The organism is Pseudomonas sp. URMO17WK12:I11 (genome assembly GCF_007677725.1).
Lineage (GTDB): Bacteria > Pseudomonadota > Gammaproteobacteria > Pseudomonadales > Pseudomonadaceae > Aquipseudomonas.
In genome coordinates, this window is sequence record NZ_VEDF01000016.1 from 56,280 (window position 1) to 106,234 (window position 49,955).

A 49,955-nucleotide genomic window follows, 5' to 3' on the forward strand; every position below is an offset into this window, starting at 1 on the left:
GTAGTCTTCGCCCTCGTACATGCCTGGCATTTCAGCGGTTTCACCGCCGACCAGGGAGCAACCGGCCAGTTCACAACCAGCCCCGATACCGGTGACCACGGTCGCGGCCACGTCGACGTTGAGCTTGCCGGTGGCATAGTAGTCGAGGAAGAACAGCGGCTCGGCGCCGCACACTACCAGGTCGTTCACGCACATGGCGACCAGGTCTTGACCGATGCTGTCGTGCTTGTTCAGGTTCAGCGCCAGGCGCAGCTTGGTGCCGACGCCGTCGGTGCCGGAGACCAGCACCGGCTGCTTGTAGCCGGCCGGGATCTCGCAGAGGGCGCCGAAGCCGCCCAGGCCACCCATGACTTCAGGGCGTGCGGTGCGTTTAGCCACGCCCTTGATGCGTTCGACCAGTGCTTCGCCGGCGTCGATGTCTACACCGGCGTCCTTGTAGCTCAGGGAGGGTTGCTTGCTCATTGATCCAGGCCTTTAAGAGGGAGGGATTCGTAAAAACGACCTTGATGCCGAAGGCAACCGCGAGGCGCAGCTGGCTGAAGCGTCAGTGTCTGTGAAGGCGCGCGATTTTATCAGGGTTGCCGTGCAGCGGCCATCCTCAGGCCGACGGGCAGAGCCGTAAATTGCTAAATAGATAGTGAATCTTTCACCGCGCAACTGGTTACCCGGGGGCCCCATGTATAAGGTATAGGCATTGCGCCAAGCGGACAGGAATCCCCCATGCGTCTATCGAAGTTTCTGGCAATTGGTTGCCTTTCCCTGATGTCGGCCAGCGCCCTGGCTGAAAATGTCGCCGGGCTCTATCAAGTGCGCGAGCCGCTCGAAGGGCAGGGCGCCGAAGCCCGCAGCGCCGCCACGGTAAAAGCGTTCGACACCCTGGTGCTGCGCCTGACCGGCGATCCCAAAGCTGTGCAGAACCCAGGCCTGGCCGGCCTGCGCAAAGACCCGCAACAGCTCATCAACCAAGTTGGCAGCGAAGCTGGGCCCCCGGAGTCGGTGTCGGTCGAGTTCGACCCCGGCAGCACCGAGCGGGCGCTGCGCAAGGCGGGGCTGGCGCTGTGGGGCAGCAATCGGCCGTCGATCCTGGGCTGGTGGCTCAATGAAAACGCCGAAGGCAGCAACCTGGTCGGCGACGGCCAGGCCAGCGCCCAACCGCTGCGCCGCGCCGCCCAGCACCGGGGGTTGCCGCTGCGCCTGCCGTTGGCAGACCTGCAAGAGCAACTGGTGGCCAATGCCAAGCAGCTCGACGGCAGTGATCCGGCCCCACTGCGCGAAGCCTCCGAGCGCTACGGTGCCGATGCCCTGCTGGCCGTGCACGCGCAAGAGAGCGACGGCAAATGGCAAGGCAAATGGCAGCTGTGGGTAGGCGAGCAGCGAGAGCAAGGCAGCGCTGAAGCGCCCGACCAGGCCGCCTTGGCCGATGCCGTGATGCTCGCCGTGAGCAGCCGCCTGGCACCGCGCTACGTGATCAAGGCCGGGGCCAGCAGCCAGTTGCAGGTGCAGGTGCAGGGCATGAACCTGCAACGTTATGCCGAGCTCGGTCGCGTCCTCGAACCCTATGGCCCGCGCCTGCAACTGGCCGACGGCGGCACCCTGACCTATGCCGTGAGCGGTAACCCTGAGCAACTGCGCGCGCAACTGGGGCTGGCCAAGCTGCAGGAGCTGCCGGCCGAACAGGCCGTTACGGCGCCCCCCGCGCCAGCCCCGGCAGATGCAAGCGGGCAGCCGCAAGCGCCCGTCAGTCCAGCCAAGCCGTTCGACGGCTTGCGTTTTCGTTGGTAAGGAGATCGACCTGTGACTGACTCGCGTCGTTGGATCTGGCTGGGCGCCGCTCTGCTGCTGGCGGTGCTTCTTTATAGCCTGCACAACATCCTCACGCCGTTTCTGGTCGGCATTCTGCTGGCCTACCTGGCCGACCCGCTGGTCGATCGGCTCGAGCGCCTTGGGTTCTCGCGAACCTGGGGAGTGGTCGCGGTATTCGCCCTGTTCACCTTGATCATGCTGGCGCTGCTGCTGGTATTGGTGCCGATGCTGGCAAAACAGCTGGTTCGCCTCTATGAGTTGGCGCCGCAGATGCTGGATTGGGTACAGCACGTGGCGCTGCCGTGGGTACAAACCAAGCTGGGCCTTGCTGACGGTTTCTGGAAATTCGACAAGATCAAGGCCGCCATCAGCGAGCACATGGGCCAGACCACCGACATCGTCGGCATGGTGCTGTCCCAGGCCACGGCGTCGAGCCTGGCGCTGATCGCCTGGCTGGCCAACATGGTGCTGATTCCGGTGGTGGGCTTCTACCTGCTGCGGGACTGGGACCTGATGATGGCCAAGCTGCGCAGCTTGCTGCCGCGTCAACGGGAGTCGCAGATCGTCGGCCTGGCCGGTGAATGTCACGAAGTGCTGGGGGCGTTCGTGCGCGGACAGTTGCTGGTAATGGTCGCCTTGGGCTTCATCTACTCGGCCGGCTTGATGCTGGTGGGGCTGGAGCTCGGCCTGTTGATCGGCATGCTGGCGGGCCTGGCGGCGATCGTGCCCTACATGGGCTTCATCATCGGCATCGGTGCCGCGCTGGTGGCAGGGCTGTTCCAGTTCGGCGGCGATCTGTATCCGATGCTGGGCATCGTTGCCGTGTTCATGGTCGGCCAGGCGCTGGAAGGCATGGTGTTGACGCCGCTGCTGGTGGGCGATCGCATCGGCCTGCATCCGGTGGCGGTGATCTTCGCCATTCTGGCTGGCGGTGAGCTGTTCGGCTTCACCGGCGTGTTGCTGGCCCTGCCAGTGGCGGCGGTGATCATGGTGCTGGTGCGCCATGTGCACGATCTGTACAAGGAATCGGACATGTACGCTGGCGATGCCGACCCAGAGCTGTAGGCAGTGGCGCTCGCGTGCCGCGCAAGCCTTTGATTTTGCTTGGGCTATTTGCAAGCGTGATTGTGCGGCCTGCGATGCGGGTATAGACTTTGCAGATTGTTCCTCAAAGGCCCCCTGCGGTCTTCCCGACTGCCCGCGAGCATGAAACCACCGATCCAGTTGCCCCTGGGTGTGCGTCTGCGCGATGACGCCACCTTCATCAACTACTATCCGGGCGCCAATGCTGCGGCGTTGGGCTATGTCGAGCGGCTTTGCGAGGCCGACGCCGGCTGGACCGAGAGCCTTATCTACCTGTGGGGCAAGCAGGGCGTGGGCCGCAGTCACCTGCTGCAAGCCGCCACTCACCGCTTTCAGCAACGCGGCGAACCTGCGGTTTATCTGCCGCTGGCGCAGTTGCTCGAGCGTGGCGTCGAGCTGCTCGATTACCTGGCGCAATATGAACTGGTCTGCATCGACGATCTGCACGTGATCGCCGGCAAGGCAGACTGGGAAGAGGCGATGTTCCACTTGTTCAATCGTCTGCGCGACAGCGGTCGGCGCCTGCTGCTGGCCGCTTCGGCTTCACCGCGTGAACTCCCCATCAAGCTGCCCGACCTCAAGTCGCGGCTAACCCTCGCCCTGGTCTTCCAGATGCGCGGGCTGTCCGACGAAGACAAACTGCGCGCCCTGCAATTGCGGGCCTCGCGCCGTGGTCTGCACCTGACCGATGAAGTCGGCCATTTCATCCTCACCCGCGGTACCCGCAGCATGAGCGCGCTGTTCGATCTGCTCGAACGGCTCGATCAGGCCTCGCTGCAGGCTCAACGCAAGTTGACGATCCCTTTCCTGAAGGAAACCCTCGGCTGGTAAGGCCCGGAAACACTGGGCTTTACAGGGCAAAACGAAAAAGTCACATCTTTTTCGATAAAATTTGCAAATGGCCATGATAGAGGGCATAGTCTCCCCCTTCCAAAGGACTACAGACACGGTCGTGCTCATGCTCAAGCGCTTCGCACCCCTCGTGCCACTCGCACTCGTAACCCTGCTTTTTGGCTGCGCGGCTCAAGGCCCGGTTTCCCAGCCCCAGGATTACACCCCGGTTGTCTCGCAATCAGTCAGCAAGGCCAAGGCTTCGCCATCGGCGGTGTTCGGCGAAGAAGAGCAGGCCAGCGAAGATGACCTGCAGGCATTCTCCAGCAGCAAGCCTTATCAGCTGCCGGTGCTGGCAGACAGCATCCTCGAGCGCGGCATGTCGCTGATCGGCACCCGCTACCGCTTCGGCGGCACCTCCGAGGCGTCCGGCTTCGACTGCAGCGGTTTCATCGGCTACCTGTTCCGCGAAGAAGCCGGCATGAATTTGCCGCGCTCGACTCGCGAAATGATCAACGTCGATGCCCCGAAAGTTGCGCGCAACAAGCTCAAGCCAGGCGATCTGCTGTTCTTCAGCACCAATGGTCGCGGCCGCGTGAGTCACGCCGGCATCTACCTGGGTGACAACCAGTTCATCCACTCCAGCAGCCGCCGCAGCGGTGGCGTGCGCATCGATAACCTCGGTGATCGTTACTGGAGCAAGACCTTCATCGAAGCCAAGCGCGCCTTGGCCATGGCGCCAAGCACCAATATCGCGCGCAATTGATCGATCGATGCTGAACTCTTCCACGGCGGCGTAGCTCAAAAAAGCTCGCCGCCGTGCGCATTTACAGAAAGCGGCTAATCTAATTTCTCAACACTTTTTCCGCTGCTGCCGTGCGGTCTCAGACAGGACGTTCTGGCCATGAAGAAAATGGCGCGCTTCGCATTCATTTCCCTGGCGGCATTGCTGGCTGCCTGCTCCAGCCATGCCCCGGCGCCCGCCCCGGTGGTGCAGCCAACCATCACCTACACCCAGCCCGAAGGCTCGCCGTTGGCCGATGACGTGCTCATCCGTGCCATTGGCCTGGTCGGCACGCCCTATCGCTGGGGCGGCAATACCCCGGATTCCGGGTTCGATTGCAGCGGCCTGATTGGCTATGTCTACCGCGACGCTGCCGGCATCAGCCTGCCGCGCTCGACCCGCGAGATGATCGTGATGCGCGCGCCAACGGTGAACATCAATGCCCTGCAGTCCGGCGACCTGGTGTTCTTCGCCACCGGTGGCGGTTCACAGGTCAGTCACGCGGGGATCTACGTGGGTGAGGGCCGCTTCGTGCACGCGCCCTCAAGCGGCGGTACGGTGCGCCTGGACTACCTGTCCAACAGCTACTGGGCCAAAGCCTACCTGCAGGCCAAGCGCGTCATTAGCCAAGGCCATCTGGCACAAAACCCCTGAGCGAGCGGGGCCTTGGCCCAGCGCTCAAGGCGCCTTGCTGACCCGCCAGATCGTGTTGCCGACATCATCGGCGACCAACACGCCGCCTCTCTGGTCGCTGACCACCCCGACCGGTCGGCCTTGCGCCTTGCCTTGCGAATCGAGAAAGCCGGTCAGCAGGTCGATGGGTTCGCCCGCTGGTTTGCCGCTGCCGTCAAATGGCACGAAAATCACTTTATAGCCGCTGTGTGGCTTGCGGTTCCAAGACCCATGCTGGCCAACCAGGGCCCCGCGCTCGAAGGGCGCTGGCAGAACACCCGGCTCGATGAACGTCAGCCCCAACGACGCGGTGTGCGGACCGACGGCATAGTCGGGCGCCACGGCCCTGGCCACCTGCTGGGGATTGGGCGGTGACACCCGCGCATCCACATGCTGGCCGTAATAACTGTAAGGCCAGCCATAGAACGCGCCGTCCTTGAGCGAAGTGATGTAATCCGGCACCAGGTCGCTACCGATCTCGTCACGCTCGTTGACGGCCGTCCACAGCGCCCCACTGTCGGGTTGCCAGGCCAGCCCGTTGGGGTTGCGCAGGCCCGTGGCGAACAACCGGTGCCGGCCGCTGGCGGGGTCGATCTGCCAGATGGCGGCGCGGCCTTGCTCGTGCTCCAGGCCATTCTCGCCAACATTGCTGTTGGAACCCACGGTCACGTAGAGCTTGCTGCCGTCTGGGCTGGCAATGACGTTCTTGGTCCAGTGGTGGTTGAGCGGGCCCCCAGGAAGGTCGGTGACCTTGCGCCCCGGCTCGGTGAGCTGATCCACGCCAGGACGATAGTCGAAGCGGGTGAGCTGGTCGGTTTCGGCCACATACAGCGCATTGCCGACCAGCACCATGCCGAAGGGTGAATTGAGCCCCTCGATGAAGGTATGGCGTATTTCTGCCACACCATCATGGTCGGCGTCGCGCAGCAGGGTAATACGGTTGGCACTCGGCACGGCGGCGCCGGCACGCGCCATCGCCCGCTTCATGAGCCAGCCACGGATGCCCTTGCCGTCTTCGGGCTTGGGCGGGGCGTTGGTCTCGGCGACCAGTACATCGCCATTGGGCAATACATAAAGCCAACGCGGGTGATCGAGTTTGGCGGCAAACGCCAGCACCTGGGTGCCGGCTGCGGCCTTGGGCGTGACGCCGTCCGGCCAGGCGCTGGCGGGGGCGATATTGACGGTGGGAATCAGGCTGCGCTGTGGCGGCGGCAGTTGCGGGGAAGGGCCGCTGCCGGCATTGACGCTCAAGCGCGCGGTATCGGCGCAACCACCCAGGCTTGCGAGCAAGGCCCAGGGCAACAGCATCACGGTGCGCTTCATCATCGCAGCCCTCGTCGATGGGGTATGACCATCTGAGCCTGTCTGTCTCGTCAAGGTTCAGCGCGCTTGGCCTGCTCGGCCCAGGCAAGCTTGCGCTGCGATTGACGCTCCCGGTGCAACCCTCTAACCTTCGCGGCGTGTTTCAGGTGCCCTGCCAGCGTCGACTGGGCAGGGTGAAACTGGGAAGCCGGTGTGCGCCAGCAGGCGCGAGTCCGGCGCTGCCCCCGCAACGGTAGGTGAGTAGCGGTCGCGCAAGGCCACTGGGTGCAAGCCCGGGAAGGCGCGCAGGCCAGGGTTGAAGGCCCGCTCACGAGCCCGGAGACCGGCCTGATACTGCCAACGGCATCACGGAGGGTGATGCGCGGTGCACCGTGGCCAAGCGCTGCGGCATCTGCGCGTTCTCCGTATGCCTGCCTACTATCTGTCGCCCCACCTTCGATGCGTGGCGCCAGCCTGCGGAGAACCCCATGAGCGAAACCCCCGAACGCGACGAACGCCACTTGGCGCGCATGCAGCGCAAGAAGGCCGTCATCGACGAGCGCATCGCCAACTCCCCGAATGAATGCGGGCTGCTGCTGGTGCTGACCGGCAACGGCAAGGGCAAGAGCAGCTCGGCGTTCGGCATGCTCGCCCGCGCCCTGGGCCATGGCATGCAATGCGGCGTGGTGCAGTTCATCAAGGGCCGTAACAGCACCGGCGAGGAGCTGTTCTTCCGGCGTTTCCCCGAGCAGGTGCGCTACCACGTGATGGGCGAAGGCTTCACCTGGGAAACCCAGGATCGCCAGCGTGACATCGCCGCCGCCGAGGCGGCCTGGGCGGTGTCCCGGCAACTGCTGCAAGACCCGAGCGTGCAGTTCGTGGTGCTCGACGAGCTCAATATCGCCCTCAAGCATGGCTACCTCGATCTCGATCAGGTGCTCAGTGACATCCAGGCGCGGCCGCCGATGCAGCACGTGATCGTCACGGGCCGTGCGGCCAAGGCAGAAATGATCGAACTGGCCGACACCGTCACTGAAATGGGCATGCTCAAGCACGCCTTCCAGGCCGGGATCCGTGCACAGAAGGGCGTCGAGCTGTGAGAGACGCGCGCAGCTGCCCGGCCGTGCTGATCGCGGCACCGGCTTCCGGCCAGGGCAAGACCACGGTCACCGCCGCCCTGGCGCGGTTGCACCGCAACCTCGGTCGCAAGGTGCGGGTGTTCAAGTGTGGCCCTGACTTCCTCGACCCGATGATCCTCGAACGCGCCAGCGGCGCGCCGGTGTACCAGCTCGACCTGTGGATGATCGGTGCCGAGGAAAGTCGCCGCCTTTTATGGGAAGCGGCGCAAGACGCCGATCTGATCCTGATCGAAGGGGTAATGGGCCTGTTCGACGGTACGCCGTCCAGTGCCGATCTGGCGCGCCATTTCGGCGTGCCGGTGCTGGCAGTGATCGACGGCACCGCCATGGCCCAGACGTTTGGCGCGTTGGCCTTGGGCCTGGCACGTTACCAAGCGGACCTGCCGTTTGCCGGGGTGCTGGCCAACCGCGTCGGTAGCCTGCGCCATGCGCAATTGCTCGAGGGCAGCCTGACCGAGGGCCTGCGCTGGTACGGTGGCCTGTCGCGCGAGCGCGGCATCGAGCTGCCCAGCCGCCATCTGGGCCTGGTGCAGGCCAGCGAACTCAACGACCTGGATGCCCGCCTAGACGCTGCGGCGCAAGCGCTGGGCGACAGCTGCGACGCCGCTTTGCCACCCGCCGTCAGCTTTGCCGCGCCGGCGCTGCACACGCCCGCCCCATCGCTTGCCGGTGTGCGCATCGGCGTGGCGCGCGATGAGGCTTTCGCCTTCCTCTATGGCGCCAACCTCGACCTGTTGCGTGAGCTGGGCGCCCAGCTGGCGTTCTTCTCACCGCTGCACGACCAGGCGCTGCCGACTGTCGACGCGCTGTACCTGCCAGGTGGCTACCCGGAGCTGCATCACCACGCCCTGGCCGGCAACGCGCCGATGCTCGCGGCGATCCGCGCCCACCACGCCGAGGGCAAGCCGTTGCTGGCCGAGTGCGGTGGCATGCTGTATCTGCTCGACGCCCTGACCGACGTGGGCGGCGAGCGCGCCGAGCTGCTCGGTCTGCTGGGCGGAGAAGCGACCATGCAGAAGCGCCTGGCAGCCTTGGCCCTGCAAGCGGTGGAGCTGCCCGAGGGTACGCTGCGCGGCCACACCTATCACCATTCGCTGACCAGCACGGTCCTGCAACCGATTGCCCGCGGCCTGAGCCCCAATGGCGGGCGCGGCAACGAAGCGGTCTATCGCCTGGGCCGCTTGACCGCCTCTTACGTGCACTTCTATTTCCCCTCCAACCCTGATGCGACGGCGGCGCTGCTGCGGCCATGACTGACCACGCCTACAGCGCCGCCGAGCGCGCTGCGATCTACCGGGCCATTGGCGAGCGCCGAGACATGCGCCACTTCGCTGGCGGCACGGTGCCGCCCGAGCTGCTGGGGCGGCTGCTGGCCGCCGCACATCAGGCGCCAAGCGTCGGCTTGATGCAGCCCTGGCGCTTCATTCGGATCAGCCAGCCGGCACTGCGCGGGCGCATCCAGGTACTGGTGGAGCAGGAACGCGTGCGCACCGCCCAGGCGCTGGGCGAGCGCTCCGATGAATTCATGAAACTCAAGGTCGAGGGCATCGAGCAGTGCGCCGAGGTGTTGGTCGCCGCCTTGATGGACAACCGCGAGGCGCACATCTTCGGCCGTCGCACCTTGCCCGAAATGGACCTGGCTTCACTTGCCTGCGCGATCCAGAACCTGTGGTTGGCGGCGCGTGCCGAGGGGCTGGGGCTGGGCTGGGTGTCGCTGTTCGACCCCCAGGCCCTGGCCTCGCTGCTGGGCATGCCGGCGGGGGCCAAGCCGGTGGCCGTGCTGTGTCTGGGGCCGGTCGAGGCATTTTATGCGCAGCCTATGCTGGTCGAGGAAAACTGGGCCGAGCAGCGGCCGTTGAGTGACATGCTGTATGAAAACCATTGGGGAGAATGCCCATGAGCGTGGCTTTGCTGACCGTGGCCGGGGTCGCCCTGGATGCACTGCTGGGCGAGCCGAAGCGGCGCCACCCGTTGGTCGGCTTCGGTAACCTGGCATCGGCGTTGGAGCGCCGTTTGAACGCCGCCGGGCGCGGTTGGCGCAGCCATGGGGTGAGCGCCTGGTTCCTGGCCGTGGTGCCGCTGACCTTGCTGGCACTGATCCTGTCCTGGCTGCCGCTGATCGGTTGGCTGGTCGATGTGCTGGCGCTGTATTGCGCCCTCGGCCTGCGCAGCCTTGGTGAGCACGTGATGCCGGTCGGCGATGCCCTGCGCCAGGGTGATCTGGCCCAGGCCCGGCAACGGGTGAGCTATCTGGTCAGCCGCGAAACCGACGAGCTGGATGCGCCGGCCGTGGCCCGCGCGGCCACCGAGTCGGTGCTCGAGAACGGCAGCGATGCGGTATTCGCCGCGTTGTTCTGGTTCGTGGTGGCCGGGGCGCCAGGCGTGGTCTTGTACCGCCTGAGCAACACCCTGGATGCCATGTGGGGCTACCGCAACGAGCGTTTCGAGCGCTTCGGCTGGTGCGCGGCGCGGATCGACGACCTGCTCAATTACATCCCTGCGCGTTTGGTGGCACTGACCTACGCCGTGCTCGGCAAGACGCGCCTGGCTTTGGCCTGCTGGCGCCGGCAGGCGCCGCTGTGGGACAGCCCCAACGCCGGCCCGGTGATGGCCGCAGGTGCCGGTGCGCTGGGGGTCGAGCTGGGTGGCCCGGCGGTCTACCACGGCGAGCTGCACGAGCGTCCGCGCCTGGGTGAGGGGCCGGTGGCCGATGCCCAGTCCATCGCCAGCGGCTGGCACCTGGTGCAGCGCGGGGTATGGCTGTGGCTGTTGCTGATCTGCCTGGGGGCATACCTCGATGCTTGAGCACGGTGGTCGCCTGCTGCGGGCAATCCAGCACTATGGCATTGCCCGCGAGGAGTGGCTCGACCTGTCCAGCGGCATTGCCCCCTGGCCCTATCCGATTCCGCCGATACCGCTGCAGGCCTGGGCGCGCCTGCCGGAAACCGATGACGGCCTGGAGCAGGCCGCTCGGCAGTATTACGGGGTCAACCAACTGTTGCCGGTGGCCGGCTCGCAGGCGGCGATCCAGGCTTTGCCGACCCTGCGCGCGCCTGGGCGGGTAGGGGTGCTGTGGCCTTGTTACGCCGAGCATCCCCACGCTTGGCGGCGGGCCGGCCATGACCTGATCGAACTCAGCGAAGACCAGGTCGAGGCGCACCTGGACCAGCTCGATGTGCTGGTGCTGGTCAACCCCAACAACCCCACCGGCCAACGTATCGCTCGCGAACGCTTGCTCGCCTGGCACGCGCGCCTGGCCGCACGCGGCGGCTGGCTGCTGGTGGACGAAGCGTTCATGGACAACTCGCCGACGTGCAGCGTCGCTGACTGTGCCGAGCGTCCGGGGCTGATCGTGCTGCGCTCGTTCGGCAAGTTCTTTGGCCTGGCCGGCCTGCGCTTGGGCTGCGTGGTAGCCGAGCCCGGTTTGCTGCAGCGCCTGGCCGAGTTGCTGGGTCCGTGGACGGTCAGCGGCCCGGCGCGCTGGGTGGCGCAAACCTGCTTCGCCGACCACGCGGCGCATGCTGCCCAGCGCGAGCGCTGCGCCGTGGCCGCTGCGCACCTGGCCGCCACGTTGCAGCGCAGCGGCCTGGCGCCTGACGGTGGCTGCGACCTGTTCCAGTATGTGCGCAGCGAACGCGCCGCGTACCTGCATGACTTTCTGGCGCGCCGCGGCATCCTCGTGCGCCTGTTCGAACAGCCCGCCGCGCTGCGCTTTGGCCTGCCCGCCACTGCCGCCGAGCAGCAGCGCCTGGCCCAAGCGCTGAGCGACTATCAAGAGGAAATGGCATGACCACGCTCATGGTGCAAGGCACCACCTCCGATGCCGGCAAGAGCACGCTGGTCACCGCCCTGTGTCGCTGGCTGTTGCGCCAGGGCGTCGGCGTGGTGCCGTTCAAGCCGCAGAACATGGCGCTCAACAGCGCGGTGACGGCCGACGGTGGCGAGATCGGCCGGGCCCAGGCGGTGCAGGCCGAGGCCTGCCGCTTGGCCGCGCATACCGATATGAACCCGGTGCTGCTCAAACCCAACAGCGATACCGGCGCCCAGGTGATCATCCATGGTCGTGCGGTCACCAGCATGAACGCGGTGGCCTATCACGACTACAAAGCCATCGCCATGCAAGCGGTGCTGGCTTCGCACCAGCGGCTGAGCGCCGCCTACCCGGTGGTGATGGTCGAAGGCGCAGGCTCGCCGGCCGAGATCAACCTGCGCGCTGGTGACATTGCCAACATGGGCTTCGCCGAAGCCGTGGACTGCCCGGTGATTCTCATCGCCGACATCAACCGTGGCGGTGTCTTCGCTCACCTGGTCGGCACCCTGGAACTGCTCTCGGCGAGCGAGCAGGCGCGGGTCGCAGGTTTCGTCATCAACCGTTTTCGCGGTGACATCGCCCTGCTGCAGCCGGGTCTGGACTGGCTCGAACAGCGCACCGGCAAACCGGTGCTGGGCGTGCTGCCCTATGTCAGCGACCTGCACCTGGAGGCCGAGGATGGCATCGACACGCGCCAGGCGGCCAAGCAGGAGCAGGTGCTCAAGGTCATCGTGCCGGTGCTGCCGCGCATCAGCAACCATACCGACTTCGACCCGCTGCGCCTGCATCCGCAGGTCGATCTGCAATTCATCGGGCCCGGCCAGCCCATTCCCGCCGCCGACCTGATCATCCTGCCAGGCTCGAAAAGCGTACGCGGCGATCTGGCACAGCTGCGCGCGCGCGGCTGGGACACGGCCATCGCCCGCCACCTGCGCTACGGCGGCAAGTTGATCGGCATCTGTGGCGGCCTGCAGATGCTCGGCCGTGAAGTGCACGACCCGCTGGGCCTCGAGGGCAGCGCCGGTTCCAGCCCTGGCTTGGGCTTGTTCGACTACGTCACGCTGCTCGAGGCCGACAAGCAGCTGCGCAACGTTACTGGAACCCTGAGCCTGGAAGCGGCGCCGGTAGCCGGCTACGAGATTCACGCGGGCGTCACCCGTGGCCCGGCGCTGGAGCATCCGGCCGTGCAGCTTGCCGATGGCCGCTGCGATGGCGCGCGCAGCGCCGACGGGCAGATCCTCGCCACCTACCTGCATGGCCTGTTCGAGGGCACCGAGTCGTGCGCTGCGTTGCTGCGCTGGGCAGGGCTCGAGCAGGTGCAGAAGGTCGACTATGAGGCTTTGCGCGAACGCGACATCGAGCGCCTGGCGGACCTGGTCGAGCAGCACCTGGACACCGCGCGCCTGCGCAGCCTGTGTGGAGTCGCCTGACATGCGCAGCCTGATCCTCGGCGGCGCCCGCTCGGGCAAGAGCCGCCTGGCCGAACAACTGGCCAGTGACAGTGGCCTGGCCGTCACCTACATCGCCACCAGCGAGCCGCTCGATGGTGAAATGAACGAACGGGTGCGCCTGCACCGTCAGCGCCGCCCTGAACACTGGGCGCTCATCGAAGAGCCTTTGGCCTTGGCGGATGTCCTGCGTGCCCAGGCCGCTGAGGACCGTTGCCTGCTGGTGGACTGCCTGACCTTGTGGCTGACCAACCTGCTGATGCTCGACGACCCGCAGCGCCTGGCCGCCGAGCGCGAGGCGCTGCTCGACTGCCTGGAGCAACTGCCGGGCACGCTCATTCTGGTCAGCAACGAAACCGGCCTGGGCGTCGTGCCCATGGGCGAGCTGACGCGCCGTTACGTTGACTTGGCCGGCTGGCTGCACCAGGCCATCGCTGAACGCTGCCAGAGGGTCGTGCTGACCGTCGCTGGCCTTCCTCTCATGCTCAAGGGACCCGCTCTATGAACCCAGCCTGGTGGCGTGACGCCTGCCAACCCATCGACCACGCCGCCATGGACCAGGCTCGCGCCCGTCAACAGCAACTGACCAAGCCGGCCGGCTCGCTCGGCCAGCTCGAAGGCGTGGCCGTGCAACTGGCTGGCCTGCAGGGTCGGGAACGGCCCACCCTGGAGCAGGTTGCGATCACCCTGTTCGCTGGCGATCACGGCGTGGTCGAGGAGGGTGTCTCAGCCTACCCGCAAGCAGTGACCGGGCAGATGCTGCGCAATTTCGTCAACGGTGGTGCCGCGATCAGCGTACTGGCGCGGCAGCTGCAAGCCCGCCTTGAGGTGCTCGACCTGGGCACCGTTGACCCCGCGCTGGCGCTGGCGGGTGTGCGCCATCTGCACCTGGGCGCCGGTACCGCCAACTTCGCCCGCCAACCGGCGATGACCGATGCGCAGCTGCAAGGCGCCTTGCAGGCCGGTCGTGACAGCGTCACGCGCGCAGCGGCCACGGGCGCGCAGTTGTTCATCGGTGGCGAAATGGGCATTGGCAATACGACGGCCGCTGCTGCCGTGGCCTGTGTACTGCTGGCCTGCCCGGCAGGAGAGCTGAGCGGGCCAGGCACGGGCCTGGACAGCGCCGGCGTACAGCACAAGGCCGCGGTGATCGAACGCGCCCTGGCGCTGCATACGCTGCGCGCCGATGAGCCGTTACGCGCGCTGGCCTGCGTCGGTGGCTTCGAAATCGCCGCGCTCACCGGGGCCTACCTGGCCTGCGCCCAGCAAGGGGTTGCAGTGTTGGTGGATGGCTTCATCTGCAGTGTTGCCGCGCTGTTGGCGGTGCGCTTGAGCCCGCAGAGCCGCGCGTGGATGCTATTTGCCCACCAGGGCGCGGAGCCGGGTCACCAGGCCGTCTTGGCGGCGCTGCATGCCGAGCCGTTGCTGGCCTTGGGGTTGCGGTTGGGCGAGGGCAGCGGGGCTGCGCTGGCGGTGCCGTTGCTGCGCCTGGCGTGCGACCTGCATGGGCAGATGGCGACGTTCGCCGAAGCGGCGGTGGCGGATCGTCCGGCATGATGCTCGATCTGTTGCGCCATGGTGAAACGGAACAGGGCGGCGGCCTGCGTGGCAGCCTGGATGATGCGCTGACGGCCAAAGGCTGGGCGCAGATGCACGCTGCGCTGGCCTCGGCTGGCCCCTGGCAGGTGGTGGTCAGCTCGCCCTTGCAACGCTGCGCGCGATTTGCCGAGCAACTGGGCGTGCCGGTGCAGCTCGAGGCCGACCTGCAGGAGTTGCACTTCGGCGCCTGGGAAGGCCGCACGGCGCTGCAGATCATGCAGGACCAGGCAGACGAACTAGGCCGCTTCTGGGCCGACCCTTACGCGTTCACGCCGCCTGACGGCGAGCCTGTGGCCCGCTTCGCCGAACGGGTGCTGGGCGCGGTCACCCGACTGCAGCAGCAGCACGCCGGCAAGCGCGTGCTGCTGGTCACTCACGGCGGGGTCATGCGCCTGTTGCTGGCACGTGCCCGTGGTTTGCCCAAGGCGCAGCTGCTGCAGGTCGAGGTCGGCCATGGCGCCTTGGTGCGGCTGACCGTGGACGACCAGGGCGCGTTGCGCGAGGTGCTTTGACATGCTGCCATTCTGGATTGCCTTGCAGTTTCTCAGCAGCTTGCCTGTGCGCTTGCCGGGCATGCCTGAACCTCAGGCCATGGGCCGCTCGTTGTTGTTCTACCCACTGGTCGGGGCGTTGTTCGGCGCCCTGTTGTGGCTGGCCAGCCTGCTGCTGCACGGGGTGGCCGCGCCGCTTCAGGCTGCTCTGCTGCTGAGCCTGTGGGTGCTGCTCAGCGGTGCGCTGCATCTGGACGGCCTGGCCGACAGCGCCGACGCCTGGCTGGGCGGCTTTGGCGATCGCGAGCGCACGCTGCAGATCATGAAGGATCCGCGCAGCGGCCCGATCGCCGTGGTGACGCTGGTCTTGCTATTGCTGTTGAAATTCTGTGCCCTGTGGGTGCTCGTCGAACGGGGCGCGGGCGTGGCGTTGCTGTTGGCGCCGATCGTCGGGCGCGCGGCCATGCTTGGCTTGTTTCTCAGCACCCCCTACGTGCGCCGGGGTGGCTTGGGCCAGGCCCTGGCCGAGCACCTGCCGCGCACCGCGGCAAAGTGGGTGCTGCTGCTCAGCCTGCTGGCCTGTGTGGTGCTGGGCGGCGCGCAGGCCCTGCTGCCGATGCTGGCTGCGGCGCTGGTATTCGTGTGGTTGCGCAGATCGATGTGCACCCGCCTGGGCGGCGCTACCGGCGACACTGCCGGCGCGATGCTGGAGCTGCTCGAACTGACCGTGCTGGTGGGCTTGGCCGTCTGAGTGCAGCGTCGGCGCAGCGAGGATGAACGGCAACAGCGAAATTTCTTGCAACACTGGCCGTTGGAATCGGTTATACCTGCATGACCTTGCAATGGCTGGAGATAACAAGAATGAGTTCGGTATGGCGATCCAGTGGGTGGGTGTTGACTGGGGCAGCGTTGATCCTGGCACTCTCGCTTGGTGTGCGGCATGGTTTTGGCCTGTTCCTGGCGCCGATGAGCGCCGACTTCGGCTGGGGCCGTGAGGTATACGCGTTCGCGATCGCCCTGCAGAACCTGATCTGGGGCTTGGCCCAACCGTTTGCCGGCGCGCTGGCCGATCGGCTCGGAGCGGCTCGAGTCGTGATCATCGGCGGCATTCTCTATGCCGCGGGCCTGCTGTTGATGAGTACCGCCGATTCGGCGTGGTCGTTGTCGCTGAGCGCAGGCCTGCTGATTGGTATCGGCCTGTCGGGCACTTCGTTTTCGGTCATTCTCGGCGTGGTGGGTCGCGCAGTGCCAGCGGAAAAACGCAGCATGGCCATGGGCATTGCCAGCGCCGCCGGCTCGTTCGGCCAATTCGCGATGCTGCCCGGCACCCTTGGCCTGATCGAATGGCTGGGCTGGTCGGCGGCGCTGCTGGTACTGGGCCTGTTGGTGGCGCTGACCGTGCCCTTTGTCGGGCTGCTGCGTGACCAACCGCTGCCCAGCCACGGTGGCGAGCAGACCTTGGCCCAGGCGCTGCGCGAGGCCTGCTCGCACTCGGGATTCTGGTTGCTGGCGTTGGGCTTTTTCGTCTGTGGCTTTCAGGTGGTGTTCATCGGCGTGCACCTGCCGGCCTATCTGGTCGACCAGCATCTGCCGGCCACCACGGGCACCACGGTGCTGGCACTGGTCGGGTTGTTCAATATCGTCGGCACCTATACCGCAGGCTGGCTGGGCGGGCGGATGTCCAAGCCGCGCTTGCTGACCGCGTTGTATCTGTTGCGCGGGGTGGTGATTGGCCTGTTCCTGTGGTTGCCGGTCACGCAGCTGAGCGCTTACCTGTTCGGCATCGCCATGGGGCTGCTGTGGCTGTCCACCGTACCGTTGACCAATGGCACGGTGGCCACGGTATTCGGCGTGCGCAATCTGTCGATGCTGGGTGGCATCGTGTTCCTGTTCCACCAGTTGGGGGCATTTCTGGGCGGTTGGCTGGGCGGGGTGGTGTACGACCAGACGGGTAATTACGACCTGGTCTGGCAGATCTCGATCCTGCTCAGCCTGCTGGCTGCGGCGCTCAACTGGCCGGTGCGGGAGCGGCCGGTGGCGCGTTTGCAGGCGCAATCGGCATGAACCCCTCCCTGGCGCGTGGGTTGCTGTTGGCCGCGGGTGGGCTGTTGCTGGCCTTGGTCTGGTGGGGCTGGCAGCGCGGTGGGCTGGCGTTGATGCAGTTGGGCATGAGCGTCTGTTAGGCGCTACGCTGCAAGTTCATGGGCTGTATGGCTGGAGAGGCGAACGATGCGTGCACACTGGTGGTTGATGCCGTTGCTGGGGATGCTGGCGAGCGCGAGCGGTTGGGCGGCGGATTGCCCGGCGGCATTGCAGGGTAACTTGCCGGAGCTGCGCGGCAAGGGGCAGGTCGATCTGTGCCAGCGCTTTGCCGGCAAGCCGTTGGTGGTGATCAACACGGCGAGCTACTGCGGGTTCGCGCCGCAATTCGAGGGGTTGGAGGCGGCTTATCAGGCTTACCATGGCCAAGGGCTGGAAATGCTGGGTGTGCCGTCCAATGATTTCAAGCAGGAAGATGCCGACAGTGATAAGACGGCGAAGGTATGTTATGCCAACTATGGCGTTACCTTCACCATGACCAAGGCGCAGCCGGTGCGGGGCAGGGATGCGATACCGTTGTTCACCGAGTTGGCTCGCCAGAGCAGTGCGCCGAAGTGGAACTTCTACAAATATGTGGTTGATCGGCAGGGTAAGGTGATTGCCAACTTCTCCAGCCTTACCAAGCCTGATGATCCCGAGTTCCGCGCAGCAATCGAAAAGGCGATTGCCTCCAAACAATAATTACCGTAATCAGCAAAGCTTCTAGCTTCTAGCTTCTAGCTTCTAGCTTCTAGCTTCTAGCTTCTAGCTTTTGTTTTTGCTCTTGCTTCTAAGCGCGCGATAGTTCAGGCAACGCAAATTGCGACCTCAGGAGGCCGAGTGTAGGCGTCTGGAGGGCCCAGGGTGCGTAGCACCCCCGACGGCGTAGCCGGAGGACGCGAGCTGTACGACTTGCGAAGCAAGTTGTGGCCGCGCAGGGCCCGCAAGACGCCGGAGCGAGGGGACCCCGGAGCGCAGCGCAGGGGCCGGATGTGGGAGCGAGGGGTTTTTGGTTCCTTTTTGCCCCGTCAAAAAGGGACTCGCCGTAAAGGCGAAAAGGTGAGTGAGCGTCGCCTCTGCCAATGAATACCTACAACTAAGTCAAAACAGTCGCTGCTGTTAGCTTGCAAGTAAAGAGCAATAAGTAGGTAGTTGAAGTTTTAATAATCTTCAGTTGCAAGTTGCAAGTTGCAAGTTGCAAGTTGCAAGTTGCAAAAAGCAAGCAGCAAATAGCAAGTTGGATTTAGCAGCTTAGCTACAATGTTTTAATGCTATGGTCATGGCTTTTACGAAGCATGCGCATTCATTTGCGATGGTGGCGCATAGTCACCTTTCCGCCCTTACGGCGGCCTACTTTTTGCCGGGTCAAAAAGTAGGCAAAAACCCCTGGCTCCCACATCCGGCCCCTGCGCTGCGCTCCGGGGTTCCCTCGCTTCGGCGTCTTGCGGGCCCTGCGCGGCCACAACTTGCTACGCAAGTCGTACAGCTCGCGTCCTCCGGCTACGCCGTCGGGGGTGCTGCGCACCCTGGGCCCTCCAGACGCCTACGCTCGGCCTCCTGAGGTCGCATTTTGCGTTGCCTGAACTATCGCGCGCTTAGAAGCCAAAGCAACAGCAACAGCAACAGCAAAATCGATGGCGATGGCGATGGCGATGGCGATGGCGAAGATTAAAGCTTGATACGCTGCGAAGGCACGGCGCCTGCAGAGTGTTATCAATGCGGATGCACAGTGATAGCCACCAGTTTCATCACTACTGGACGCACCATCAACACACAAAAAAACGCCACCGGCATCGCCAGCTGGTATGCCTTCAATACATTTCCCAGATAGTCCGGATTCACCCCGGCTGTCGCGGCGGTGATCACGAAACACATCAGCAGCGCCATGATCGACGACATGTAGAACGCGAACACACACGGCGTGGCGCCCGCACGCAGTTTACGCCGGTTACGGGTAGTGGACAGATTGCTCATGCGATCTCCTGATCCATTAGGCTGGAGATCGCAGGTTAGCAACCGTTGCACGCCCCCTGTAGACCCGCGCTACTGAGTTCTTTATAAAGAGAAACTTACGAATCCAATAGGCCCGCCATGGACCTGCTCAATGCCATCCGCAGCTTCATCAAGGTCGCCGAAGCCGGCAGCATCGCCGCTGCTGCCCGCAACCTAGGCCTCAGCCCGGCGGCCGTCAGCCAGAACCTCGCGCGTCTCGAAGCACACCTGCAAGTGCGCCTCATCAGTCGCACCACCCGTAGTCTGTCGCTGACCCCCGCCGGGACCCAGTACTACGAACGCGTCCGCTACATCGAGCGCGACCTGGCACTCGCCGAACAAGCCATCAGCACACCCGAGGCCGAACCCCAAGGCCGGCTCTGCATAGCCTCCACCTCAGCCTTCGGCCGCCACATCCTGGCGCCCTTGATACCCGCATTCAGCGCCCGCTATCCTGCACTTTCGATAGAGTTGCTAACGACTGATCGCAAAGTCAATCACACACGTGAAGACATTGACGTCAGTCTGCGCATCACCCCGCAACTTGAAGATCACCTGCTTGCCCGGCGCATCGCCCGTATCCCTTTCACCTGCTGCGCCTCGCCCGGATACCTCGCCCGCATGGGTATCCCCACCACCCCAGAGCAACTGCGTGAGCACCGCTGCCTGGTGTTCCGCTACCCGGTCGATGGGCGCTTCCTGCGCTGGGGCTTCGTGCGCGACGGCATGCGCTTCGAGGCGCAGTTCGGCAACGTCCTGATCAGCGACGACATCGATGCCCTCACGCAAATGGCCCTCAACGATGGCGGCATCACCCGTCTGGCTGAATTCATCGTCAAACCGCACCTGGCCAGCGGCGCCCTGGTGCCGCTGTTCGAATACCGCGACAGCCGTCAGGTGTATGCCCAGACCGAGCCCATGGACATCTTCCTGTGTGTGGCAGACCGTTTCGCCATGACCGCAAAAGTTCATGCCTTCATGGACTACCTGCGTGACTGCCTGGGCGAGGAGTGGCGCGTGCAAGCATGAAAAAAACCGCCACGCGGGCGGTTTTTCCGGTACAGCGGTACGGATCAGAAACGATAGGTCAGCGAAGCACCGACGCCGTGGGCGCTGTTCTCGTACTTGGCCTGGTAACGGCCCTTGGTTGCGCTGACCAGGTTGACCTTGGTGTCTTCTTCCCACAGGTAGGAATAGGCCACATCGATGGTCATGTCTTCGCTTGGGCTCCAGCCTGCGCCCAGGCTGAACACTTTGCGATCACCCGTCGGAATGCGCGGGGAGCGATCGGTGTTGTTGGTCGGCGACTGGTCGACGGTGAAGCCGGTGCGCAGTACCCACTCCTTGTTGACCTTGTACGACGCGCCGATGGCGTGCGCCCAAGTGTCATGCCAGTTCTGCTCTTCGGAAATGGTGCCGAACTGCCCCGCCAGTGGCGCCGGGACTTCGTTGTTGACCGTGATGTCCTTCAGGCGGCTCCAGCGTGTCCAGGTGCTGCCTGCATAGAGCGTCCATTGATCATCCAGCTCGTGGGTGACCGAGAGGTCCACCGACTCTGGCGTCTTGATCTTCAGCTTGGCGTCGAACTTGCTGCCGCTGAATGGCCCGATCAAGGCGTTGTTGATCTTGGTGTCGCCCTCGAGCTTGTAGTCGACCATCGAGTGATACGTCAGGCCGACACGCGTACGGTCAGTGGCCTGGACCAGCACGCCAATGTTGTAGCCTACGGCGGTGTCATCACCCTTGATCTTCACTTCACCGTCGTTGCGGCCCGGCGTGAATGGGTTGATGGTGTTGGAACCCAACTCACCTTTGATGCGGTTGATGGTCGGACCGAAGCCGATCGACACCTTGTCATTGAAGGCGTAGCTGACGGTCGGTTGGAAGGTGATGACTTCGACGTGGCTTTTCTTGCCCCAGTAGCGTGCAGCGTCGCCGCTGCCGTAGTCGGTCACCAGGCCGAATGGTACGTAGACGCCGAAACCGACGCTCCAGTGTTCATCGATTGGTTTGACGTAGTAACCCATCGGTACACCGACGACCGGTACCATGTCACCGTCGGTTTCCCCTGGCAGCGGGCTGCTGCCGGCGCCGGAGATATCGGTCTTGGCGATGACGGCAGCGCCCCCTACGGTCACCTGCTGACGCTTGAGCCGGGACATGCCGGCCGGGTTGCCATACACGGTGCTGGCATCTTCGGCAGAGGAAGAACGACCCGCGAAACCTGTCCCCATGCTGCTGATACTTTGTTCATTGAGCGCGAAGCCCGCTGCGAACAGTTGGCTCGAGGCGAGCGCAACGGCTACGCCGAGGGAGGTTTTGAGCATTGCTTTTTTCATTATTAGAAACTCCTTGGGATCTCCGGGGCGAAAAGCTACCAACAAATCACGCGCTGCGCTATAGCCTGGATCACAGGAGATAGAGCGGTTTTGTAGGACAATCCGACCACAATTCCATTTTTAACAGCAACGTTGTAGGAAGCTTCTTAAGATGCCTGTGGTAATTTCTGTTCTATGCAGGCATGCCAGGCACCCGTGAAGTCGCGCAGGCGCCCTTGCGGATGGAAAATCTGCCGCCAGATCCGCGCCAGCCCAAGCAAGTCGTCGGCCGCTGGCAGCACCGTCATCTGCTGCTCGATGAGCATCCAGGCGATGGCAGTGGAGTACCGCAGGTTCACCGTCAGTTCCAGGTGCGGGCCGCCAAGAAAGGCATGCTGGCTGGCCAGGCCGCGGACCAGGCTGGCAAGGTCCGGATCATGGGCCAGAAATTGATCCCATACTGCTTGGTGCCGATGCTCGCCGATGCGGTACAGGCCATGGCCGCGGCGGTCGTGCAGCGCTGAGCCAAGCGCAGACTGGCTGGCCGCGATGCCCAGCAATAGGGCCTCGGCACTGGCACAGTGACGATTGAGGTAGACCAGGGTTGGTCGAATCACATACTGACACAATTCACTAGCCGCAATACCCATGATGGCCTCGAGCGATGAGGTACCGACGGGCGCTGGAGCTTGGCAGCTGGTGAGTGTTCAGGCCCGCCGGAAGCGGCAAGGGCCGCTCGAGTTGAAGTGTAGTGTGATAATCAGCACGTAAAGAGCTGTTTTTAAATCAATTGCAGCATGCTTCACTGGGCTATATGCCTTGCGGCAATTAGTCCAGGAAGCGCTTGACGGTGAAGGGAAAAGGCCATTCAGGCAGCGAATACCGCGGTATTCGCTGCTCACGCGGTCAGTGATTGGCGCGTGCGATCGATGACCGCCTGCAATGGCTCCGAGCGGCTGTACTGTTCAGGGTACAAGCGTTCGGTGTGGCAGGCGATGCCGTGCTCGTCCACCAGGGTAAAACTGAAGCTGCCTTTGCGAGGCGCGACGATAAGGCACTTCAACGGCGAGAAGGCCTGGGATAGGGTGCCAATGGCAGCCTGAATTTGATGATGAGTATGCATGTTGTTTGGAGGTTCCTGCTTGAACACGGAGGATGTGATCCGTGCATGATAGAAACGTTCCAGTGACGTCTTTATTAAGGGACGAGCGAACCTGACTGGAACAGGGCAGCCAGAGGGGGCGCATTCAATAGGTAGGCGCTTGGGCTGACTGGTAGGTACATCAGAAGGCAGGCAACACAACGGGGCCAAGGTTCTAGGCCGGCGGAGTTGAATCCTGATCAATCTGCTCGTGATTCAAGCTTGCACAGCGTGGGCTGGCGAAGGAATCATCAGTGGGCCGGTCCTGGTTTCAGCAGCGACCGCTTGGGGGGCGATGGGCTGCAAGGACGTAGTGGCCAGAATTGACTTTCAGCTGGGGTACTAACGAGACGCACCTTACAGAAAACGCCGTGCCAATGCAAGCACTGTGTTTTCTGCGCTGAGCCGAGCAGTATGCCGCGTCTGCTTGGCTCTGTGAAGAGGGGCGGAGGCTGGCTTGGCACGCCCTTCGATTAAACACGGGCGATGGCATGAGCGCCCAGCGGGCAGTTGTCAACATCCGCGAGCTCAGTTGTAACGGCACGGCAACAGCTCGGACAGCACTCGCCAATGACTTGACTGGTGGTTTAAGTCAATGAAAAAAAACACTATTTTTTGCTGGTGAAAAAATCGTCAGTTTGACTGTAGGCCCCGTTATTCGGGGCTTTGCGGGCGCAATGAGGGTGTTGTCCACCGAGTTATCCACAGGAACTGTGGATTGTCCGGGGCGCTTGCTCTAGTGCGGGCGCGCCAGCCTCTCGAGGAACTGTCCGGCGATTATTGCGCACTGGTCGACCGTGCGGTCAGTGATGACAAAACGTCAAGAAAAGATCATTTAAAATTTTTTCCATGTTGGCCACCTTGGGTAGGTCAGGTTTGAAAAAAAGAGTAGAGTGGCGCGCTTTTCCAGCTGCCAACCCAGTCGGTCATGAAATTTCGTGGTAAATCGCTCGCCAGCTCCGTAGCTACTCTGCCAGCCCCATCGCCCAAGCGCTTCTCCCTGAAAGTCGCCCTGTGGTTGCTCGACACCCCGCGCCTGGGGGAAAACCAGCAGGTCAAGCAAATCGCCGGGCGTCTGCTCAAACAGCCTGCACGGCAGGGCGTGGTAGCGGCGCAGAGCCGGTTAGGACAGATGCTGTGCCGCGATTGCGGCAGTGCCCGTGATCGGCGCATTGGCCATGAATTGCTGCGCCAGGCAGCACGCGCCGGCGACCCGCTGGCCCAGCAAGAATATGCGCGGTTGTTCCAGGCCGATGAGCACGACCGGGCGTCCGAGCAAACAGACTGATAAGCTGCACGCACGTGTAGCAGTCTGATCGGGGTAAGCATGGCAGTTGATCTGACCAGCATCGTGCTGGGCTTGGTGGCGGGCGCCTTGCCTTGCCTGGGGTGGGCCTTGCACCTGCAGCGTCGGCACGCCGCCCGGTACAACGAGCAGGCGCTGCTGCAGGAGCGCTTGGGCAGTGCGCAACTGGCCCAGGCCGGTTTGCAGGCGCAACTCGATGCCAGCCGCGACGAAATCAGTGACCTCAGCGAGGCCAATGCGGCCAAGCAGGCGACCCTCGCCGCCCAAGGCCGCGAACTCGAGCTGTTGCAGATCGAGCGCGACAACGCCCGCGATGCCGCCCACGCCTGGCACCTCGAACGCGCTAACCGAGAGGCTGAATTGCGTCGGCTGGAGGCCCAGGCCGCGCGCCTGGAGGCGGAGTTGCGCGAACAGCAGGAAAGCCACCAGCAGCGCCTCGAAGACCTGCAGGAGGCCCGCGACACGCTGCGTGCGCAGTTCGCTGACCTGGCCACGAAAATCTTCGATGAACGTGAGCAACGCTTCGCCCAGACCAGCCAGCAGCACCTTGGCCAGTTGCTCGACCCGCTCAAGGAGCGCATCCAGGCGTTCGAGAAACGCGTCGAGGAAAGCTACCAGCAGGAAGCGCGCGAACGCTTCTCGCTGAGCAAGGAGCTTGAGCGCCTGCAGCAGCTGAACCTGCGCCTGTCGGATGAGGCGACCAACCTCACCCAGGCGCTCAAGGGGCAGAAGACCCAAGGCAACTGGGGCGAGCTGATCCTGGAGCGCGTGCTGGAACATGCCGGGCTGGAGAAGGGCCGCGAGTACCGGACCCAGGTCAGCCTCAAGAGCGCCGATGGCGAACGCTTCCAGCCCGATGTGCTGATCATGCTGCCTGGCGACAAGCAGGTGGTAGTCGATGCCAAGGTCAGTCTCACGGCCTACCAGCAGTATGTCAGCAGCAACGACGAAACCGCGCTCAAGCAGCATGTGCAGTCCTTGCGCAACCACGTCAAAGGCTTGTCGAGCAAGGACTACAACCGCCTCGAAGGCCTGCACAGCCTGGACTTCGTGCTGCTGTTCGTGCCCATCGAGGCGGCGTTCTCGGCGGCCTTGCAGGCCGAGCCCAACCTGTTCCAGGAAGCCTTCGACCGGCAGATCGTGATCGTCAGCCCCACCACCTTGCTCGCCACCTTGCGCGTCATCGACAGCTTGTGGAAGCAAGAGCGCCAGGGTCAGAACGCTCGCGAGATCGCTGAGCGGGCAGGCTGGCTGTACGACAAGTTCGTGCTGTTCATCCAGGACCTGGATGAACTGGGCAACCGCCTGCAGCAAGTCGATAAAGCCTATGCGGCGGCGCGCAACAAGCTCTGCGAAGGGCGCGGCAACCTGGTCAGCCGCAGCGAGCAGCTCAAGCTGCTTGGTGCCCGCGCCAGCAAGAGCCTGCCGGCCGAGCTGCTGGAACGGGCACTGAGCGACGATGCCCTGGCGAACCAGGCGCTCACTGAACCAGACTCAGATGTCGGTTGAGCAAGGCCCGCAGGGCGGCAGGCTTGACCGGCTTGGCCAGGTAGTCCAGGCCCGCGGCATGCACCGTGGCCAGGGTTTCCTTGCTGCCATCGGCGCTGATCACCACCCCCGGCACGGGCTCGCCCAGCCGCGCACGTAGCCAGCCCATCAGCCCAGTCCCGGTTTCGCCGTCATCGAGGTGAAAGTCCACCAGCGCCAGGTGCGGGCGCATGCCCTGGGCCAGCAAAGCTTCGCATTCGGCCCGGTTGCGCGCGGTCCAGACCTGACAGCCCCAGCGCCTGAGCAGGCTGTTCATGCCGATCAGGATGCTGTCTTCGTTGTCCACGCACAGCACGTGCAAGCCAGCCAGCGGTTGACTCGCCGCCTCCGGCGCGACGGGGGCGGCCACCGCAGCCTGCCTGGCAATCGGCACCTTGACCCGGAACACCGTGCCCTTGCCAGGCCACGAGCGCACCTGCAGGGGATGACCCAGTACCCGGCACAGGCCGTCAGCGATCGCCAGACCCAGGCCCAGGCCTTTTTCGGCACGGGTCTGGTGGCTGTCCAGGCGCTTGAACTCCTGGAAGATGACCTGCAGCTTGTCGTCGGCGATGCCCGGGCCGCGGTCCCACACTTCAAACCACAGATGCTCGCCCTGGCGGCGCACGCCGAGCAGCAGGGGGCTCTTGCCGTAGCGCAGGGCGTTGGTGAGAAAGTTCTGCAGCACCCGCCGTAGCAGCTTCATGTCGCTATCGACGCGTAGCCGGCTGCCGCGCAGGCGGAACTCCAGGTCTTTCTCGGCGGCCAGCACCTTGAACTCGGCGCCCAGGGTGTCGAACAGCTCGTTGAGGGCGAAGGGCTTGGCATCGGGAGTGATCTTGCCGTTTTCCAGGCGCGAGATGTCCAGCAGGTCACTGATCAGCTCCTCGGCCGAGCGCAGTGAGCTGTCCATGTGCTGGACCAGCTGCCGAGCCTCGTCGTTCATGCCTTCGGCCTGCTGCGACAGGGCGGCGGAGAACAGCCGCGCGGCGTTCAACGGCTGCATCAGGTCGTGGCTGACCGCCGCCAGGAAGCGGGTCTTGGACTTGCTCACCGCCTCGGCCTGGCTCTTGGCTTCGGACAGCGCCTGATTGAGCTGCGACAGCTCATGGGTGCGCGCAGCCACGCGCTGTTCCAGCCCTTCATTGGCATCGCGCAGCGCCTGCTCGGCCTCGCGGAATGGGGTGATGTCGGTGAAGCTCATGACGAACCCGCCACCGGGCATCGGGTTGCCGATCAGCTCGATGACCCGGCCGTTGGGGAACAGCCGTTCCGACGAATGCGCGCGGCCCTGGCGCATCCAGTGCAGGCGCCGGGCCACGTGGACCTGCGCCTCGCCAGGGCCGCACAAGCCGCGCTCGGCGTTGTAGCGAATGATATCGGCGATCGGCCGTCCGACGCTGATCAGTCCTTCGGGGTAGTTGAACAACTCCAGGTAACGGCGGTTCCAGGCCACCAGGTGCAGGTTCTGGTCGACCACGCTGATGCCCTGGTTGATGTTCTCGATGGCGCCCTGCAGCAGCGCGCGGTTGAACTGCAGCACTTCGCTGGCTTCATCGGCGATGCGTACCACGTCTTCGAGCTGCATGTCGCGACCTTCGATAGCGGCCTTGACCACGGCGCGGGTCGATGAGGTGCCGAGCACCCCCGCGAGCAGCCGCTCGGTGTGCTCGATCCAGTCGCCGTCGGCGTTCTGGTTGGGGTTGAAGCCTTTGCCCTGCCGGTAGGCGAAGCGGATGAAGCTCTGTCGCGCACGCTCCTCGCCGACGAAGCGCGAGGCCAGTGTCAGCAGGTCGTCGATCTGCACCGCCAGCAGCGGTTTGCTGCTCGGGTGGGCGCTGGTCTGCTGGCCGATGAAGCGCCCGGCCTGCCAGTGTTCCGATACGCGCGTGCGCGACAGCATCGAAACCCAGGCGAACAAGGTGAAATTGCCGGCGAGCGACAACACCACACCCTGGGTGAGCGGCGTGATCGGCAGGTTCAGCGGGTTGCCATGCAACCAGGCAAGGCCCGGAAACAGCGCCAGCGACAGGCCCAGGCTGTGCGCGATGATCGGCAGCACCAGGGTGTAGAACCACAGGAAAATACCCGCCGTGAGCCCTGCGAACACGCCGCGGCGGTTGGCCTGCTTCCAGTACAGCGCGCCGAGCATGGCCGGGGTCAACTGAGTGACGGCGGCAAAGGCGATCTGGCCGATGGTCGCAAGGCTCGCCGTGGAGCCAAGCAGGCGGTAACTGACGTAGGCCAGCAGCAGGATCACCACGATGGTCACGCGGCGTACCGAGAGCATCCAGTGACGAAACACCTCGAACGGCCGTTCGGCATTATTGCGCCGCAGCAGCCACGGCAGCAGCATGTCGTTGGAGACCATCGTCGACAGCGCGACGGCTTCGACGATGACCATGCCGGTTGCCGCTGAAGCACCGCCAATGAAGGCCAGCAAGGCCAGGCTCGGATGCGCCTGGGCCAACGGCAGGCTGATGACGAAGGAGTCGGATATCACCGTGCCGGGCAGCAGCATCTGCCCGGCCAGCGCGATCGGCACCACGAACAATGCCGCCAGCGCCAGGTACATCGGAAACACCCAGCGGGCCAGGCGCATGTCCTGCGCTTCGATGTTCTCGACCACGGTGACGTGGAACTGCCGCGGCAGACAGATGATCGCCATCATCGCCACGGCGGTCTGCACCACCATCGACGGCCAGTTGATGGTTTCCTGCCAATAGGTGTCCAGTTGTACCGACTGGCGTGCCTGGGTGAACAGGTCACCGAAGCCGTCGTACAGGTTGAACACCACGAACACGCCGACGGCCAGAAACGCCAGCAGCTTGATCAGCGACTCGAAGGCAATCGCCAGCACCATGCCGCGGTGGTGCTCGGTGACATCCAGGCTGCGCGTGCCGAAGACGATGGCGAACAGCGCCAACACCAGCGACACCACCAGCGCGGTGTCCTGCACGCGGGTGCCCGTGGCGTCGGCATTGGCGCCGATCAGCAGGTTGACGCCGAGCACGATACCCTTGAGCTGCAAGGCGATGTACGGCAGCACGCCGACCAGGCAGATCAGCGCCACCACCACCGCCAGCGACTGCGATTTGCCGTAGCGCGCGGCGATGAAGTCGGCGATCGAGGTGATGTTCTGCTGCTTGCTGATCAACACCATCTTCTGCAGCACCCAAGGGGCGAACAGCAGCAGCAGGATCGGCCCCAGGTAAATCGGCAGAAACGCCCATAGCTGCTCGGCCGCCTGGCCGACCGCCCCGAAGAACGTCCAACTGGTGCAGTACACCGCCAGGGACAGGCTGTACACCCACGCGCGCAGGCGCGGCGGCAGCGGGGTGCTGCGCCGGTCGCCGTAGAAGGCGATGGCGAACATGACGGCCATATAGGCCAGGGCGACCACGGCGATCAGCCCGCTGGACAACGACATGCAATCTCCGCAGCTATAAAGGTCACCTGCAAATGGGTCAGCGGCCCACCAGCCATTGGCAGCAGTCTGGCATGCAGACTGCGGTTAGTCAGCGCCGACGTTGGTCGCAGTGGCAGGTCGTCGCAGGCGCTGCGCCGGCAGGTCAAGGCCACGCATGCCGATCGTACCATCGCGTGTTTGATAGCAAAGCGACAGCCGGAGGATTGACAGCCTGTCGGGCACGGGGAATACTCTGGAAAAATTCATATATATGTCTATATAACAATATGAGAGTCGTCCCATGCCCCCACTGTCCGGTGATGCTCGACTGCCACGCTATCAACAACTGCGCGATCACCTGATCGAGCAAATCGCCAACAATCGTTGGCGCCCGGGCGAAGCCATCGCCACCGAGGCCGCGTTGGCCACCGAGTTCGACATGTCGGTCGGCACGGTGCGCAAGGCGGTCGATGCACTGGTCGCCGAAGGGGTGCTGGAGCGCCAGCAGGGCCGCGGTACCTTCATTCGTCGCCCGCAATTCCAGTCGTCATTGTTCCGCTTCTTCCGTTTCGAAAGTGCCAGCGGCGAGCGGCTCGTGCCGCAGAGCCGCATCCTGTCCATCGAAGCGGTCGTGGCGCCGTCAGCCGTTGCCCAGGCGTTGAGCTTGGCAGCCGGGGCCGAAGTGATCCGCATCGTGCGCACCCGATTGCTGGAAGCGCAGCCAGTGCTGGCTGAGGAGATCTGGCTGCCGCGCCAGCCTTTCCAGGCACTGCTGGAGGTAGACCTGGACAGTCACGGCCCGCTGCTTTACCCCATTTTCGAGGCGTTGTGCGGCCAAGTGGTCGCCCATGCCGAAGAAACCCTCACCGCCGAGGCGGTCGATGCCGTCCACGGGCGCTTGCTCCAGGTCGCCCCAGGCAGCCCGGTGGTGGTGATCGAACGCCTGGCCCGTGACTACGCCGGCAAACCCCTGGAATGGCGCCGCTCGCGAGGCCATGCCCAGCACTTCCGGTACCGCGTCGAGATTCGCTGAGCCGGTCACCGGCCTTTCGCATCCACCTGTCTGCGCCGCTCTGCCACGGCGCAGTGGCTTCGCCTGCCCGGTTGCCTGCGCGCCTCGCGCCGTTGGACACCGTGCGTAACACACACAACTAGAAGGATAACAATCATGTTCAGTTGGTATCGCCAGATCACTTCACGGGAGCGCAAGACGTTCTGGGCCTGTTTTGGCGGCTGGTCGCTCGACGCGCTGGAAGTGCAGATGTTCGGCCTGGCCATTCCGGCGTTGATCGCCGCGTTCTCCCTGAGCAAAGGCGATGCCGGCCTGATCAGTGGCGTGACCCTGATCACCTCGGCCATCGGTGGCTGGCTCGGTGGCACCCTGTCGGACCGTTACGGCCGCGTGCGCACGCTGCAATGGATGATCCTCTGGTTCTCCTGCTTCACCTTCCTATCGGCTTTCGTCACCGGCTTCTATCCGCTGCTGTTCGTCAAGGCCATGCAGGGCTTCGGCATCGGCGGCGAGTGGGCGGCTGGCGCGGTGTTGATGGCCGAAACCATCAACCCGAAATACCGCGGCAAGGTCATGGGCACCGTGCAGAGCGCCTGGGCCGTGGGCTGGGGCCTGGCGGTGGCGCTGTTCACCTTGATCTACTCGCTGGTGCCGGCTGAATATGCCTGGCGCGTGATGTTCTTCGTCGGCCTGTTGCCATCGCTGCTGATCATCTGGGTGCGCCGTAACGTTCCTGAACCGGACAGCTTCCAGCGCCTGCAGAAAGACAAGGCGATTCCTGGCAGTTTCTTCAAGTCCATGGCCGGCATCTTCCGCCCGGAGCTGCTGCGCGTGACGCTGCTCGGCGGCCTGCTGGGCCTGGGCGCGCACGGCGGTTACCACGCCGTGATGACCTGGCTGCCGACCTTCCTCAAGACCGAACGCAATCTGTCGGTGCTCAACTCCGGCGGCTACCTGGCGGTGATCATCTTCGCCTTCTGGTGCGGCTGCGTGGTCAGCGGCCTGCTCATCGACCGCATCGGCCGGCGCAAGAACATCCTGTTGTTCGCCCTGTGCTGTGTGCTGACGGTGCAGGCTTACGTGTTCTTCCCGCTGAGCAACACGCAGATGCTGTTCCTGGGCTTCCCGTTGGGCTTCTTCGCCGCAGGCATCCCGGCAAGCCTGGGGGCGTTCTTCAATGAGCTGTATCCGGCGGATGTACGCGGGGCAGGGGTGGGTTTTTGCTACAACTTCGGCCGTGTGCTGTCGGCGGTGTTCCCGTTCCTGGTCGGCCACATGAGCGAATCGATGTCGCTGGGTAGCGCCATCGGCATCGACGCCGGTATCGCCTATGGCGTGGCCATGCTCGCCGCGCTGTGCCTGCCGGAAACCCGTGGCCGCGACCTCGAGGCCACTGCCGCGCCGCATGTGGCTGGCGCTGTTGCCAAGTAACCTGACTGCCTTGTGAAAACCATGCCCGACGCTCCTGCTTCACACCTGACCGCCATCGACAGCCACGCCCATGTGTTCAGCCGCGGGCTGGAACTGGCCACTGGGCGGCGTTACGCGCCCAGCTACGATGCGCCCCTGGGCGATTACCTGGCGCAGTTGCAGGCGCACGGTTTCAGCCATGGCGTGCTGGTGCAGCCGAGCTTTCTCGGCACCGACAACCGCTATTTGCTCAGTGCATTGCAGAGCGCCCCGGCCAACCTGCGCGGGGTGGTGATGCTCGAGCCTGACGTCGAGCCCGAAAGCCTGGCCGCGATGGCCAGCCTCGGGGTGCGCGGGGTGCGCCTGAACCTGATGGGCCAAGCGCTGCCCGACCTCACCGAGGCCCACTGGCGGCCGCTGCTCGAGCGTATCGGCGAGCAGGGTTGGCATGTCGAGCTGCATCGCCAGGTGGCCGATATGCCAACTTTGGTACGGGCGCTGGAGCCCTATGGCCTGGACATCGTGGTCGACCACTTCGGCCGGCCAGACGCGCGCCTCGGGCTGGGCCAGCCAGGTTTTGCCGAACTGCTGACCCTTGGCGGCAAGGGCAAGGTCTGGGTCAAGGTGTCGGGTATCTATCGCCTGGAAGGCACCGCGCAGCAGAACCTCGTCTTCGCCCGCCAGGCCCTGGGGGCGCTGGAGGCGCATTACGGTGCAGAGCGGCTGATGTGGGGCAGTGACTGGCCGCATACCCAGCATGAGGCCGCAGTCAGTTTCGGCTCGGTGCTCGAGCAGTTCGACGCGTTGGGTTGCTCGGCCGAGTTGCGCCGCGCGCTGATGCGGGAGACAGCCCAGGCGCTGTTCGGCTTCTAGAGCGAGGCCCTGCCCGGGTCGGCACCACGGCCGGCGCGGGCAGGGCGTGTCTCAGCGCTGCCTAGAAGCGAAAGCGGCTGATCATCTGCTGCAGTTGGCCGCCCAGACGCGCCAGCTCGACGCTTGAGGCCGAGGTCTGCTGGCTGGCTTCGGCCGTCTGTTCGGAAATATCACGCACCGTCACCACGCTGCGGCTGATCTCCTCGGCCACCGCGCTTTGTTGCTCTGACGCAGCGGCGATCTGCTGGTTCATCAGCTGAATGTTCGATACCCGCTGGGTGATGCCTTCGAGCGCCACGCCGGCTTCGCGCACCAGGGCGACGCTGCTTTGCGTCAGGTTCTGGCTTTGCTCCATCAAGTCGCTGACCGAGCGGGTGCCGTCTTCCAGACTACCGATGGCCGATTCGATCTCCAGGGTCGAGGCCTGGGTGCGCTGCGCCAGGCTACGCACTTCATCGGCGACCACGGCAAAGCCGCGACCGGCTTCACCGGCACGGGCAGCTTCGATGGCGGCATTGAGCGCCAACAGGTTGGTCTGCTCGGCAACCGCCTTGATCACATCCATGACCTTGCCGATACGCTGGCTCTCGCTGCGCAGCGCGCCCATCGCCTCGCCGGTGGCATCGACCTGGCTGGCCAGGCGGCTGATCTGCGCCACGGCGCGATTGACCACGCTGTCACCTTCGCGGGCTTCTTCATCGGTGGCGCTGGCGGCCGCCGACGCTTCGCCTGCGTTGCGCGCCACCTCGTGCACGGTGGCGGCCATTTCCTGCATGGCGGTGGCCACCTGGTCGGTTTCGACCTTTTGATTGTTGGCCCCGGCGCTGGTCTGCTCGGTGATCGCCGACAGTTCCTCGGTAGCGCTGGCGATCTGCGAGATGCCATCGCGGACCTGGGCGATCAGCTCGCGCAGGTTGCGCGTCATGCCCTGCAGGGCGTTCTGCAACTGGCCGACTTCGTCGCGCCGACGGCTGGCCGGTTGCTCACTCAAGTCGCCCGCGGCGACCCGTTCCATGGCTTGCAGCACCTGGCGCAGGGGCTGGCTGATCTGGCGGGCGATGAGCAGCGCCGCCGCAGCGCCGATCACCAGGGCGAGCAAGGTGGTGGCGATCTGCAGCGAGCGCGCGAACTGGCTGTCGCTGGCCACCAGGGTTGCCTGGTCGTCGAGCAACTGGCCGATCACGGCGTTGAGCGCGTCGATGTCCTTGGCCATGGCGGCGCGGTAATCGACCAGATGACCCACTTCGCCACGGAAAGCCTCGACGGCACTGGCGTAGGCCTGCACCTGCTGCTGCAACTGCTGGAACTGCTGCGGAAAATTGCCGTTGAAGCGGGCGATCAGGCCGGGCAGGTCGTCGACCGTGGTAGCGATCTGCGCGTTCATCAGGCGTTCGGTTTCGGCAGTGGTATTACCGGTGTAGCCACGTACGTGATAACGCAGCAGGATCAGGTTTTCGCGTATCTGGTTGATCGCTTCGCTGCGCACCACCCGTTGTTCGGCATCGGTCAACGCACGCACCTGGGTGCGAATCTGCTCGATGGTGGCGAACGACTGGGTCGCCAGCACGCCCATCTGCTTCTGTGCAGTGCGCATCTTTTCATAGGCGCCGAAGCTTGCCGCCTGGTTGGCGCTGTAGCCTTGCAGGGCTTGCTCGGCATTGCTCAGCAGCGCCTGGGAGCGTGGCTTGACCATCACCTCGCGCAGCTTGGCCAGGGTCGGCTTGAAAGCGTCCAGTGCCGCCTGCAGCTGCTTGGCTTCATCAGCGCCGCCGTTGGCCATGGCATGGCGCAAGCGTGCCTCGCGCAGGTCGCCCAGTGCGTCATTCAGGCGCGAGACATCGCTGACCACCTGACTGCGCCGGACCAGGCTGCCCATGCCATCCCAGCTGATCAGCGACTGAGCCAGGGTCAGGCACAGCACCAGGCCGAAACCCATGAACAATTTGTGGGCGATCTTGAGGTCGCCGAACCAAGTAAACATATACTGCCGAGCTCCTTTTCTTATGCGTTGGAGGAGACCTGAGGTCCATCCCTTCTGTCAGATATAGTCGTCTATATGAATTATCGGCAGATGTAACAAAATCTGAATAGCGGCTTCGATGAAAATAATGTCACCGTGATATCAGTGCGCAGGAAAACCCGGCAGAACCTTGCCAGGCAGCGCCAAGCCATGCAGATTTGTGGCTTTTGCCGCAGTGCCGGCCTCCAATGACGAAAGCCCATCAGGAACAAGGACGATGAGTCACTCCTCGCAATTCACCTTGCTCGGCAAGCGACGTTTCCTGCCGTTTTTCATCACCCAGTTGCTGGGTGCCTTCAACGACAACTTGTTCAAGCAGTCGCTGATCCTGGCCATTTTGTTCAAGCTCAGCCTGGGTGATGGTGACCGCTCGATCTGGGTCAACCTGTGCGCACTACTGTTCATCCTGCCGTTCTTTCTGTTCTCGGCGCTGGGTGGTCAGTTCGGTGAGAAGTTCGCCAAGGACGCCTTGATTCGCGCCATCAAGCTGGCCGAGATCGCCATCATGGGCGTCGGCGCCATTGGTTTCGTCACCGATCACCTGGTACTGATGCTGGTAGCCCTGTTCGGCATGGGTACCCACTCGGCGTTGTTCGGCCCGGTAAAGTATTCGATTCTTCCCCAGGCCCTGCGCGAGCAGGAGCTGGTGGGCGGAAACGGCCTGGTCGAGATGGGCACGTTCCTGGCCATCCTGGTCGGCACCATCGGCGCCGGGGTGATGATGGCTCACGATAACTACGCCAGCGTGGTGGCTGGCGGCGTGGTCGGTACCGCAGTGCTGGGCTACCTGGCCAGCCGCTGGATCCCGCGGGCGGCGGCGGCGTCGCCGCAGATGGCGCTGGACTGGAACATCTTCAAGCAGTCGTGGCTGATCCTGCGCATGGGCCTGGGCCAGACCCCCGCGGTGTCGCGCTCGATCGTCGGCAACTCGTGGTTCTGGTTCGTCGGCGCCATCTACCTGACGCAGATCCCGACCTACGCCAAGGACTGGCTGCATGGCGATGAGACGGTCGTCACCTTGGTGCTGACTCTGTTCTCCGTGGGCATCGCCGTGGGCTCGCTGCTGTGCGAGCGGCTCAGCGGGCGCAAGGTGGAAATCGGCCTGGTGCCGTTCGGCTCGTTCGGCCTTACGCTGTTCGGCCTGCTCTGGTGGTGGCACTCCGGTGATGTTCCCGCCGCTGCAACGCCGCACGACTGGCTGGCATTGCTGGGCATGCCGCAAGCTTGGTGGATCCTGCTGTCGATCGTCGGGCTCGGGGTGTTCGGCGGCTTCTACATCGTGCCGTTGTACGCGTTGATTCAGGCGCGCACCGCCGAAGATCAGCGCGCACGGGTGATCGCGTCGAACAACATCCTCAATGCGTTGTTCATGGTGGTGTCGGCCGTGCTCACCATCGTGCTGCTGAGCGTGGCTGAGCTGAGCATTCCACAGTTATTCCTGGTGGTGTCGTTGCTCAACGTGCTGGTCAACGCGTACATCTTCAGCATCGTGCCTGAGTTCACCATGCGGTTTCTGATCTGGCTGCTCAGCCATTCGATGTACCGCGTGCAGCACCGAGGGCTTGAGCGGATACCCGACGAGGGAGCGGCGCTGCTGGTGTGCAACCATGTGTCGTTCGTCGATGCGCTGCTGCTGGGCGGGGCGATCCGTCGGCCGATTCGCTTTGTCATGTATTACAAGATCTACAACCTGCCGGTGCTCAATTTCGTCTTCCGCACCGCAGGGGCCATCCCGATCGCCGGGCGCAACGAAGACCCAGCCACCTATGAGCGCGCCTTCGCGCGCATCGCCGAGTACCTGGCTGACGGTGAACTGGTGTGTATCTTCCCGGAAGGCAAGCTGACCGGCGATGGTGAGATCGACGTGTTCAAAGGCGGCGTCAGGCACATTCTCGAACAGACCCCGGTGCCGGTGATTCCGCTGGCCCTGCAGGGGCTGTGGGGCAGCTTTTTCAGTCGCGACCCAGGCAAAGGGCTGTTCAAGCGCCTGTGGTCGCGGGTGACCATCGTCGCCGGAGAGAGCATTGCGGCGCAGGCGGCTCAGCCTGAAGCGCTGCGCGAGCAGGTCAGCCGCTTGCGCGGCGACCTGCGTTAGGGCGGCGATTCAGCTGGCGCTGATTTTCAGGCCGACCAGGCCGGTCACGATCAGCGCCACGCTGACCAAGCGCATCAAGGCCATGGATTCGCCAAACAGGATGATGCCGGCGATTACCGTGCCGACCGCGCCGACGCCGGTCCAGATGGCGTAGGCAGTGCCCAGCGGCAGCTCCTTCATGGCCAGGCCCAGCAGGCCCAGGCTGATGGCCATGGCGGCGACGGTGAGAGCGGTGGGCAGGGGTTTGCTGAAACCGTCGGTGTATTTCAGGCCAACGGCCCAGCCGACCTCGAACAAGCCGGCGAAGAACAGGATGATCCAGGACATGTGCACCTCCATCGTGGCAATGAGGGGCCGTCCCCGAAGTGATCACGCGCTGCGTCGTGAGGTCGTCCTCACTGTGCCGATCATGGTGCACATCTGCCCGCTGGCGAGCAAGCCTGTGCTCGCCTTTTTGCGCCCAAGCAGCATCAAGGCTTGATTGGCTCCACCTCATCGGCAGCCACAGGTGGGGCCTCCAGGCTGCGGAACCAGGTCGAGAGCAGCGCCCCGGAAATGTTGTGCCAGACGCTGAACAGCGCGCTTGGCACCGCCGCGAGCGGCGAAAAATGCGCTGCGGCCAACGCGGCGCCCAGCCCCGAGTTCTGCATGCCGACCTCCAGCGCCAGCGATTTGCGCTGCGCCAATGGCAGCTTGCACAGCTTGCCGGTCAGGTAACCGAGCAAGAAGCCAAAGCTGTTGTGCAGCACCACCACGGCCATGATCAACAGCCCGGACTCGGCAATCTTGGCCTGGCTGGCCGCAACCACTGCGCAGACGATCATGACGATGCTGACCACCGACACCAGCGGCAGCACCTGCACTGCCAGTTGCACCCGCGCGCCCAGCAAGCGCTGGGCAAGCACGCCGAGCACGATGGGCAGCATCACCAATTGCAGAATCGACCAGAACATGTCCATGAAGGACACCGGTAGCCAGGCTGAAGCCAGGAGCCAGATCAGCGTTGGCGTCAGCAGTGGAGCGAGCAGGGTGGTGACTGCTGCAATGGCCACTGCCAGAGCCAGGTCGCCCTTGGACAGCCAGACCATCACGTTCGATGCCGTGCCGCTTGGGCAGCAGCCAACCAGGATCACGCCTACGGCGATTTCCGCCGGCAGCTGGAACAGTTGGCACAGCAGCCAGGCCATGCCCGGCATGATCACGAAGTGTGCCACCACGCCCAGTGCCACCCGCCAGGGCTGGCGGGCGAGGGCGGCGAAGTCGTCGAGCTTGAGGGTCAAGCCCATGCCGAACATCACCAGCCCCAGGAGCGGCACGATGGCGACTTTCAGGGCAATGAACCACTGCGGCATGAGGAACGCCAGCACGGCAAACACCAGCACCCACAGGGCAAAGGTGTTGCCGACGAACCGGCTAAGGGCGGCGAGGGCACGCATGGGGGAACCTCCGGTTCAGCTACAAGCTACAAGTAGAAGCAGTGCGGGTTTTGGGCAGATGACGCGGCAAGCTACAAGCCGTACACCGCTGGTAGCCATGTCGCGCTACCGCTTTTGACTTTTCTTGCAGCTTGCAGCTTGCAGCTGCGTCAAACCCCCTGGGGGATTTCTTCGCCGCCGAGGGCTTCGAACAGCACCGGCAGGAACTCGGTGAAAGTCATCATCATCAGCTGGAAGCTGGCATCGAACTGCTGCGCAGCTTCATCGCCGCCGTCCTGTTCGGCCTGCTCTTGCAGCAACTCCTCGAACTTCAGGCGCTTGATCACCATCTTGTCGTCCAGCACGAACGACAACTTGTCCTGCCAGGCCAAGGCCAGCTGGGTGACTACCTTGCCCGTGCTCAAGTGCAGCTGTATTTCTTCGCTGGTCAGGTCCTGGCGCTTGCAACGCACGATGCCACCGTCTTCGGCGGTATCACGCAGCTCGCATTCGTCCAGCACGTAGAAGCCCTCGGCAGCCTGTTGCGACTTGACCCAATCGGTCATGGTCGCGGTCGGGGCGATTTTCACCGTGGCCGGGCGTACCGGCAGCGAGCCGATCACCTCACGCAAGGTCGACAACAGGTCTTCGGCGCGCTTGGCGCTGGCCGAGTTGACCAGGATCATGCCCAGGCGCGGGGCGATGGCGGCGAAGATCATCGAGCGGCGGATAAACGCACGCGGCAGGAAGGCCTGAATGATCTCATCCTTGATCTGGTCGCGTTCCTTCTTGTAGACCTTGCGCATCTGCTCGGTCTCGATTTCCTCGACCTTTTCCTTGACCGCGTCATTGACCACGCTGCTAGGCAGAATGCGCTCTTCCTTGCGCGCGGCGATCAGCAGGAACTCACCGCTGACATGCACCAGGGGAGCCTCTTCGCCCTTGCCGAAGGGCGCGATGAAACCGTAGGTGGTCAGCTCCTGGCTGGCACAGGGGCGGGCCGGCTTGCTGGCCAGTGCGGCTTCCAGCGCCTCGGCCTCGAACGGTACTTCCTGGGTCAGGCGATAGGACAACAGGTTCTTGAACCACATGAGGGGCAATCTCTCCTTAATGCATAAGGCGGGCATTATTCTCCGAGCGGCACCGCAAGGCCAACCCTGTCAGAGGACCATTAGGTGATTTGCCGCAAAGAAACCCCTTGCTGTGCTAGGTCTTTGAAAGCCCTGGAGTTTTTTTTGAGGAAAGTTGAAAAAGTGCTTGCCAGGGTGAAAGGCCCTCCGTAGAATGCGCGCCACACCGAGACGAAGGGTGATTAGCTCAGCCGGGAGAGCATCTGCCTTACAAGCAGAGGGTCGGCGGTTCGATCCCGTCATCACCCACCACTCGATGTATAGCGCAGCGGTAGTTCAGTCGGTTAGAATACCGGCCTGTCACGCCGGGGGTCGCGGGTTCGAGTCCCGTCCGCTGCGCCATATTCCACTTCCAGGGCCCACTGAACACCCGGAAGTTACAAAGAAAGCGACCTTAGGGTCGCTTTTTTTGTGCCTGAAATTTGTTCATGATTTATTTTAAAAAAACCTGCAAAGACTGCTTGCCAGGCTCTCGGTTGCTCCGTAGAATGCGCGCCTCACCGAGACGAATGGGTGATTAGCTCAGCCGGGAGAGCATCTGCCTTACAAGCAGAGGGTCGGCGGTTCGATCCCGTCATCACCCACCACTCGTTGAATAGCGCAGCGGTAGTTCAGTCGGTTAGAATACCGGCCTGTCACGCCGGGGGTCGCGGGTTCGAGTCCCGTCCGCTGCGCCATATTCCGCTTCCAGGGCCCACTGAACACCCGGAAGCAAAAAAAAAGCGACCTTCGGGTCGCTTTTTTTATGGCTGCGCTGTCTGCCCTGGCCCTCAGGGCTGGCGCTCTTCTTCGCGCAACGTGAGCACTTCGACCCCGTCTTCAGTGACCGCCACGGTGTGCTCCCACTGCGCCGACAGGCTGCGGTCACGGGTGATCACGGTCCAGCCATCCTTCAAGGTTCGCGTGCCACGCCCGCCCTGGTTGATCATCGGCTCGATGGTAAAGACCATGCCCGGCTGCAGCTTCATGCCCATGCCGCGTTGGCCGTAATGCAGCACTTCCGGGCCTTCGTGCATCTGTTGGCCGATACCGTGGCCGCAATATTCTCGTACCACGCTGTAGCCCGCCGCCTCGGCATGCGCCTGGATGGCATGGCCGATATCGCCGAGGGTCGCGCCTGGGCGTACCTGGCCGATGCCTTGCCACAGCGCTTGATAGGTGGTGTCCACCAGCCGTTGCGCCTCGTTGCTGATCGAGCCGATTCGGTACATCTTCGAAGAATCGGCTATGTAGCCGCCCTGCTCCAGGGTGATATCGACGTTGACGATCGAGCCTTCCTGCAACACTTCGTCAGCCCTGGGCATGCCGTGGCAGACCACATGGTCCACCGAGGTGTTGAGCGAGTAGGGGAAACCGTACTGGCCCTTGCTTGCCGGGCGCGCCTTGAGCGTCTCGACGATGAACGTATCAGCGCGGTCATTGATCTGCAGGGTGGTCACGCCAGGGCCAATGAAACGGTCAAGGTCAGCGAACACTTGCGCCAGCAGGCGCCCGGCGTTGCGCATCAAGTCAAGTTGGGCAGGGGTCTTGAGGATTACCTTGGACATGGTGGGCAGGCTGTAACTCTGGCGAAAAGTTGCTCCAGCATAGCGCCAGGGCGCGCCTGCTTGCCACCGTGTGGTGCGTGCCTGCCTGAACGTCGTGCCAACTGCTGGCGTTGGTCGCGCATCTGCAACGCAGCAGGGGCTGGCCCGGTAATTGCTGGATCAAGGCCTACCCAGGGCCATCAACGTCGATGGCCCGATCCACTCACGACGACGGCGCCGTGTTGCCCACCTGCCTGGCAGGCTCGGGTGACCGGCGCCTTTTTCGTGCTCATGAAAAGGGAATACGGCCCATGACCACCACTGAAGTGCGCAGCGTCTGCCCCTATTGCGGCGTAGGGTGCGGCATCGTCATGCGTGTCGCCGCGGGCGAGGTCAGCAAGATCAGCGGCGACAAGCAGCACCCGAGCAATTTTGGGCGGCTGTGCACCAAGGGCCTGACCGCCCACTTGCCGTTGACCGCCGCCGGACGCATGCAGCACGCCCACTTGCGTTCGCAGCGCGGTCAGCCGCCCGTGCAGAGTGACCTGCAAGAGGCCATCAACCAGATGGCCAAGCGACTGCAGGGCATCATCGACGCCCATGGCCCTGATGCCGTGGCGCTGTATGTATCGGGGCAGATGTCGCTCGAGGCGCAGTACCTGGCCAACAAACTGGCCAAGGGGTACATCCGCACCCGGCATATCGAGTCCAACTCGCGGCTGTGCATGGCCAGCGCCGCCAGCGGCTACAAATTGTCACTGGGCGCCGACGGTCCGCCCGGCAGTTATGAGGACTTCGAGCACGCCGAGGTATTCCTGGTCATCGGCGCCAACATGGCCGATTGTCACCCGATCCTGTTTCTGCGCTTGCTCGACCGGGTTCGCGCAGGCGCCAAACTGATCGTCGTCGACCCTCGGCGCACGGCCACCGCCGACAAGGCCGATCTGTTCCTGCAAGTGCGCCCCGGCACCGACCTGGCGCTGCTCAACGGGCTGCTGCACCTGCTGCATCAAAACGCTCAGACCGACCCTGCGTTCATCGCCGCGCACACCGAAGGCTGGGAGCAGTTGCCGGATTTTCTGGATGACTACACGCCGGCGCGCGTTGCCGCCATCACCGGGCTGAGCGAAGCGGACATCCGTCACGCCGCCGCGCTGATCGGCACCGCCCGAGCTTGGATGAGCTGTTGGACCATGGGCCTGAACCAGAACGTGCAAGGTACCTGGCACACCAATGCGCTGTGCAACCTGCACCTGGCCACCGGCGCCATTTGCCGCCCAGGCAGCGGGCCGTTCTCGCTGACGGGCCAGCCCAATGCCATGGGCGGTCGCGAGATGGGCTACATGGGCGCGGGGTTGCCTGGCCAGCGCTCGGCCCTGGAGCCTGCCGACCGTGCCTTCGTCGAAGCGCAGTGGGGCCTGGCGCCAGGCAGCCTGCGCAATGAGGGCGGTGAAGGAACGATTGCGCTGTTCGAGCAGATGCGGGCCGGCCAGGTGAAAGCCTGCTGGATCATCTGCAGTAATCCGGTGGCCAGTGTCGCCAATCGCCAGCAGGTGATCGACGCGCTGCGCCAGGCCGAATTGGTGATCAGCCAGGACGCCTTCCTCGACAGCGAAACCAACCGCTACGCCGACATTCTGCTGCCTGCGGCGTTATGGGCCGAGGGCGAAGGGGTGATGGTCAACAGCGAGCGCAACCTCACCTTGATGCCGCGTGCCGTCGCCCCGCCTGGGCAAAGCCTGGCCGACTGGCAGATCATCGCCAAGGTAGCCTGCGCCATGGGTTATGCCGACGCGTTCGACTATGCCGATGCCGAAGCTGTATTCAATGAAATCCGCCGCTTCAACAACCCGCTCACCGGCTACGACCTGCGCGGGATCGACTACCCCGCCTTGCGCCAAAGCCCGCGACAGTGGCCGTGCCCCGAGGCCCGCGCCGGGCAGCGCAGCCCGCAGCGCTATGTGCAGGATGAAGGCCGCCAGCCACCCCCAGCCGATCGCCTGGGCCACAGGCCTGCGCTGGTCTTCCCCACGGCCACTGGCAAGGCGCGTTTCTACGCCCGGCCCTGGCTACCGGCGCCAGAGCAGCCCGACGTCGACTACCCGCTGGTGCTCAATACCGGCCGGGTGCAGCATCAGTGGCATACCTTGACCAAGACCGGCAAGGTGCCGGCTTTGAATCGGCTCGACCCCGGGCCGTTCGTCGAACTGCACCCCGAGGATGCCGCTCGCCTGGGTATTGCCGACCAGGACCAGGTCGCCGTCCGCTCTCGGCGGGGCCAGGCAGTGCTGCCGGCGCGCATCAGCGAGCGGGTGATGGCGGGCAATTGCTTTGCGCCTTTTCACTGGAACGACCTGTTCGGCGCGCAGCTGGCGATCAATGCGGTGACCTCGGACGCGGTCGATCCGCTGTCGCTGCAGCCGTCGTTCAAGCATTGCGCAGTGGCCATAGAGCGGGTGGCCGGGGCGCGTATCGCCACGCTCGAGCTGCAGGCCGACAGCGGGCAGCAGGCGGCGCCCTTGGCTGACGCCGCGCCCGCGCACTGGGTGGTGTGGGCTTCGCAAACCGGCAACGGCGAGGCGCTGGCCGAACGCTGCGCGCAGCACCTGCGCAGTGCCGGGCTGCGCATTCAGCTTCAGGAAATGGCGACGCTCAGCCCTCGGCAGTTGCACGGGGCCGCCAGCCTGCTGCTGATCACCAGCACCTTTGGTGACGGTGATGCGCCTGACAGCGCCACGCCGTTTTGGCACATGCTGCAAGGCGAGCAGGGCGGTTTTTGCCAGCATCTCCCGTACGCCGTGCTGGCGCTGGGCGATTCCAGCTACGAGCAGTTCTGCGGTTTTGGCCGTAAACTCGACCAGCGTCTGGCGCAGCTGGGTGGGCGGCGCCTGCTGCCACGGGTGGATTGCGAGCCGGACTTCGAGCACGCCTTCGCCTGTTGGCTCGAAGCCTTGTTACCTGAGCTGGGCGGTACCGCTCCAGCGCCTGTGGCTCGCCTGGCGCAGAAGGGATCTGGTTTCACCAAGCAGCGTCCGTGGGCCGCGGCGCTAGTGAGCAATCGGTTGCTGAACGGGCCGGGGGCCAGTAAAGAAACCCGGCAGTTGGTATTTGACCTGGCCGGTAGCGGCTTGACCTACGCTGCCGGCGACGCGCTCGGGGTCTGGCCGCGCAATTGCCCGGCTTTGGTCGATGAATTGCTGGCCCTGATGCAACTCGATGGCCAGACGCCGGTGAGCGTGGCAGGCCAACCCGACCTGCCCCTGGCCGAAGCCATGACGACCCAGCTGGACATCACCCAGGTCACTGCGCAGCACCTGCAGGCATTCAGCGCCCAGTCCATCGACTTGCAACAGTTGCTGCAACCGGCCTGTAAAGCCGAGCTGCAGCAGTGGCTGTGGGGGCGGCAACTGGTGGATGTGCTGCGAGCCTTCCCCCAGCGCTTGCCGCTGGCCACTTGGCTTGGGCTGCTCAAGCCACTGCAGCCGCGCCTGTACTCGATCAGTTCGAGCCCTCTGGCCCATCCACAGCAGGTGCACCTGACCGTGTCCGTGGTGCGCTATGGGCAGCGCAAAGGGGTCTGCTCCAGCTTCATGGCCGACCGCGCCGAGCACTGCAAAGTGGCGATCTTCCCGCAGGCCTCCAGGCACTTTCGCCTGCCCGAGGATGACCGGGTGGCGGTGATCATGGTGGGTCCGGGGACCGGCATCGCGCCGTTTCGCGCCTTTCTCGAAGAGCGCGAGGCGCGAGGCGCGGCAGGCGCTAACTGGCTGTTCTTCGGCGAGCAGCATGCGGCCAGCGATTTTTATTATCGCGAGCAACTGCAGGCCTGGCAGGCCAGCGGCCACCTGCGCCTGGACACTGCGTTCTCACGCGACCAGGCCGAGAAGATCTATGTGCAGCAGCGCATGCTCGAGCAGGGTGCGCAGTTATGGGAGTGGTTGCAGGCGGGGGCTTGCTTCTATGTCTGCGGTGATGCCCAGCGCATGGCCAAGGATGTCGACGCCGCGCTGCGCCAGGTGATTGTCGAGCACGGCGCTGTCGATGCCGAGGCGTACATGCAGATGTTGACCCAAACCAAGCGCTATCGACGCGACGTGTACTAAATGTGCGCCAGAATGGGCAGGCCTGCACCGACGCTGTGCGCTGGCCACCCGGCAGGTCGGTTAGCGCCGGCTGACCGACCTGCCTACATGGCCCTCACCGCCCAGGTTTACTTGAGCGAGCCGCGTTGGCACGACTCCTGCTTCAGCCCTCGTCACAACCAAGCCCGCTGATCAACGGCGATCAACCAGGGCATACCGTGATGAACACAGGCAAAGACGCCTGGAGCTTCGGCTCCAGGCGTTTTTTTTTGGATCGAGGATCGGCTTATGAAGGCAACAGCGAACGGTCAACGGCAGCGTTTGATCATCGTCGGCAACGGCATGGTCGGTCACCACTGCGTCGAGCAGTTGATCGAGCGCGGCGCCCTGGCGCGCTTCGAGCTGCATGTGTTCGGCGAGGAGCGCCAGCGCGCCTACGACCGGGTGCACCTGTCGGAATACTTCGCTGGCAGCTGCGCCGAGCGCTTGGCCCTGTGTGGGCAGGATTACTACGTCGCGAACGGCGTGCAGTTGCACTTGGGCGAAGCGGTCGTCGCGATTGACCGTGAGCGTGGCGAAGTGGTGACCGCCGCAGGGCGCTACGCCTATGACCAGTTGATTCTGGCCACCGGTTCCTACCCGTTCGTTCCGCCGATCGCCGGCTGCGAGGGTGATGCACGGCTGGTCTATCGCACCTTGGACGACCTGGATGCCATACGCACCGCTGCCGCTGCAGCGCGCCGCGGCGTGGTGGTGGGCGGTGGCCTGCTCGGCCTGGAAGCGGCCAACGCGCTGAAGTCCCTGGGCCTCGAAGCGCACGTGGTGGAGTTCGCCCCGCGGCTGATGCCGGTGCAGCTCGACAGCGACGCTGGCGCTGCCTTGAAAGCGCAGATCGAGGCGCTGGGCGTGGGCGTGCATCTGGCGTGTGCGACCCAATCGGTGACTGCCGGGCAGGACTATCGCTACCGCATGAATTTCGACGGCGCAGCGCATCTGGAAACCGACCTGATCGTGTTCTCTGCCGGTATTCGTCCGCAGGATGCCCTGGCCCGGGCCTGCGGTCTGGAGATCGCAGCGCGTGGCGGCGTGGTGATCGACAACCACTGTCGCAGCAGCGATCCGCGTATTTTCGCCATCGGTGAATGCGCGTCATGGAATGGCAGCGTGTTCGGCCTGGTAGCCCCTGGCTACAGCATGGCGCGCAACCTGGCAGGGCTGCTGCTGGGCGAAAGCGCCAGTGCCTTCAGCGGGGCCGACATGTCGACCAAGCTCAAGCTGCTGGGCGTGGATGTCGGCTCGATCGGCGATGCCCACGGTGCAACCCCCGGCGCCCGCAGCTATCGCTATATCGATGAAGCCAACAACAGCTATCGGCGGCTGGTAGTGGATGCCAGCGGCAAGCACGTGCTCGGCGCGGTGCTGGTGGGCGATAACAGCTATTACGACACCTTGCTGCAATACGCCCAGAACGCCATCGTCCTGCCGGACGATCCGGCCTCCCTGATCCTGCCGCAAGGCAACGGCGCGCCGACACTCGGCGCTGATGCGTTGCCCGCCACTGCGACCCTCTGTTCCTGCCACAACGTCAGCAAGGGCCAGGTCTGCACTGCCATCGACAACGGCTGTGGCGATCTGGCTGCGGTCAAGGGGTGCACCAAGGCCGCCACCGGTTGTGGCGGTTGCGCGGCGCTGCTCAAGCAGGTCGTGGAGCATGAGCTGAGTGCGCGCGGCGTGGCAGTCGACAAAAGCCTGTGCGAGCATTTCGCCTACACCCGCCAGGAGTTGTACGCCTTGGTGCGGGTTGGGGATATCCGCAGCTTCGATGCGCTGCTCGAGCGCCACGGGAAAGGGCAGGTGGGCTGCGCTAGCTGCAAACCGGTGGTGGGTTCGATCCTCGCCTCGTGCTGGAACCAGCCGATCATGGATCCGTCATTGGTGCCGCTGCAGGACACCAACGATACGTTCATGGCCAACATGCAGAAGAACGGGACTTACTCGGTGGTGCCGCGCATTCCCGGTGGCGAGATCACCCCGGACAAGCTCATCGTGATTGGCCAGGTGGCGAAGAAGTACGACCTCTACACCAAGATCACCGGCGGGCAGCGCATCGATCTGTTCGGCGCTCAATTGCATGAGCTGCCGCTGATCTGGGGCGAGTTGATCGAAGCCGGCTTCGAAACCGGGCACGCCTATGGCAAATCGACACGCACGGTCAAATCATGCGTCGGCAGTACGTGGTGCCGCTACGGTGTACAGGACAGCGTCGCCATGGCGTTGCACCTCGAGGACCGTTACAAGGGCTTGCGCAGCCCGCACAAACTCAAGTTCGCCGTGTCGGGCTGCACCCGCGAATGCGCCGAGGCGCAAAGCAAGGACATCGGCGTCATCGCCACGGAAAAAGGCTGGAACCTGTACATCTGCGGCAACGGCGGCATGCGTCCACGCCACGCTGAGCTGTTCGCCACTGATCTGGACGACCAGGCGCTGGTGCGCCTGATCGACCGGGTGCTGATGTTCTACATCCGCACCGCCGATAAATTGCAACGCACCTCGGTGTGGCGCAAGGGGCTTGAGGGCGGACTGGACTACCTCAAGCAGGTGATCATCGAAGACAGCCTGGGCCTGGCGGGCGAGCTCGAAGCACAGATGCAGCATGTGGTCGATCGCTACGAATGCGAATGGGCCAATGCGCTGAAAGATCCGGAGAAGCTCAAGCGCTTCCGCACGTTCGTCAATGACCGCCGCGCCGACCCGGACGTGCACTTCGTGCGCGAGCGCGACCAGCGCCGACCGGCAACACCCCTGCACCTGATCCCAACCACCGAGGAGGCTGTCTGATGAATCAATCCGCTGTTGTCGCCAAGCGCTGTGAACGTTGGCAAACGGTCTGCCACACCGATGACCTGGTGGCCGATTCCGGTGTCGTGGCCTGGCTCGATGGCGCTCAGGTGGCGATATTCTATCTGCCCGGCGTGGAGCCGAGTGTCTTCGCCGTGGACAACCGCGACCCCCGTTCCGGCGCCAACATCATCGGCCGCGGCCTGGTTGGCAGCCTGCAAGGCGAATTGGTGGTAGCCGCGCCGTTGTACAAGCAGCATTTCAGCTTGCTCAGCGGCAAGTGTCTGGAAGATGCGGGGCAACGGTTGCGTGTATGGCCAGTGCGTATCAACGGCACTGCCGTCGAGTTGGGCGTAGTTTGAGTTCGCTGGAGTCCAGCGCGCCACAGCATTCACTACCAGAGTATGAACGCGATCTTCTTTCGTGGGAGCGGCCTTGTGTCGCGAAAGGGCCGCACAGCGGCCCCGGCAATACCAGAAGTTAAACTGACATCTGGATCGCGTGGTGCACGCCGTACCCATCAATAAGTTGAGCCCCAACTACCTCATAGTTGCTCGAAACCACTCGGAACGCTACGGGATTCAAGGTCCATCTCCGCTGGCCACTCGACTTTGGGAGCAAGCCGGTCGATTGGGTTGCGATGCTTCATGTTTTCCAGCGTGATAGGGTAAGGAAATTCATTCCAATCTTCCGGCGGATAAGCAAAGGTGGGAAGCGCCGCGGGACCCTCTTGCATGTAGAGGCGGGCGATGGCCCAATATTGAGCACCCTCTTCAAGATCGTCCGCGAGAAATAATCTATCGATGACCTGCTTGGTGCCGGGCAGGCACACGGACAGCATCACCCATTCTTTCAACCCTCCGTGGCCAGGACGAAAGACCCGATAGGCTTCTGCAGTGATGTCATCCCAGTCATAGGCAACAGGCTTGAGACCCCATCGGCTTCGGCTAAAGGGGAAGAGGAAGCTGAATCGGTATTGGTAAAAATAGACTTTCCGGCGAGGCCTGTTGAAGCGTATGGGCTCGTCACGAGGAAAGCCAAGTTCCGTGCGGATATGTGGAGTTAGCAAGATCACAGTTATTGCAGGTATGAATATCGAGGTTAAAATAATCTCCAGGTTTATCGATGGTTGTGTGAACACGTTGCTGTAGATTATTTCTATAGCATACAAGAGGTACCAAGCTATGAGCGTTGGGCCTGTTAGCAACCACGCCCCCCGAATTCTTATCGAGGAGCGCGGTAGTTCCAAGTAGACTTCATTTATCGTGTTAGGAGGAGGGTCTATATCAGGGCGAATCTCTCCTTGAGTGACCGGCGTCTCGGTGTTGGGCAGGTCATGCGTCCAGCCTGGGGCTCGATGTCTCAGGCTCATGCGTTCTCCTCATTTAAAATGTGTTCGGCGTAAGCGCTAGGAATGTCGCGATCCGGCCAATAAACTGTGACTAGCGAGGCGGAGATGATGCTGCGCGGCAAAAACTGCTGTGTTAGCTTCACGGTTCCAGAGATCGAAAGCTCAGTTTCTTGCCCGTTTTTGATCAGTTCAACTTCGTTTCATAGTTGCTCAAGTAATCAGGAATGGATGACTTAAGCGCTGTCTCTAATGCTGCGTATGCAGATGCCCTGCCGGTTGTGTGAGGTGCATGGTTTGATCGGTCGATAACGACTTCTCCTTCGGTAGGCATTGTCGAACCTTTCGCGTCGACGCGGTGCAGAACAAGCATATAGCGATACCCTGAACGGCTTTCTGAGAATTGTGGAAGAGTGACGTAGAACTTCAACGTTTTCGCTGTTTCAACGCTAACGAGGCCTCCAATTTTTGAATGACTTTCCACCTCAAGCATGGACGTTTTGAAATTCATAATAGGCGTTATGCCAAGCGTCGCGTTATTTAATTCTGCGAAAGCAAGATCTGCATCGATGGGGGAAGGCCAGTGTATGCTCGGAGTTTCATTGCCGTAGCCAAAATAACAGCGCCTAGCCCATTTTTCCAAAGGGCTAGACTCAAGCCTGTCAGCGGATTTCATAAGACTGTAAGTCCATAGGCTAAAGACAATTGCTACACCTAACGGACCCATCGCAAGAGGCATGAAAGTGCTGAAAGCTGAAGCTATGATCCCAGCTTGGGCGATGCCCGAAGCCCATCCGTACATACCCGTGGCGCTGACGTCACCTGCGGCTAAAGTACGTACTTTTGCGCGTTGCGCTTGCATGACGTCAAATATGCCAGCAGCGGCGCTAATAGCTCCGCCTACGCTGACGACAGATTTTCCGGCAAGAAAATTGCCGTGCTGGTTGTTCCGGAATTTCGAGTAGTGCCCTGCAAGCTCAACCCCAGTTCCCACAATACTCAAGCCCGTGCCAAACAATGCAAGCTTGGCCTCGTGATGCTTAGGCTTAATCGAATATTCCAAAGCCTCTGCGTTCTTTCGGAAACTGTCACCTAGCAAAAACAGACTTCCCATCGAGAGCAGCATCTCCCACGCCTTACCCGCCCCGCGCAACCCCTCAAAACTCCCCTTAACCATCTGCGAAACCTGCCCCGCGCTAATCTGCATCCGTTGCAGCGCCTGCCGCGCCTGCGGTTCCAGTGTCCCTGCCGCCACCTTGATCTCGACCAACGCCGCCTTCGCTGCCTCGTTGAACTGGCCGGCACTGTGCTTCAGTTCGCTGACCAAGCGCTCGCGCACTTCATGCCCCTTGCCCTCGACCCACACGGTGACCGAAATCATCTGGTGGGCGATCTTCGGGTCGAGCACGGCGAGGCTCAGCAGGCCGGTCTGGATGATCGGTTTAACCCGGCCCACCGGCTTGAAGATGCC

General features: G+C 63.6%; 41 protein-coding genes, 4 tRNA genes, 2 pseudogenes and 1 riboswitch (1 of these 48 only partly in view). Of the genes and pseudogenes, 32 read left to right on the forward strand and 15 right to left on the reverse strand.

What is annotated here, in order from left to right:
- A protein-coding gene (gene purM, locus FS665_RS22045; protein ID WP_145193306.1) for a phosphoribosylformylglycinamidine cyclo-ligase crosses the window boundary here: on the reverse strand, positions 1-462 show its 5' end (the start). The gene continues 597 nt to the left of window position 1, outside the view; 462 of the gene's 1,059 nt are visible here — the first part of the coding sequence; the start codon lies at positions 460-462; its stop codon lies beyond the left edge, outside the window.
- A 258-nt stretch (positions 463-720) separates the two neighbouring features.
- Here purM and FS665_RS22050 point away from each other — a divergent pair, with 258 nt between their 5' ends.
- The 5 genes from FS665_RS22050 to FS665_RS22070 all read left to right on the forward strand — a co-directional run bounded on the left by FS665_RS22050 (position 721) and on the right by FS665_RS22070 (position 5,155).
- Entirely contained in the window at positions 721-1,782 is a 1,062-nt protein-coding gene (locus tag FS665_RS22050; RefSeq protein ID WP_145193308.1) for a DUF2066 domain-containing protein, read from the forward strand.
- Between the two features lie 12 nt (positions 1,783-1,794).
- Positions 1,795-2,868 (forward strand): AI-2E family transporter, encoded by a 1,074-nt coding sequence (locus FS665_RS22055; protein WP_145193310.1) that lies wholly within the window; start codon positions 1,795-1,797, stop codon positions 2,866-2,868.
- A gap of 141 nt (positions 2,869-3,009) precedes the next feature.
- Positions 3,010-3,717, forward strand: coding sequence for a DnaA regulatory inactivator Hda (hda, locus tag FS665_RS22060; RefSeq protein WP_145193312.1), 708 nt, complete (start codon positions 3,010-3,012; stop codon positions 3,715-3,717).
- A gap of 127 nt (positions 3,718-3,844) precedes the next feature.
- Positions 3,845-4,483, forward strand: coding sequence for a C40 family peptidase (locus FS665_RS22065; RefSeq protein ID WP_145193314.1), 639 nt, complete (start codon positions 3,845-3,847; stop codon positions 4,481-4,483).
- 138 nt (positions 4,484-4,621) lie between these two features.
- Positions 4,622-5,155 carry a C40 family peptidase gene (locus FS665_RS22070; RefSeq protein WP_145193316.1) on the forward strand — a complete coding sequence of 178 codons (534 nt, stop codon included), beginning with the start codon at positions 4,622-4,624 and terminating at the stop codon, positions 5,153-5,155.
- A gap of 24 nt (positions 5,156-5,179) precedes the next feature.
- On the opposite strand, the gene FS665_RS22075 is transcribed toward FS665_RS22070, so the two are convergent.
- Positions 5,180-6,496, reverse strand: a complete 1,317-nt coding sequence (locus FS665_RS22075; protein ID WP_145193380.1) for a sorbosone dehydrogenase family protein — start codon at positions 6,494-6,496, stop codon at positions 5,180-5,182.
- A 127-nt stretch (positions 6,497-6,623) separates the two neighbouring features.
- Positions 6,624-6,842, forward strand: a riboswitch (cobalamin riboswitch).
- 121 nt (positions 6,843-6,963) lie between these two features.
- Here FS665_RS22075 and cobO point away from each other — a divergent pair.
- The 13 genes from cobO to FS665_RS22135 all read left to right on the forward strand — a co-directional run bounded on the left by cobO (position 6,964) and on the right by FS665_RS22135 (position 17,744).
- On the forward strand, positions 6,964-7,575 hold the full coding sequence (gene cobO / locus FS665_RS22080; protein ID WP_145193318.1) for a cob(I)yrinic acid a,c-diamide adenosyltransferase: 612 nt from the start codon (positions 6,964-6,966) through the stop codon (positions 7,573-7,575).
- The gene (locus FS665_RS22085) at positions 7,572-8,867 is read left to right on the forward strand and encodes a cobyrinate a,c-diamide synthase (protein ID WP_145193320.1); all 1,296 of its coding nucleotides are present in this window, start codon (positions 7,572-7,574) and stop codon (positions 8,865-8,867) included. Before cobO ends, FS665_RS22085 begins: the two co-directional genes overlap by 4 nt.
- Positions 8,864-9,514 (forward strand): 5,6-dimethylbenzimidazole synthase, encoded by a 651-nt coding sequence (gene bluB / locus FS665_RS22090; RefSeq protein WP_145193322.1) that lies wholly within the window; start codon positions 8,864-8,866, stop codon positions 9,512-9,514. Before FS665_RS22085 ends, bluB begins: the two co-directional genes overlap by 4 nt.
- Complete coding sequence (gene cbiB, locus FS665_RS22095) at positions 9,511-10,419, forward strand: adenosylcobinamide-phosphate synthase CbiB (protein WP_145193324.1); 909 nt, start codon at positions 9,511-9,513, stop codon at positions 10,417-10,419. The genes bluB and cbiB overlap by 4 nt, the downstream gene beginning before the upstream one ends.
- Complete coding sequence (gene cobD / locus FS665_RS22100; RefSeq protein ID WP_145193326.1) at positions 10,412-11,404, forward strand: threonine-phosphate decarboxylase CobD; 993 nt, start codon at positions 10,412-10,414, stop codon at positions 11,402-11,404. Before cbiB ends, cobD begins: the two co-directional genes overlap by 8 nt.
- The gene (locus tag FS665_RS22105) at positions 11,401-12,855 is read left to right on the forward strand and encodes a cobyric acid synthase (protein ID WP_145193328.1); all 1,455 of its coding nucleotides are present in this window, start codon (positions 11,401-11,403) and stop codon (positions 12,853-12,855) included. The genes cobD and FS665_RS22105 overlap by 4 nt, the downstream gene beginning before the upstream one ends.
- A 1-nt stretch (position 12,856) precedes the next feature.
- Positions 12,857-13,378 carry a bifunctional adenosylcobinamide kinase/adenosylcobinamide-phosphate guanylyltransferase gene (cobU, locus tag FS665_RS22110; protein WP_145193330.1) on the forward strand — a complete coding sequence of 174 codons (522 nt, stop codon included), beginning with the start codon at positions 12,857-12,859 and terminating at the stop codon, positions 13,376-13,378.
- Positions 13,375-14,430, forward strand: coding sequence for a nicotinate-nucleotide--dimethylbenzimidazole phosphoribosyltransferase (gene cobT / locus FS665_RS22115; protein ID WP_145193331.1), 1,056 nt, complete (start codon positions 13,375-13,377; stop codon positions 14,428-14,430). The genes cobU and cobT overlap by 4 nt, the downstream gene beginning before the upstream one ends.
- Positions 14,427-14,984 carry an alpha-ribazole phosphatase family protein gene (cobC, locus tag FS665_RS22120; protein WP_145193333.1) on the forward strand — a complete coding sequence of 186 codons (558 nt, stop codon included), beginning with the start codon at positions 14,427-14,429 and terminating at the stop codon, positions 14,982-14,984. Before cobT ends, cobC begins: the two co-directional genes overlap by 4 nt.
- Position 14,985: 1 nt before the next feature.
- Entirely contained in the window at positions 14,986-15,714 is a 729-nt protein-coding gene (locus FS665_RS22125) for an adenosylcobinamide-GDP ribazoletransferase (protein WP_145193335.1), read from the forward strand.
- A gap of 110 nt (positions 15,715-15,824) precedes the next feature.
- Entirely contained in the window at positions 15,825-17,027 is a 1,203-nt protein-coding gene (locus FS665_RS22130) for an MFS transporter (protein WP_145193337.1), read from the forward strand.
- Entirely contained in the window at positions 17,024-17,146 is a 123-nt protein-coding gene (locus FS665_RS23780; protein ID WP_256675127.1) for a hypothetical protein, read from the forward strand. The genes FS665_RS22130 and FS665_RS23780 overlap by 4 nt, the downstream gene beginning before the upstream one ends.
- 46 nt (positions 17,147-17,192) lie before the next feature.
- Positions 17,193-17,744 carry a glutathione peroxidase gene (locus tag FS665_RS22135; protein ID WP_145193339.1) on the forward strand — a complete coding sequence of 184 codons (552 nt, stop codon included), beginning with the start codon at positions 17,193-17,195 and terminating at the stop codon, positions 17,742-17,744.
- Positions 17,745-18,755: 1,011 nt separating this feature from the next.
- On the opposite strand, the gene FS665_RS22140 is transcribed toward FS665_RS22135, so the two are convergent.
- A complete protein-coding gene (locus FS665_RS22140) occupies positions 18,756-19,016 on the reverse strand; it encodes a DUF2798 domain-containing protein (protein WP_145193341.1) in 261 nt (86 codons plus the stop codon).
- A gap of 117 nt (positions 19,017-19,133) precedes the next feature.
- Between FS665_RS22140 and FS665_RS22145 the strand changes: the two genes are divergently transcribed.
- Positions 19,134-20,063, forward strand: a complete 930-nt coding sequence (locus FS665_RS22145; RefSeq protein ID WP_145193343.1) for a LysR family transcriptional regulator — start codon at positions 19,134-19,136, stop codon at positions 20,061-20,063.
- Between the two features lie 44 nt (positions 20,064-20,107).
- Here FS665_RS22145 and FS665_RS22150 read toward each other — a convergent pair whose 3' ends face one another.
- The 3 genes from FS665_RS22150 to FS665_RS22160 all read right to left on the reverse strand — a co-directional run bounded on the left by FS665_RS22150 (position 20,108) and on the right by FS665_RS22160 (position 22,475).
- Positions 20,108-21,373: an OmpP1/FadL family transporter gene (locus FS665_RS22150; RefSeq protein ID WP_145193345.1), complete on the reverse strand. Its 1,266-nt coding sequence runs from the start codon at positions 21,371-21,373 to the stop codon at positions 20,108-20,110.
- A 146-nt stretch (positions 21,374-21,519) separates the two neighbouring features.
- Complete coding sequence (locus FS665_RS22155) at positions 21,520-22,002, reverse strand: hypothetical protein (RefSeq protein ID WP_145193347.1); 483 nt, start codon at positions 22,000-22,002, stop codon at positions 21,520-21,522.
- 248 nt (positions 22,003-22,250) lie between these two features.
- Complete coding sequence (locus tag FS665_RS22160; protein ID WP_145193382.1) at positions 22,251-22,475, reverse strand: hypothetical protein; 225 nt, start codon at positions 22,473-22,475, stop codon at positions 22,251-22,253.
- Positions 22,476-23,421: 946 nt separating this feature from the next.
- Between FS665_RS22160 and FS665_RS22165 the strand changes: the two genes are divergently transcribed.
- Both FS665_RS22165 and rmuC read left to right on the forward strand, forming a co-directional pair.
- On the forward strand, positions 23,422-23,781 hold the full coding sequence (locus tag FS665_RS22165; RefSeq protein WP_145193349.1) for a sel1 repeat family protein: 360 nt from the start codon (positions 23,422-23,424) through the stop codon (positions 23,779-23,781).
- 153 nt (positions 23,782-23,934) lie between these two features.
- Entirely contained in the window at positions 23,935-25,308 is a 1,374-nt protein-coding gene (rmuC, locus tag FS665_RS22170) for a DNA recombination protein RmuC (protein WP_178108389.1), read from the forward strand.
- Here the strand turns inward: rmuC and FS665_RS22175 are convergent.
- Positions 25,280-28,756, reverse strand: a complete 3,477-nt coding sequence (locus FS665_RS22175) for a hybrid sensor histidine kinase/response regulator (protein WP_145193353.1) — start codon at positions 28,754-28,756, stop codon at positions 25,280-25,282. The genes rmuC and FS665_RS22175 overlap by 29 nt on opposite strands.
- Positions 28,757-29,036: 280 nt before the next feature.
- On the opposite strand from FS665_RS22175, the gene FS665_RS22180 reads away from it, so the two are divergent.
- From FS665_RS22180 to FS665_RS22190, 3 genes are all read left to right on the forward strand, one after another.
- The gene (locus FS665_RS22180) at positions 29,037-29,768 is read left to right on the forward strand and encodes a GntR family transcriptional regulator (protein ID WP_145193355.1); all 732 of its coding nucleotides are present in this window, start codon (positions 29,037-29,039) and stop codon (positions 29,766-29,768) included.
- A 135-nt stretch (positions 29,769-29,903) separates the two neighbouring features.
- Positions 29,904-31,178, forward strand: coding sequence for an MFS transporter (locus FS665_RS22185; protein WP_145193357.1), 1,275 nt, complete (start codon positions 29,904-29,906; stop codon positions 31,176-31,178).
- 21 nt (positions 31,179-31,199) lie between these two features.
- Complete coding sequence (locus FS665_RS22190; protein WP_145193359.1) at positions 31,200-32,030, forward strand: amidohydrolase; 831 nt, start codon at positions 31,200-31,202, stop codon at positions 32,028-32,030.
- 61 nt (positions 32,031-32,091) lie between these two features.
- Here FS665_RS22190 and FS665_RS24025 read toward each other — a convergent pair whose 3' ends face one another.
- Both FS665_RS24025 and FS665_RS24030 read right to left on the reverse strand, forming a co-directional pair.
- Positions 32,092-32,955, reverse strand: coding sequence for a methyl-accepting chemotaxis protein (locus FS665_RS24025; protein WP_371921314.1), 864 nt, complete (start codon positions 32,953-32,955; stop codon positions 32,092-32,094).
- A pseudogene (locus tag FS665_RS24030) lies at positions 32,947-34,011 on the reverse strand (methyl-accepting chemotaxis protein); the annotation flags it as partial. The gene FS665_RS24025 and the pseudogene FS665_RS24030, both read right to left, overlap by 9 nt.
- Positions 34,012-34,267: 256 nt before the next feature.
- Here FS665_RS24030 and FS665_RS22200 point away from each other — a divergent pair.
- Positions 34,268-36,145, forward strand: a complete 1,878-nt coding sequence (locus FS665_RS22200) for a 1-acyl-sn-glycerol-3-phosphate acyltransferase (protein WP_145193362.1) — start codon at positions 34,268-34,270, stop codon at positions 36,143-36,145.
- Positions 36,146-36,154: 9 nt separating this feature from the next.
- Here FS665_RS22200 and sugE read toward each other — a convergent pair whose 3' ends face one another.
- The 3 genes from sugE to rdgC form a co-directional block, all read right to left on the reverse strand.
- Entirely contained in the window at positions 36,155-36,472 is a 318-nt protein-coding gene (gene sugE / locus FS665_RS22205) for a quaternary ammonium compound efflux SMR transporter SugE (protein ID WP_145193364.1), read from the reverse strand.
- A 143-nt stretch (positions 36,473-36,615) separates the two neighbouring features.
- Positions 36,616-37,581: a bile acid:sodium symporter family protein gene (locus FS665_RS22210; RefSeq protein ID WP_145193366.1), complete on the reverse strand. Its 966-nt coding sequence runs from the start codon at positions 37,579-37,581 to the stop codon at positions 36,616-36,618.
- A gap of 149 nt (positions 37,582-37,730) precedes the next feature.
- A complete protein-coding gene (rdgC, locus tag FS665_RS22215) occupies positions 37,731-38,651 on the reverse strand; it encodes a recombination-associated protein RdgC (protein ID WP_145193368.1) in 921 nt (306 codons plus the stop codon).
- A gap of 215 nt (positions 38,652-38,866) precedes the next feature.
- Here rdgC and FS665_RS22220 point away from each other — a divergent pair.
- The 4 genes from FS665_RS22220 (at position 38,867) to FS665_RS22235 (ending at position 39,367) form a co-directional block, all read left to right on the forward strand.
- Positions 38,867-38,942: transfer RNA gene (locus FS665_RS22220), tRNA-Val, on the forward strand.
- A gap of 13 nt (positions 38,943-38,955) precedes the next feature.
- Positions 38,956-39,032 (forward strand) — tRNA-Asp (locus FS665_RS22225).
- Between the two features lie 169 nt (positions 39,033-39,201).
- Positions 39,202-39,277 (forward strand) — tRNA-Val (locus FS665_RS22230).
- A 13-nt stretch (positions 39,278-39,290) separates the two neighbouring features.
- Positions 39,291-39,367 (forward strand) — tRNA-Asp (locus tag FS665_RS22235).
- A gap of 93 nt (positions 39,368-39,460) precedes the next feature.
- Here the strand turns inward: FS665_RS22235 and map are convergent.
- Positions 39,461-40,237, reverse strand: a complete 777-nt coding sequence (gene map / locus FS665_RS22240) for a type I methionyl aminopeptidase (RefSeq protein ID WP_145193370.1) — start codon at positions 40,235-40,237, stop codon at positions 39,461-39,463.
- Between the two features lie 290 nt (positions 40,238-40,527).
- Between map and FS665_RS22245 the strand changes: the two genes are divergently transcribed.
- From FS665_RS22245 to nirD, 3 genes are all read left to right on the forward strand, one after another.
- Positions 40,528-44,319, forward strand: a complete 3,792-nt coding sequence (locus FS665_RS22245) for a bifunctional nitrate reductase/sulfite reductase flavoprotein subunit alpha (protein ID WP_145193372.1) — start codon at positions 40,528-40,530, stop codon at positions 44,317-44,319.
- Positions 44,320-44,586: 267 nt separating this feature from the next.
- On the forward strand, positions 44,587-47,136 hold the full coding sequence (gene nirB, locus FS665_RS22250) for a nitrite reductase large subunit NirB (protein ID WP_145193374.1): 2,550 nt from the start codon (positions 44,587-44,589) through the stop codon (positions 47,134-47,136).
- Positions 47,136-47,498, forward strand: coding sequence for a nitrite reductase small subunit NirD (gene nirD / locus FS665_RS22255; protein WP_145193376.1), 363 nt, complete (start codon positions 47,136-47,138; stop codon positions 47,496-47,498). The genes nirB and nirD overlap by 1 nt, the downstream gene beginning before the upstream one ends.
- A 182-nt stretch (positions 47,499-47,680) precedes the next feature.
- Here the strand turns inward: nirD and FS665_RS22260 are convergent, their stop codons facing one another.
- The gene (locus FS665_RS22260; protein ID WP_306102867.1) at positions 47,681-48,508 is read right to left on the reverse strand and encodes a DUF6708 domain-containing protein; all 828 of its coding nucleotides are present in this window, start codon (positions 48,506-48,508) and stop codon (positions 47,681-47,683) included.
- A 163-nt stretch (positions 48,509-48,671) separates the two neighbouring features.
- Positions 48,672-49,955, reverse strand: a pseudogene (locus tag FS665_RS23465) (hypothetical protein); the annotation flags it as partial.

What these genes read in the sequence shown, in the direction of transcription:
- FS665_RS22050 (WP_145193308.1), top strand. Translation starts at nt 721, where the DNA reads ATGCGTCTATCGAAGTTTCTGGCAATTGGTTGCCTTTCCCTGATGTCG.
- hda (WP_145193312.1), top strand. Translation starts at nt 3,010, where the DNA reads ATGAAACCACCGATCCAGTTGCCCCTGGGTGTGCGTCTGCGCGATGAC.
- FS665_RS22065 (WP_145193314.1), top strand. Translation starts at nt 3,845, where the DNA reads ATGCTCAAGCGCTTCGCACCCCTCGTGCCACTCGCACTCGTAACCCTG.
- FS665_RS22070 (WP_145193316.1), top strand. Translation starts at nt 4,622, where the DNA reads ATGAAGAAAATGGCGCGCTTCGCATTCATTTCCCTGGCGGCATTGCTG.
- FS665_RS22075 (WP_145193380.1), bottom strand. Translation starts at nt 6,496, where the DNA reads ATGAAGCGCACCGTGATGCTGTTGCCCTGGGCCTTGCTCGCAAGCCTG.
- cobO (WP_145193318.1), top strand. Translation starts at nt 6,964, where the DNA reads ATGAGCGAAACCCCCGAACGCGACGAACGCCACTTGGCGCGCATGCAG.
- bluB (WP_145193322.1), top strand. Translation starts at nt 8,864, where the DNA reads ATGACTGACCACGCCTACAGCGCCGCCGAGCGCGCTGCGATCTACCGG.
- cbiB (WP_145193324.1), top strand. Translation starts at nt 9,511, where the DNA reads ATGAGCGTGGCTTTGCTGACCGTGGCCGGGGTCGCCCTGGATGCACTG.
- cobD (WP_145193326.1), top strand. Translation starts at nt 10,412, where the DNA reads ATGCTTGAGCACGGTGGTCGCCTGCTGCGGGCAATCCAGCACTATGGC.
- FS665_RS22105 (WP_145193328.1), top strand. Translation starts at nt 11,401, where the DNA reads ATGACCACGCTCATGGTGCAAGGCACCACCTCCGATGCCGGCAAGAGC.
- cobU (WP_145193330.1), top strand. Translation starts at nt 12,857, where the DNA reads ATGCGCAGCCTGATCCTCGGCGGCGCCCGCTCGGGCAAGAGCCGCCTG.
- cobT (WP_145193331.1), top strand. Translation starts at nt 13,375, where the DNA reads ATGAACCCAGCCTGGTGGCGTGACGCCTGCCAACCCATCGACCACGCC.
- cobC (WP_145193333.1), top strand. Translation starts at nt 14,427, where the DNA reads ATGATGCTCGATCTGTTGCGCCATGGTGAAACGGAACAGGGCGGCGGC.
- FS665_RS22125 (WP_145193335.1), top strand. Translation starts at nt 14,986, where the DNA reads ATGCTGCCATTCTGGATTGCCTTGCAGTTTCTCAGCAGCTTGCCTGTG.
- FS665_RS22130 (WP_145193337.1), top strand. Translation starts at nt 15,825, where the DNA reads ATGAGTTCGGTATGGCGATCCAGTGGGTGGGTGTTGACTGGGGCAGCG.
- FS665_RS23780 (WP_256675127.1), top strand. Translation starts at nt 17,024, where the DNA reads ATGAACCCCTCCCTGGCGCGTGGGTTGCTGTTGGCCGCGGGTGGGCTG.
- FS665_RS22135 (WP_145193339.1), top strand. Translation starts at nt 17,193, where the DNA reads ATGCGTGCACACTGGTGGTTGATGCCGTTGCTGGGGATGCTGGCGAGC.
- FS665_RS22140 (WP_145193341.1), bottom strand. Translation starts at nt 19,016, where the DNA reads ATGAGCAATCTGTCCACTACCCGTAACCGGCGTAAACTGCGTGCGGGC.
- FS665_RS22145 (WP_145193343.1), top strand. Translation starts at nt 19,134, where the DNA reads ATGGACCTGCTCAATGCCATCCGCAGCTTCATCAAGGTCGCCGAAGCC.
- FS665_RS22150 (WP_145193345.1), bottom strand. Translation starts at nt 21,373, where the DNA reads ATGAAAAAAGCAATGCTCAAAACCTCCCTCGGCGTAGCCGTTGCGCTC.
- FS665_RS22155 (WP_145193347.1), bottom strand. Translation starts at nt 22,002, where the DNA reads ATGGGTATTGCGGCTAGTGAATTGTGTCAGTATGTGATTCGACCAACC.
- FS665_RS22160 (WP_145193382.1), bottom strand. Translation starts at nt 22,475, where the DNA reads ATGCATACTCATCATCAAATTCAGGCTGCCATTGGCACCCTATCCCAG.
- FS665_RS22165 (WP_145193349.1), top strand. Translation starts at nt 23,422, where the DNA reads ATGAAATTTCGTGGTAAATCGCTCGCCAGCTCCGTAGCTACTCTGCCA.
- FS665_RS22175 (WP_145193353.1), bottom strand. Translation starts at nt 28,756, where the DNA reads ATGTCGTTGTCCAGCGGGCTGATCGCCGTGGTCGCCCTGGCCTATATG.
- FS665_RS22180 (WP_145193355.1), top strand. Translation starts at nt 29,037, where the DNA reads ATGCCCCCACTGTCCGGTGATGCTCGACTGCCACGCTATCAACAACTG.
- FS665_RS22185 (WP_145193357.1), top strand. Translation starts at nt 29,904, where the DNA reads ATGTTCAGTTGGTATCGCCAGATCACTTCACGGGAGCGCAAGACGTTC.
- FS665_RS22190 (WP_145193359.1), top strand. Translation starts at nt 31,200, where the DNA reads ATGCCCGACGCTCCTGCTTCACACCTGACCGCCATCGACAGCCACGCC.
- FS665_RS24025 (WP_371921314.1), bottom strand. Translation starts at nt 32,955, where the DNA reads ATGACGCGCAACCTGCGCGAGCTGATCGCCCAGGTCCGCGATGGCATC.
- FS665_RS22200 (WP_145193362.1), top strand. Translation starts at nt 34,268, where the DNA reads ATGAGTCACTCCTCGCAATTCACCTTGCTCGGCAAGCGACGTTTCCTG.
- sugE (WP_145193364.1), bottom strand. Translation starts at nt 36,472, where the DNA reads ATGTCCTGGATCATCCTGTTCTTCGCCGGCTTGTTCGAGGTCGGCTGG.
- FS665_RS22210 (WP_145193366.1), bottom strand. Translation starts at nt 37,581, where the DNA reads ATGCGTGCCCTCGCCGCCCTTAGCCGGTTCGTCGGCAACACCTTTGCC.
- rdgC (WP_145193368.1), bottom strand. Translation starts at nt 38,651, where the DNA reads ATGTGGTTCAAGAACCTGTTGTCCTATCGCCTGACCCAGGAAGTACCG.
- map (WP_145193370.1), bottom strand. Translation starts at nt 40,237, where the DNA reads ATGTCCAAGGTAATCCTCAAGACCCCTGCCCAACTTGACTTGATGCGC.
- FS665_RS22245 (WP_145193372.1), top strand. Translation starts at nt 40,528, where the DNA reads ATGACCACCACTGAAGTGCGCAGCGTCTGCCCCTATTGCGGCGTAGGG.
- nirB (WP_145193374.1), top strand. Translation starts at nt 44,587, where the DNA reads ATGAAGGCAACAGCGAACGGTCAACGGCAGCGTTTGATCATCGTCGGC.
- nirD (WP_145193376.1), top strand. Translation starts at nt 47,136, where the DNA reads ATGAATCAATCCGCTGTTGTCGCCAAGCGCTGTGAACGTTGGCAAACG.
- FS665_RS22260 (WP_306102867.1), bottom strand. Translation starts at nt 48,508, where the DNA reads ATGAGCCTGAGACATCGAGCCCCAGGCTGGACGCATGACCTGCCCAAC.